The sequence below is a fragment of the Serratia sp. A07 genome (assembly GCF_058725505.1).
This window is the reverse complement of sequence record NZ_JBZXDO010000004.1, coordinates 226,201-283,871: the sequence shown is the minus strand read 5'-3', so window position 1 is coordinate 283,871 and position 57,671 is coordinate 226,201. Positions and strand designations below refer to the sequence as shown.

General features: G+C 60.4%; 49 protein-coding genes and 1 pseudogene (2 of these 50 only partly in view). 20 read left to right on the top strand and 30 right to left on the bottom strand.

From position 1 onward, the window contains the following. Positions 1 to 184: the start of a siroheme synthase CysG gene (gene cysG, locus AC4PR2_RS06700; protein WP_060440757.1), read on the bottom strand. Its footprint begins 1,247 nt before the window's first position; only the first 184 of its 1,431 coding nucleotides appear in the window; the start codon lies at positions 182 to 184; its stop codon lies off the left edge, out of view. A 261-nt stretch (positions 185 to 445) separates the two neighbouring features. Here cysG and AC4PR2_RS06695 point away from each other — a divergent pair, with 261 nt between their 5' ends. Beyond that, positions 446 to 1,516, top strand: coding sequence for an aminopeptidase (locus tag AC4PR2_RS06695; protein WP_060422571.1), 1,071 nt, complete (start codon positions 446 to 448; stop codon positions 1,514 to 1,516). A 55-nt stretch (positions 1,517 to 1,571) separates the two neighbouring features. Here AC4PR2_RS06695 and AC4PR2_RS06690 read toward each other — a convergent pair whose 3' ends face one another. The 3 genes from AC4PR2_RS06690 to cysJ form a co-directional block, all read right to left on the bottom strand. Further along, positions 1,572 to 2,306, bottom strand: coding sequence for a phosphoadenylyl-sulfate reductase (locus AC4PR2_RS06690; protein WP_159317653.1), 735 nt, complete (start codon positions 2,304 to 2,306; stop codon positions 1,572 to 1,574). 61 nt (positions 2,307 to 2,367) lie between these two features. Next, complete coding sequence (cysI, locus tag AC4PR2_RS06685; RefSeq protein WP_197802408.1) at positions 2,368 to 4,083, bottom strand: assimilatory sulfite reductase (NADPH) hemoprotein subunit; 1,716 nt, start codon at positions 4,081 to 4,083, stop codon at positions 2,368 to 2,370. Further along, a complete protein-coding gene (gene cysJ / locus AC4PR2_RS06680) occupies positions 4,083 to 5,885 on the bottom strand; it encodes an NADPH-dependent assimilatory sulfite reductase flavoprotein subunit (protein WP_197783728.1) in 1,803 nt (600 codons plus the stop codon). The genes cysI and cysJ overlap by 1 nt, the downstream gene beginning before the upstream one ends. Before the next feature lie 436 nt (positions 5,886 to 6,321). Here cysJ and queD point away from each other — a divergent pair, with 436 nt between their 5' ends. Next, entirely contained in the window at positions 6,322 to 6,681 is a 360-nt protein-coding gene (gene queD, locus AC4PR2_RS06675; protein ID WP_004932638.1) for a 6-carboxytetrahydropterin synthase QueD, read from the top strand. A 30-nt stretch (positions 6,682 to 6,711) separates the two neighbouring features. Here queD and queE read toward each other — a convergent pair whose 3' ends face one another. After that, positions 6,712 to 7,383: a 7-carboxy-7-deazaguanine synthase QueE gene (gene queE / locus AC4PR2_RS06670; RefSeq protein ID WP_047728915.1), complete on the bottom strand. Its 672-nt coding sequence runs from the start codon at positions 7,381 to 7,383 to the stop codon at positions 6,712 to 6,714. 327 nt (positions 7,384 to 7,710) lie between these two features. Between queE and AC4PR2_RS06665 the strand changes: the two genes are divergently transcribed. The 4 genes from AC4PR2_RS06665 (at position 7,711) to AC4PR2_RS06650 (ending at position 14,147) form a co-directional block, all read left to right on the top strand. Further along, positions 7,711 to 9,051, top strand: a complete 1,341-nt coding sequence (locus AC4PR2_RS06665; RefSeq protein ID WP_015376678.1) for an MFS transporter — start codon at positions 7,711 to 7,713, stop codon at positions 9,049 to 9,051. Positions 9,052 to 9,426: 375 nt separating this feature from the next. Then, positions 9,427 to 11,118, top strand: a complete 1,692-nt coding sequence (gene hutU, locus AC4PR2_RS06660) for a urocanate hydratase (RefSeq protein ID WP_041033306.1) — start codon at positions 9,427 to 9,429, stop codon at positions 11,116 to 11,118. Then, complete coding sequence (hutH, locus tag AC4PR2_RS06655; protein ID WP_019455102.1) at positions 11,115 to 12,650, top strand: histidine ammonia-lyase; 1,536 nt, start codon at positions 11,115 to 11,117, stop codon at positions 12,648 to 12,650. Before hutU ends, hutH begins: the two co-directional genes overlap by 4 nt. A 102-nt stretch (positions 12,651 to 12,752) precedes the next feature. Beyond that, positions 12,753 to 14,147, top strand: coding sequence for an amino acid permease (locus AC4PR2_RS06650; protein ID WP_060430874.1), 1,395 nt, complete (start codon positions 12,753 to 12,755; stop codon positions 14,145 to 14,147). A 69-nt stretch (positions 14,148 to 14,216) separates the two neighbouring features. On the opposite strand, the pseudogene AC4PR2_RS06645 reads toward AC4PR2_RS06650, so the two are convergent. From AC4PR2_RS06645 to rlmD, 7 genes and pseudogenes are all read right to left on the bottom strand, one after another. Further along, positions 14,217 to 14,889: pseudogene (locus AC4PR2_RS06645) on the bottom strand (NAD(P)/FAD-dependent oxidoreductase); the annotation flags it as partial. 289 nt (positions 14,890 to 15,178) lie between these two features. Continuing rightward, positions 15,179 to 16,159: an acyltransferase family protein gene (locus AC4PR2_RS06640; RefSeq protein WP_492174954.1), complete on the bottom strand. Its 981-nt coding sequence runs from the start codon at positions 16,157 to 16,159 to the stop codon at positions 15,179 to 15,181. A gap of 253 nt (positions 16,160 to 16,412) precedes the next feature. Further along, the gene (gene eno, locus AC4PR2_RS06635; protein ID WP_038873548.1) at positions 16,413 to 17,708 is read right to left on the bottom strand and encodes a phosphopyruvate hydratase; all 1,296 of its coding nucleotides are present in this window, start codon (positions 17,706 to 17,708) and stop codon (positions 16,413 to 16,415) included. A gap of 81 nt (positions 17,709 to 17,789) precedes the next feature. Next, positions 17,790 to 19,427, bottom strand: coding sequence for a glutamine hydrolyzing CTP synthase (gene pyrG / locus AC4PR2_RS06630; protein WP_033637139.1), 1,638 nt, complete (start codon positions 19,425 to 19,427; stop codon positions 17,790 to 17,792). A 348-nt stretch (positions 19,428 to 19,775) separates the two neighbouring features. Further along, the gene (mazG, locus tag AC4PR2_RS06625; RefSeq protein WP_197802402.1) at positions 19,776 to 20,570 is read right to left on the bottom strand and encodes a nucleoside triphosphate pyrophosphohydrolase; all 795 of its coding nucleotides are present in this window, start codon (positions 20,568 to 20,570) and stop codon (positions 19,776 to 19,778) included. Positions 20,571 to 20,672: 102 nt separating this feature from the next. After that, positions 20,673 to 22,904, bottom strand: a complete 2,232-nt coding sequence (relA, locus tag AC4PR2_RS06620) for a GTP diphosphokinase (protein ID WP_038873545.1) — start codon at positions 22,902 to 22,904, stop codon at positions 20,673 to 20,675. Between the two features lie 9 nt (positions 22,905 to 22,913). Beyond that, positions 22,914 to 24,263 (bottom strand): 23S rRNA (uracil(1939)-C(5))-methyltransferase RlmD, encoded by a 1,350-nt coding sequence (gene rlmD / locus AC4PR2_RS06615; RefSeq protein WP_141957995.1) that lies wholly within the window; start codon positions 24,261 to 24,263, stop codon positions 22,914 to 22,916. Positions 24,264 to 24,329: 66 nt separating this feature from the next. Here rlmD and barA point away from each other — a divergent pair, with 66 nt between their 5' ends. Then, the gene (barA, locus tag AC4PR2_RS06610; RefSeq protein WP_038873538.1) at positions 24,330 to 27,056 is read left to right on the top strand and encodes a two-component sensor histidine kinase BarA; all 2,727 of its coding nucleotides are present in this window, start codon (positions 24,330 to 24,332) and stop codon (positions 27,054 to 27,056) included. 65 nt (positions 27,057 to 27,121) lie between these two features. Here barA and degP read toward each other — a convergent pair whose 3' ends face one another. Both degP and dgt read right to left on the bottom strand, forming a co-directional pair. Beyond that, positions 27,122 to 28,561, bottom strand: coding sequence for a serine endoprotease DegP (gene degP / locus AC4PR2_RS06605; RefSeq protein ID WP_033637134.1), 1,440 nt, complete (start codon positions 28,559 to 28,561; stop codon positions 27,122 to 27,124). Between the two features lie 179 nt (positions 28,562 to 28,740). Next, positions 28,741 to 30,258 carry a dGTPase gene (gene dgt / locus AC4PR2_RS06600; protein WP_142109276.1) on the bottom strand — a complete coding sequence of 506 codons (1,518 nt, stop codon included), beginning with the start codon at positions 30,256 to 30,258 and terminating at the stop codon, positions 28,741 to 28,743. A 129-nt stretch (positions 30,259 to 30,387) separates the two neighbouring features. Between dgt and mtnN the strand changes: the two genes are divergently transcribed. From mtnN to AC4PR2_RS06580, 4 genes are all read left to right on the top strand, one after another. Further along, on the top strand, positions 30,388 to 31,089 hold the full coding sequence (gene mtnN / locus AC4PR2_RS06595) for a 5'-methylthioadenosine/S-adenosylhomocysteine nucleosidase (protein WP_049200308.1): 702 nt from the start codon (positions 30,388 to 30,390) through the stop codon (positions 31,087 to 31,089). A gap of 22 nt (positions 31,090 to 31,111) precedes the next feature. After that, positions 31,112 to 31,897 (top strand): vitamin B12 ABC transporter substrate-binding protein BtuF, encoded by a 786-nt coding sequence (gene btuF / locus AC4PR2_RS06590; RefSeq protein ID WP_064290783.1) that lies wholly within the window; start codon positions 31,112 to 31,114, stop codon positions 31,895 to 31,897. Beyond that, entirely contained in the window at positions 31,897 to 32,511 is a 615-nt protein-coding gene (locus AC4PR2_RS06585; RefSeq protein WP_038873529.1) for a TRIC cation channel family protein, read from the top strand. Before btuF ends, AC4PR2_RS06585 begins: the two co-directional genes overlap by 1 nt. A 215-nt stretch (positions 32,512 to 32,726) precedes the next feature. Next, the gene (locus AC4PR2_RS06580) at positions 32,727 to 32,960 is read left to right on the top strand and encodes a hypothetical protein (RefSeq protein WP_060422507.1); all 234 of its coding nucleotides are present in this window, start codon (positions 32,727 to 32,729) and stop codon (positions 32,958 to 32,960) included. Positions 32,961 to 33,016: 56 nt separating this feature from the next. On the opposite strand, the gene erpA is transcribed toward AC4PR2_RS06580, so the two are convergent. Continuing rightward, positions 33,017 to 33,361 (bottom strand): iron-sulfur cluster insertion protein ErpA, encoded by a 345-nt coding sequence (erpA, locus tag AC4PR2_RS06575; protein ID WP_004932708.1) that lies wholly within the window; start codon positions 33,359 to 33,361, stop codon positions 33,017 to 33,019. An 89-nt stretch (positions 33,362 to 33,450) separates the two neighbouring features. Beyond that, a complete protein-coding gene (gene clcA, locus AC4PR2_RS06570; RefSeq protein ID WP_049200304.1) occupies positions 33,451 to 34,890 on the bottom strand; it encodes a H(+)/Cl(-) exchange transporter ClcA in 1,440 nt (479 codons plus the stop codon). Positions 34,891 to 35,064: 174 nt separating this feature from the next. Between clcA and hemL the strand changes: the two genes are divergently transcribed. After that, positions 35,065 to 36,354, top strand: a complete 1,290-nt coding sequence (gene hemL, locus AC4PR2_RS06565) for a glutamate-1-semialdehyde 2,1-aminomutase (RefSeq protein WP_049272773.1) — start codon at positions 35,065 to 35,067, stop codon at positions 36,352 to 36,354. 60 nt (positions 36,355 to 36,414) lie between these two features. On the opposite strand, the gene ampE is transcribed toward hemL, so the two are convergent. After that, on the bottom strand, positions 36,415 to 37,269 hold the full coding sequence (ampE, locus tag AC4PR2_RS06560; RefSeq protein WP_033631795.1) for a beta-lactamase regulator AmpE: 855 nt from the start codon (positions 37,267 to 37,269) through the stop codon (positions 36,415 to 36,417). Continuing rightward, complete coding sequence (gene ampD, locus AC4PR2_RS06555) at positions 37,269 to 37,865, bottom strand: 1,6-anhydro-N-acetylmuramyl-L-alanine amidase AmpD (protein WP_084826845.1); 597 nt, start codon at positions 37,863 to 37,865, stop codon at positions 37,269 to 37,271. The genes ampE and ampD overlap by 1 nt, the downstream gene beginning before the upstream one ends. A gap of 84 nt (positions 37,866 to 37,949) precedes the next feature. On the opposite strand from ampD, the gene nadC reads away from it, so the two are divergent. The 4 genes from nadC (at position 37,950) to hofC (ending at position 42,112) form a co-directional block, all read left to right on the top strand. Next, positions 37,950 to 38,840, top strand: coding sequence for a carboxylating nicotinate-nucleotide diphosphorylase (gene nadC, locus AC4PR2_RS06550; RefSeq protein WP_197802393.1), 891 nt, complete (start codon positions 37,950 to 37,952; stop codon positions 38,838 to 38,840). 190 nt (positions 38,841 to 39,030) lie between these two features. Beyond that, positions 39,031 to 39,468: a prepilin peptidase-dependent pilin gene (ppdD, locus tag AC4PR2_RS06545; protein ID WP_084826847.1), complete on the top strand. Its 438-nt coding sequence runs from the start codon at positions 39,031 to 39,033 to the stop codon at positions 39,466 to 39,468. Between the two features lie 5 nt (positions 39,469 to 39,473). Continuing rightward, entirely contained in the window at positions 39,474 to 40,916 is a 1,443-nt protein-coding gene (gene gspE / locus AC4PR2_RS06540; RefSeq protein ID WP_337046784.1) for a type II secretion system protein GspE, read from the top strand. Continuing rightward, positions 40,913 to 42,112, top strand: a complete 1,200-nt coding sequence (gene hofC / locus AC4PR2_RS06535; protein ID WP_492174953.1) for a protein transport protein HofC — start codon at positions 40,913 to 40,915, stop codon at positions 42,110 to 42,112. The genes gspE and hofC overlap by 4 nt, the downstream gene beginning before the upstream one ends. A gap of 51 nt (positions 42,113 to 42,163) precedes the next feature. Here the strand turns inward: hofC and AC4PR2_RS06530 are convergent, their stop codons facing one another. Beyond that, positions 42,164 to 43,207 (bottom strand): GMP reductase, encoded by a 1,044-nt coding sequence (locus AC4PR2_RS06530; protein WP_015376656.1) that lies wholly within the window; start codon positions 43,205 to 43,207, stop codon positions 42,164 to 42,166. A 362-nt stretch (positions 43,208 to 43,569) separates the two neighbouring features. Here AC4PR2_RS06530 and coaE point away from each other — a divergent pair, with 362 nt between their 5' ends. Genes coaE through yacG form a run of 3 tightly spaced genes read left to right on the top strand, consistent with a single transcriptional unit; the run spans position 43,570 to position 45,185 of the window. Further along, positions 43,570 to 44,184 (top strand): dephospho-CoA kinase, encoded by a 615-nt coding sequence (gene coaE, locus AC4PR2_RS06525; protein ID WP_060440771.1) that lies wholly within the window; start codon positions 43,570 to 43,572, stop codon positions 44,182 to 44,184. A 5-nt stretch (positions 44,185 to 44,189) separates the two neighbouring features. Beyond that, entirely contained in the window at positions 44,190 to 44,942 is a 753-nt protein-coding gene (gene zapD / locus AC4PR2_RS06520; RefSeq protein WP_038873498.1) for a cell division protein ZapD, read from the top strand. A gap of 51 nt (positions 44,943 to 44,993) precedes the next feature. Next, a complete protein-coding gene (yacG, locus tag AC4PR2_RS06515; protein ID WP_004932737.1) occupies positions 44,994 to 45,185 on the top strand; it encodes a DNA gyrase inhibitor YacG in 192 nt (63 codons plus the stop codon). Positions 45,186 to 45,224: 39 nt separating this feature from the next. On the opposite strand, the gene mutT is transcribed toward yacG, so the two are convergent. From mutT to secM, 3 genes are all read right to left on the bottom strand, one after another. Next, the gene (gene mutT, locus AC4PR2_RS06510; protein ID WP_102985455.1) at positions 45,225 to 45,629 is read right to left on the bottom strand and encodes an 8-oxo-dGTP diphosphatase MutT; all 405 of its coding nucleotides are present in this window, start codon (positions 45,627 to 45,629) and stop codon (positions 45,225 to 45,227) included. A gap of 80 nt (positions 45,630 to 45,709) precedes the next feature. Next, positions 45,710 to 48,418, bottom strand: a complete 2,709-nt coding sequence (gene secA / locus AC4PR2_RS06505; protein ID WP_038873493.1) for a preprotein translocase subunit SecA — start codon at positions 48,416 to 48,418, stop codon at positions 45,710 to 45,712. Between the two features lie 82 nt (positions 48,419 to 48,500). After that, entirely contained in the window at positions 48,501 to 49,031 is a 531-nt protein-coding gene (gene secM, locus AC4PR2_RS06500; RefSeq protein WP_038873490.1) for a secA translation cis-regulator SecM, read from the bottom strand. A 26-nt stretch (positions 49,032 to 49,057) separates the two neighbouring features. Here secM and AC4PR2_RS06495 point away from each other — a divergent pair, with 26 nt between their 5' ends. Next, positions 49,058 to 49,573, top strand: coding sequence for a DUF721 domain-containing protein (locus tag AC4PR2_RS06495; RefSeq protein ID WP_033637110.1), 516 nt, complete (start codon positions 49,058 to 49,060; stop codon positions 49,571 to 49,573). Between the two features lie 104 nt (positions 49,574 to 49,677). On the opposite strand, the gene lpxC is transcribed toward AC4PR2_RS06495, so the two are convergent. From lpxC to ftsW, 8 genes are all read right to left on the bottom strand, one after another. After that, on the bottom strand, positions 49,678 to 50,595 hold the full coding sequence (gene lpxC, locus AC4PR2_RS06490) for a UDP-3-O-acyl-N-acetylglucosamine deacetylase (RefSeq protein ID WP_004932754.1): 918 nt from the start codon (positions 50,593 to 50,595) through the stop codon (positions 49,678 to 49,680). A gap of 103 nt (positions 50,596 to 50,698) precedes the next feature. Further along, positions 50,699 to 51,853, bottom strand: coding sequence for a cell division protein FtsZ (gene ftsZ, locus AC4PR2_RS06485; RefSeq protein WP_004932757.1), 1,155 nt, complete (start codon positions 51,851 to 51,853; stop codon positions 50,699 to 50,701). Between the two features lie 74 nt (positions 51,854 to 51,927). Next, positions 51,928 to 53,184 carry a cell division protein FtsA gene (gene ftsA / locus AC4PR2_RS06480; protein WP_004932758.1) on the bottom strand — a complete coding sequence of 419 codons (1,257 nt, stop codon included), beginning with the start codon at positions 53,182 to 53,184 and terminating at the stop codon, positions 51,928 to 51,930. After that, entirely contained in the window at positions 53,181 to 54,032 is an 852-nt protein-coding gene (gene ftsQ / locus AC4PR2_RS06475) for a cell division protein FtsQ (RefSeq protein WP_004932761.1), read from the bottom strand. The genes ftsA and ftsQ overlap by 4 nt, the downstream gene beginning before the upstream one ends. Position 54,033: 1 nt before the next feature. Then, complete coding sequence (locus AC4PR2_RS06470) at positions 54,034 to 54,954, bottom strand: D-alanine--D-alanine ligase (RefSeq protein ID WP_107226760.1); 921 nt, start codon at positions 54,952 to 54,954, stop codon at positions 54,034 to 54,036. After that, positions 54,947 to 56,422, bottom strand: a complete 1,476-nt coding sequence (gene murC, locus AC4PR2_RS06465; protein WP_025301571.1) for a UDP-N-acetylmuramate--L-alanine ligase — start codon at positions 56,420 to 56,422, stop codon at positions 54,947 to 54,949. Before murC ends, AC4PR2_RS06470 begins: the two co-directional genes overlap by 8 nt. An 84-nt stretch (positions 56,423 to 56,506) precedes the next feature. Continuing rightward, positions 56,507 to 57,571 carry an undecaprenyldiphospho-muramoylpentapeptide beta-N-acetylglucosaminyltransferase gene (gene murG / locus AC4PR2_RS06460; RefSeq protein WP_197802388.1) on the bottom strand — a complete coding sequence of 355 codons (1,065 nt, stop codon included), beginning with the start codon at positions 57,569 to 57,571 and terminating at the stop codon, positions 56,507 to 56,509. 3 nt (positions 57,572 to 57,574) lie between these two features. Beyond that, positions 57,575 to 57,671, bottom strand: the 3' end of a protein-coding gene (gene ftsW / locus AC4PR2_RS06455; protein ID WP_038873480.1) for a cell division protein FtsW. The gene runs 1,106 nt beyond the window's last position; the window shows 97 of its 1,203 coding nt (coding positions 1,107-1,203); the start codon falls outside the window, past its right edge; it ends in the stop codon at positions 57,575 to 57,577.

Here is a 57,671-nt window from a genome sequence, read left to right as displayed (position 1 = left end):
CCAGCCAGAGCAGTTGCCCTCGCTGACGTTGTTGTTCCAGTTCCGGTGAGAGCGACTGCGCAACTATCCGTATTTCAGCCCCGGCGCGCTGAAGCAGATCGACTTTGCGCGCAGCCACGTCACCGCCGCCAACGACCAGCACCGGACGTTGTTTCAGATCGGCGAATATTGGTAGATAGTCCACAACAGCCTTTTCATATAACAGAAAGATAGTGTGACTATACGGGCTGAGATTTAGCCTCTGAAATGACGAAAAGGAATGATTAGTTCCTTTATGGAATATAGGCCGCAACGCCAGAGGCAAACGGTGATAACTGCGGCGACGGTTTGCGCATTCACGCGAAAATTAAGAGACGGGGAAATCGTGTAATGCCGCCCGGCGTCTCATACTGGGTGCCGCAGAAAAATGATCGGCAGCGCCGATAGCAAAGAAGGATTTTTCGGTATGTTTTCCCGTTTTTACCTGAAGACCAGCCTGCTGGCCCTCGCACTCGGCGGCGTCTTCAGCGTTTGTGCCGCACAGCCCGCAAAAGACGCGCCAATGGGCCGTTTCGCCGCCGAACAGACCCGCCACATCGCCACTTACTTCCCCGGCCGCATGGCGGGCAGCCCGGCCGAATTGCTCACCGCCGACTACCTGAAGCAGCAGTTCGCCAAGATGGGTTACCAAAGCGACATTCGCAGCGTCAACACGCGCTACCTCTACACCAGCAAAGACGGCAAGAAGAACTGGAACAACGTCACCGCCAGCTCGGTGATTGCCGCCCGCAACGGCGACAGCCCGAAACAGATAGTGATCGTCGCCCACTTCGACACCTACACGCCGCAGAGCGACGAAGATCTGGATAACAACCTCGGCGGCCTGACGCTGCAGGGCGTCGACGACAACGCCTCCGGCATCGGCGTGATGCTGGAACTGGCGGAGCGCCTGAAAAGCATCCCCACCGCCTACGGCCTGCGCTTCGTCGCCACCAGCGCCGAAGAGCTCGGCTCGCTGGGCGCACAGAACTACCTGCAGCGCATGAGCGCGGAAGAGAAAAGCAACACCGTGCTGGTGATCAACCTCGACAGCCTGATCACTGGCGATCGTCTGTACTTCAACGCCGGGCGCAACACGCCGCCGCAGATGGCGAAACGCTCCCGCGATCGCGCGCTGGATATCGCCCATCGCTACGGCATCGCCGCCGCCAGCAATCCGGGCAGCGCACAGCATCCGAAGGGCACCGGCTGCTGCTCCGATCAAGAGGTATTCGACGCCGCAGGCATCCCGGTGCTGTCGGTGGAGGCCACCAACTGGTCGCTGGGCGACAAGGACGGCTACCAGCAGCGCGCCGTCAGCCCGCACTTCCCGCAGGGCATCACCTGGCACCGCCCGCAGTATGACAACCTGCAGTACCTGGATCGCTACCTGCCGGGGCGGATCGACAAACGCAGCCGCGACAGCGTGCAGATCCTGCTGCCGCTGATCAAAGAGCTGGCGCAGGCGCACCCGCCGAAAGCACAGAAGAAAAAGTAGCCCGCAAAAAAACAGGGCCCAGCATTGCTGAGCCCTGTCGTGTGATTCGCCTCGTTTAGCCTTCGTGCAGGCCGCACTCGCGCTTCAGCCCGAAGAAACGCGTCTCTTCCTCGCTCATGCCCGGCTCCCACTTCTGGGTGGTATGGGTATCGCCTACCGACAGGTAACCCTGCTCCCACAGCGGGTGATAGTTCAGCCCGTGCTCGGTCAGATACTGGTAAATCTTGCGGTTGTCCCAGTCGATGATCGGCAGGATCTTGAACACCCCGCGCTGCACCGCCAGCACCGGCAGATTGGCGCGGCTGCCGGACTGCTCGCGCCGCAGGCCGGCGAACCAGCTCTGTGCCCCCAGCGTCTCCAGCGCGCGGTTCATCGGCTCAACCTTGTTGATCTGGTTGTACTTTTCAATCCCTTCCACGCCCTGTTCCCACAGCTTGCCGTAGCGCGCCTCTTGCCAGGCGGGAGACTGTTCGGCGCGGAACACCTGCAGATTCAGCTTCAGCTGGTCGGTCAGTTGATCGATAAAGCGGTAGGTTTCCGGGAACAGGTAACCGGTGTCGGTCAGGATCACCGGGATATCCGGCCGGATGCGCGTCACCAGGTGCAGACACACCGCCGCCTGAATGCCGAAACTGGACGAGAGTACGAACTCGCCGGGCAGATGCTCCAGCGCCCATTCAACGCGCTGTTCGGCGCTGAGGGTCTCCAGTTGGCCGTTGACCACCGCCAATGCCAGCGCCTGCCCGGATTTGGGCAACGCATTCAGCGCCGCCAGATCGAATTCAGCCATGTTGTCTCTCCTGCTACTTGAAATTACCTGTGCGGCCCCTCTGCCCAGGGGCCGCCCGGCCTCACTCCCAGAAATCTCGCGCCGGATCCAGCACCGGTTTGACGATGCCCGCGCGAACGGTGAAGTCGCCGAAGCCTTCGCCGGCATTGCGCTCCTTCGCCCAGCGCCCCACCAACAAGTCGATCTCGCTCAGGATCTCGTCTTCGTTGATGTTCTCGCGGTACATGCGCGGAATGCGCGTGCCTTCGCGGTTGCCCCCCAAATGCAGGTTATAGCGGCCGACCGCCTTGCCCACCAGCCCCAGCTCCGCCAGCAGCGCGCGGCCGCAGCCGTTCGGGCAGCCGGTGATGCGCAGCACGATATGCTCGTCGCCCACCCCGTGCCGATGCATGATCCCTTCCACCTTCGTGACGAACTGCGGCAGGAAGCGCTCGGCCTCCGCCATCGCCAACGGGCAGGTCGGGAACGATACGCAGGCCATCGAGTTCTTGCGTTGCTCGCTGATCTCGTCGTCGATCAGGCCATGATCGCGCGCCAGGGCTTCGATCTTTGCCTTCTCGCTTTCCGGCACGCCGGCGATGATCACGTTTTGGTTCGCCGTCAGACGGAAGTCGCCTTTATGGATCTTGGCGATCTCCGCCATGCCGGTCTTCAGCGGGCGCCCCGGATAGTCCAGCAGGCGGCCGTTCTCGATAAACAGCGTCAGGTGCCACTGATCGTCGATGCCCTTCACCCAACCGATGCGATCGCCGCGGCCGGTGAATTCATACGGCCGGCTCGGCGCGAAGGTGATGCCGGCGCGTTTTTCCACTTCGGCGCGGAAAACGTCCACCCCGACGCGCTCCAGCGTGTATTTGGTTTTGGCGTTCTTGCGATCGGTGCGGTTGCCCCAGTCGCGCTGCGTGGTCACCACGGCCTCCGCGACCGCCAGCGTATGTTCGAGCGGAATGTAGCCGAACTCGCTGGCCTGGCGCGCGTAGGTTTTCTTGTTGCCGTGCTCGATGGACAACCCGCCGCCCACCAGCAGGTTGAAGCCTACCAGCTTGCCGTTTTCGGCGATCGCCACGAAGTTCATGTCGTTGGCGTGCAGATCGACGTCGTTCTGCGGCGGGATCACCACCGTGGTTTTGAACTTACGCGGCAGGTAGGTCGGCCCCAGAATCGGCTCTTCGTCGGTAGTGGCCACCTTCTCCTGATCCAGCCACACCTCGGCGTAGGCGCGGGTGCGCGGCAGCAGGTGTTCGGAGATCTTCTTCGCCCACTCGTAGGCTTCCTGATGCAGCTCGGACTCCACCGGGTTGGAGGTGCACAGCACGTTGCGGTTCACGTCGTTGGCGGTCGCCAGCGCGTCCAGCCCCAGGCGGTTCAGCAGCTGGTGCACCGGTTTGACGTTGCCTTTCAGAATGCCGTGAAACTGGAACGTCTGGCGGTTGGTGATGCGAATGCTGCCGTACAGCGTGCTCTCCTGCGCGAACTTGTCGATGCCCAGCCACTGCTGCGGGCTGATGATGCCGCCCGGCAGGCGGCAGCGCAGCATCATGGCGTGGCGCGGCTCCAGCTTCTGCTCGGCGCGTTCGGCGCGAATATCGCGGTCATCCTGCTGATACATGCCGTGAAAACGGATCAGCAGGAAGTTGTCGCCGTTGAAGCCGCCGGTCAGGCCGTCGTTCAAATCTTCGGCGATGGTGCCGCGCAGGAAGTGGCTCTCCTTCTTCATGCGCTCCGCATCGGCCAGTTTGCCTTCGACTACCAAAGGCCCGGGGTGTTTATCACTCATCAGTAAACATCTCGCTGATAACGGCGCTCAAGGCGCAGCTCACTTAAAAATTCATCCGCCTGCTCGGTATCCATGCCACCGTGCTCGGCCACCAGTTCCAGTAATGTGTTTTCCACGTCTTTCGCCATGCGATTGGCATCGCCGCAGACGTAAATGTGCGCGCCTTCCTGAATCCAGCGCCACACTTCCGCGCCCTGTTCGCGCAGTTTGTCTTGTACGTATATTTTATGTTGTTGGTCGCGGGACCAGGCCAGATCGATGCGGGTCAGCAGGCCGTCTTTCACATAGCGCTGCCATTCGACCTGATACAGGAAATCTTCGGTAAAGTGCGGGTTGCCGAAGAACAGCCAGTTCTTGCCGTCGGCGCCGTCGGCGTCGCGCTGCTGCATAAAGGCGCGGAACGGCGCGATGCCGGTGCCCGGGCCGATCATGATCACCGGCGCTTCCGGATTGGCCGGCAGGCGGAAGTTGTCGTTGTGTTCGATAAACACCCGCACGTCGCCGTCCTCCTCCAGGCGATCCGCCAAGAAGCCGGAGGCGCCGCCGCTGCGGGCGCGCCCGTCGATGTCGTAACGCACCACGCCTACGGTGATGTGCACTTCGCTTTCGTTCTCCGCCTGCGAAGAGGCGATGGAGTACAGGCGCGGCGTCAGCGGGCGCAGCAGACCGACCAGCTGTTCGGCGCTCAGGTCCGCCGGCGCCTGACGCACCATGTCAACGATCGGCGTGTTGTGCGCATAGTGCTGCAGCGCGGCTTTATCCGCCAACAGGCCGATCAGCGTTTCGTCGCGCGACAGCGCGGCGTATTTATCGACGATCGGCGTGGTGTTCTGCGTCAGTTCGAAATGGCTGCGCAGCGCCTGCGCCAGCGGCAGGGTTTGCCCTTCCACCTCGACCGGCTCGTCGCCTTTCAGCCACAACAGCTGCACCAGTTCGTCCACCAGCGCCGGATCGTTGTCGAACCATACGCCGAGCGCATCGCCCGGCTGATAGCGCAGGCCGGAGTCGCCCAGATCGATCTCGATATGGCGCACGTCTTTATCCGACGCGCGGCCGGTAATTTTCTGATTGACCGCCAGTTGGGCGGTGAGCGGCTGTTCCTTGCTGTACGGGCTGCTGTCGATCAGATCGACCGCGCCGCTGGCCAACACGCCCGGCGCGGCGCTTTCCGCCGGCGCGCGCGCCTTCAGCACCGATACCACCTGTTTGCGCCAGGCGGCGGCCAGTTCCTGGTACTCCACGTCGGCGTCCACGCGCTCCACCAGGCGCTCGGCGCCCAGCTCGGCCAGCTTGCCGTCGAAATCCTTACCAGACTGGCAGAAATTCTCATAAGAGGTGTCGCCCAGCCCGAACACCGCAAAAGCGGTATCATTCAGCTTCGGCGCCTTCTTCGAGAACAGGAATTTATGCAGCGCCACCGCTTCTTCCGCCGGTTCGCCCTCCCCCTGCGTCGAGGCGACGATCACCAGCAGGCGCTCTTGGGCTATCTGCTTGAACTTGTAGTCGCCGGCGCTGATCAGCGTGGCGCTCAGATTGGCGGCCAGCAGATCGTCGCGCAGCTGCTCCGCCAGGCGGCGCGCATTGCCGGTCTGCGAAGCGGAAATGATGGTGATGCCGGCGGCAGCCGCAGGGGCGACAGGCGCAATGGCCACGGCTCCGGGCTGTTGATTGACCATGCCCCAAAAATAGCCGGACAGCCACGCCAGCTGCGTCGGCGAATAGTCGCCGATCGTCGCCTGCAGGCGCGCCAGCTGTTCGGGCGTCAGCGGGAGCAAAGATGTTGGAGGAGCCTGAGTCGTCATTGCTGTACTTATTTCCTATACTTAGCGCCTTTCCTGCCAGGCGCGCGCCAGTGTCAGTCGCTGTCTCTTCGCTGCGTCGGGTGTGCGGAAAAGATCAGGAGAGTTTGTAAGGTTACCGAGCAGAATAGCAACGATTAAATAAGGGATAGCAATAAATCATAACCAAAATGACTAAGCTGTTTTTCTGGTAAGGGATAACGCTTAAACCGTTAAACAAAGTTTTTTATCCAGATGAAATTAAAGCGCTTTTTTTCATCGTTTTTTCACCGTTCAACATTTCGGCTCATTACCCCAGCCGATAGGTGCCGCAAACACCAAACAAAAACAGTGTTAACCGGGCGCGGTTATCGCGGCGCTAGACCATAACGGTATAAATGGCAAGCAGACGCGCTTTCCGGTACTATGCGGCGGTTTTTGAGTCAATGAGGCCGTAATAATGGCAACCACGCTGTTTAAAGATTTTCAGTTTGAAGCCGCACACCGTTTGCCGCACGTGCCGGAGGGCCATAAATGCGGCCGCCTGCATGGGCATTCATTTATGGTGCGTCTGGAAGTGACCGGTGAAGTGGACCCCCACACCGGTTGGGTGATGGATTTCGCCGAGCTCAAGGCTGTGTTTTCCCCGATCTGGGAGCGGTTGGATCACCATTACCTGAACGATATTCCAGGATTGGAAAATCCCACCAGCGAAGTGCTCGCCGCCTGGATTTGGCAGCAGCTCAAGCCCCAGTTGCCGGAACTGACTGCGGTGATGGTGAAAGAGACCTGTACTGCGGGATGCGTATATAAAGGTTAAAAGAAAGGGCGCCGCAAAGGCGCCCTGATTTTAGGCGATGTTCAGATACTTGTGGGTCTGCATCGACAACCGCCAGTTGCGCGCGATGCAGGTTTCGATGCACAGGCGGGTCGCCTCTTCTTTCTGGCTGATCGGCTGCAGCGCAATAATCCTTGCCTTGTCGTCCTGCAGCGTCGCCAGCAGCGCGTCCAATGCCTCGATGTCGCGCTCGCGCGCCACCGGATGCTTCACCTCGTCGGCGCGCCGCAGCGCCTGATCCAACACCTTCATGCCGCCGCGCATATTCACCTTCGGCGAAACCGTCACCCAGGTTTTGGCGGAACAGCGAATGTCGTGGGTGCCGCTGGTCTCAATCTGGCAGCCGTAGCCATGCTGTTCGAACAGCTCGGTCAGCGGCGTCAGATCGTAGATGCAGGGTTCGCCGCCGGTGATCACCACATGGCGCGCGGTGTAACCTTGTTGGCGCATCACCGCCAGCAGCTGCTCGGCGCCGGCATTGCCCCAGGCGTCGCTTTCCTCTGTTTTGACCAGGATCCGTTGCAGGTCGACTTCCCGATTGGCTTCCTTTTCCCAGGTATGTTTGGTATCGCACCAACTGCACCCTACCGGGCAGCCCTGCAGGCGGATAAAAATGGCCGGCACGCCGGTGAAAAAGCCTTCGCCCTGCAAGGTTTGGAACATCTCATTGATCGGGTACTGCATCGGTTTCTCAATCTGGAAAAGTAAAAAGCGATTATCGCAGATTCCGGCCCGCCGACCAAACGGCCAACATTGTATTAAATTTTATTCTCCGCGCCGCCGTCAGCATATCCCACCGCCAATGGCGCTCATTTAATTTGTGAGTCGTGCTTTGGCCTTTCATCCGCGGTGCAACCTGCTCCACAGAAAACAACACGAAGTTAACAAATAAGATAATTATATTTGACATAAAGCGCCGACGCGCAGATGTATATACAAGCAAACACAAGCCGAGCGCCAGTTTCGGCCACGTTCCATCCATCACGACTACATCTGCGTTTAGAGGGTGCCATGACTCATTCCACCAGCGAGTTGAACATTCAGCAGGCCATCGACGACAGCAAGTTTTCGCTGTTTCACTGGACCCTGATCATTCTCGGATTCCTGATCCTCGCCATCGACGGTTTTGATACCGCCGCCATGGGCTATATCGCCCCCTCGGTCGCCAAAGACTGGGGCATCGTCAAACAGGATCTGGGGCCGGTGCTGAGCGCCGCGCTGCTGGGACTGTCGCTCGGCGCGCTGATCGCCGGGCCAATCTCCGACCGCATCGGCCGCAAGCGCGTGCTGGTGTTTTCCTGCCTGTTCTTCGGCCTGTCGAGCCTGGCCACCGCCTACGCCGGCTCGCTCAATAGCCTGACGCTGTGGCGTTTCCTCACCGGCCTCGGGCTGGGAGCGGCGATGCCCAACGCCATCACGCTGATCTCCGAATACGCGCCGCAGCGCTGCCGTTCGCTGGCGATCAATACCATGTACTGCGGCTTTCCGCTGGGTGCGGCCGGCGGCGGTGCCATTTCATCGTGGCTGATCCCGAGCTACGGCTGGCACAGTGTGCTGTTGCTCGGCGCCATTGCGCCGCTGGCGTTGACGGTCTTGCTGATCCTGCTGCTGCCGGAATCGGTCAAATATATGGTCAACCGCGGGCAGGATGCGGCGAAGATCAAGCGCATCGCGCAACGCTTCGTCAGTCAGAGCCTTGATGGTGTAACGCGTTTTTACCTGTACGAAGAGAAGCTGACGCAGGCCAAGACCAGCGTCGGCCTGCTGTTCAGCCGCCCTTACCTGCTCGGCACGCTGATGCTGTGGGTGACCTACTTCATGGGGCTGGTGATCTACTACGTGTTGCTGAGCTGGATGCCAATCCTGATGCAGGGGCTGGGCTATCAGCTGGAACAGTCGGCGATGCTCACCTCGCTGTTCACCTTCGGCGGCACGCTCGGCATTTTGGTAGCCGGCTGGCTGATGGATCGCTGGAATGCGCACAAGGTGGTCTCGAGCGGCTTTGTCGTCACCGCCCTGCTGATCGTGGCGATGGCGACCGAAGACAAGCAGATCGTATTGCTGGGCGCCTTCATCTTCCTGATGGGCGTCACCATGAACGGTGCGCAGTCCGGGCTGCAAACGCTGGCGGCCACCTTCTACCCCACCCACAGCCGCGCCACCGGCATCGCCTGGATGCAGGGCATCGGCCGCTTCGGCGGCGTCGCCGGCACCATGATGGGCGCCCAACTGCTGGCGATGCAGTGGGAAGTGCAGAGCATCCTGATGTTCCTGTGCGTTCCGGCGCTGATCGCCGCCATCGCCACGGTGTGCAAGATGAGCCGCAAGCCGATGCTGCAACCGGCCGCCTGAGCCTGGCAAGCCCGCCCACGGCGGGCTTTCTTCCCGCGGTGATAGGGCTTGTTTATCCTCCGCCGCCAACTGTAATCAGTCTGTAAAAATATTGTGACTAGCCGCCCAAAAATGAGTCATTTTTAATTCATTTTTGCCGAACAGCTCACTTTTCTCCGGCTTTTCGCACATGAAGCCGGCGATGAAAAATCGCATATCAACCTGATATAAAAAGAAAATAACTTTTTCTTATGCCACTTTTCAGCGGCAACTGGTCAGTGTTGCATATGCTTGTACATACAAGTATATGTTAATAAGCCCTACGCATTGTTATGCCGTGGTACTCATCCCCACCGCGGCATGGAATCTGCACCGATACTGTTTGAGGAAACTGCTGTGACTACAAATAACAAAGTTCGCAATGTCGATGTACGCGCGCCACGCGGCACACAATTAAACGCAAAAAGCTGGCTGACCGAAGCGCCGTTACGCATGCTGATGAACAACCTCGATCCTGAAGTTGCGGAGAACCCACACGAGCTGGTGGTGTACGGCGGCATCGGCCGCGCCGCACGCGACTGGGATTGCTACGACAAGATCGTCGAAACCCTGAAAACGCTGGAAGAAGACGAAACCCTGCTGGTGCAGTCCGGCAAGCCGGTCGGCGTCTTCAAAACCCACAGCAACGCCCCGCGCGTGCTGATCGCCAACTCCAACCTGGTGCCGCACTGGGCGACCTGGGAACACTTCAACGAACTGGACGCCAAAGGCCTGGCCATGTACGGCCAGATGACCGCCGGCAGCTGGATCTACATCGGCAGCCAGGGCATCGTTCAGGGCACCTATGAGACCTTCGTCGAAGCGGGCCGCCAGCATTACGACGGCAGCCTGCAGGGCCGCTGGGTACTGACCGCCGGCCTGGGCGGCATGGGCGGCGCGCAGCCGCTGGCCGCGACGCTGGCGGGCGCCTGCTCGCTGAACATCGAATGTCAGCAGAGCCGCATCGATTTCCGCCTGAAAACCCGCTACGTCGATGAGCAGGCCAACGATCTGGACGACGCGCTGGCCCGCATCAAAAAATACACCTCAGAAGGCAAAGCCATCTCCATCGCCCTGTGCGGCAACGCGGCGGAAATTCTGCCTGAGCTGGTTCGCCGCGGCGTGCGCCCGGACATGGTCACCGATCAGACCAGCGCCCACGATCCGCTGAACGGCTACCTGCCGAAGGGCTGGAGCTGGGAAGAGTATCGCCAGCGCGCCCAGACCGAGCCGGCCAAAGTGGTCGCCGCCGCCAAGCAGTCGATGGCCGATCACGTCAAAGCCATGCTGGCCTTCCAGCAGATGGGCGTGCCGACCTTCGACTACGGCAACAACATTCGCCAGATGGCGAAAGAAACCGGCGTCGACAACGCCTTCGACTTCCCGGGCTTCGTGCCGGCCTACATCCGTCCGCTGTTCTGCCGCGGTATCGGGCCGTTCCGCTGGGCGGCGCTGTCCGGCGATCCGCAGGACATCTACAAAACCGACGCCATGGTGAAAGAGCTGATCCCGGATGACGAACACCTGCACCGCTGGCTGGACATGGCGCGCGAGCGCATCAGCTTCCAGGGCCTGCCGGCGCGCATCTGCTGGGTTGGCCTTGGCCAGCGCGCCAAGCTGGGCCTGGCGTTCAACGAGATGGTGCGCCGCGGCGAACTGTCCGCCCCGATCGTCATCGGCCGCGACCACCTGGATTCCGGCTCCGTATCCAGCCCGAACCGTGAAACCGAAGCGATGAAAGACGGTTCCGATGCGGTTTCCGACTGGCCGTTGCTGAACGCCCTGCTGAACACCGCCAGCGGCGCCACCTGGGTTTCCCTGCACCACGGCGGCGGCGTCGGCATGGGCTTCTCCCAACACTCCGGCATGGTGATCGTCTGCGACGGCACCGACGAGGCCGCTGAGCGCATCGCCCGCGTCCTGCACAATGACCCGGCTACCGGGGTCATGCGTCACGCCGACGCCGGTTACGATATCGCTATCGACTGCGCCCGTGAGCAAGGCCTGAACCTGCCGATGGTTGCCGCGACCCAAGGAGAAAAAGCATGAAAGCGCTGACTATTCGCCCAGGCAAACTGACGCTGGCCCAGCTACGCGACGTCTATCAACACCCGGTGACGCTGACGCTGGACGACAACGCCTACGCGCCAATCCAGCAGAGCGTGGCCTGCGTGGAACGCATCGTTGAAGAAAACCGCACCACTTACGGCATCAACACCGGATTTGGCCTGCTGGCTTCGACGCGCATCGCCCGCGACGATCTGGAAAACCTGCAGCGTTCGATCGTGCTGTCACACGCCGCCGGCGTGGGCGAGCCGACCGACGACAACCTGGTGCGCCTGATCATGGTGCTGAAGATCAACAGCCTGTCGCGCGGCTTCTCCGGCATTCGTCTGGAAGTCATTCAGGCGCTGATCGCGCTGGTCAACGCCGAAGTTTATCCGCATATTCCGCTGAAAGGCTCCGTCGGCGCCTCCGGCGACCTGGCGCCGCTGGCGCACATGAGCCTGGTGCTGCTGGGCGAAGGCCAAGCGCGCCATCAGGGCCAATGGCTGCCGGCGACCGAAGCGCTGGCCAAAGCCGGCCTGAAACCGCTGACGCTGGCGGCGAAAGAGGGCCTGGCGCTGCTGAACGGCACCCAGGTCTCCGCCGCCTTCGCGCTGCGCGGCCTGTTCGATGCCGAAGATCTGTTCGCCGCCGCGACCGTGGCGGGCAGCCTGACGGTGGAAGCGGCGCTGGGCTCCCGCAGCCCGTTCGATGCGCGTATCCACGAGGTGCGCGGCCAGCGCGGCCAGATCGACGCCGCCCTCGCCTATCGCCACCTGCTCGGCGCGCGCAGCGAAGTCTCCGACTCGCACCGCAACTGTGAAAAAGTGCAGGATCCTTACTCCCTGCGCTGCCAGCCACAGGTAATGGGCGCCTGCCTGACGCAGATCCGCCAGGCCGCCGAGGTGCTGGAAATTGAAGCCAACGCCGTCTCCGATAACCCGCTGGTGTTCGCCGAACAGGGCGACGTGCTGTCCGGCGGCAACTTCCACGCCGAACCGGTAGCGATGGCCGCCGATAACCTGGCGCTGGCGTTTGCCGAAATCGGTTCGCTGTCCGAGCGCCGCATCTCGCTGATGATGGACAAGCACATGTCGCAGCTGCCACCGTTCCTGGTGGAGAACGGCGGCGTGAACTCCGGCTTCATGATCGCCCAGGTGACCGCTGCGGCGCTGGCCAGCGAAAACAAAGCGCTGGCGCACCCGTCGAGCGTCGACAGCATTCCGACCTCCGCCAACCAGGAAGACCACGTTTCCATGGCGCCGGCCGCCGGTCGCCGCCTGTGGAGCATGGCGGACAACGTGCGCGGCATTCTGGCGGTCGAATGGCTGGCCGCCTGCCAGGGCCTGGATTTCCGCAACGGCCTGAAGACCTCGGAAGGTCTGGAGCAGGCGCGCCGTCTGCTGCGCGAGCATGTCAGTTTCTACGACAAGGATCGTTTCTTCGCCCCCGACATTGAAGCCGCCAGCCAACTCTTGGCGGCCGGTCACCTGACATCGCTGCTGCCTGCGGCGCTGCTGCCTAGCCAGGCATAATCATCACACACTGAATCACGCAGTTTGTTCTGCCCCGCCGGGTGCGTTCCACCCGGCGCGGGCAGCGCGTGCCTGTTCGGCAAACACTTAACGGGAAGCAACATGCGTAACGAAACGACACAACTCAGACGCGGACTAAACGCGCGGCACATCCGTTTCATGGCTCTCGGCTCGGCGATCGGCACCGGCCTGTTCTACGGCTCCGCCGGCGCCATCCAGCTGGCCGGCCCGGCCGTGCTGCTGGCCTACCTGGTGGGCGGCGCGGCGGTGTTCATGGTGATGCGCGCGCTGGGTGAAATGGCGGTGCACCAGCCGGTTTCCGGCTCGTTCGGCCACTACGCCAGCCACTATCTCGGCCCGCTGGCCGGGTTCCTCACCGGTTGGACCTACACCTTCGAAATGGTGATCGTCGCCCTGGCGGACGTCACCGCCTTCGGCATTTATATGGGGCTGTGGTTCCCGGAGGTCGCCCAGTGGGTCTGGGTGCTCAGCATCATTCTGTTTATCGGCGCGCTCAACCTGTGCAGCGTCAAGGTATTCGGCGAGCTGGAATTCTGGCTGTCGCTGGTCAAGGTCGCCGCCATCGTGGCGATGATCGTCGGCGGCGCGGCGGTGATGCTGTTCGGCTTCGGCCAAACCCAGCACGCCACCGGTATCAGTAACCTGTGGCAGCACGGCGGCTTTATGCCTAACGGCATCGGCGGCGTGGTCGCGTCATTGGCGGTGGTGATGTTCGCCTTCGGCGGCATCGAGATCATCGGCATTACCGCCAGCGAGGCGAAAGACCCCGCCAAAGTGCTGCCGAAAGCGATCAACGCCGTGCCGGTGCGCATCCTGCTGTTCTACGTGCTGACGCTGACGGTGCTGATGGCGATCTATCCGTGGAACAGCATCGGCCAGAACGGCAGCCCGTTCGTGGAGATCTTCAGCAACCTCGGCATCAGCTCCGCCGCCAACGTACTGAACGTGGTGGTGATCACCGCCGCCATCTCGGCCATTAACAGCGACATCTTCGGCGCCGGCCGCATGATGTACGGCATGGCGCAGGACGGCCAGGCGCCGCGCAGCTTCACCAAACTGACCGCCAGCGGCGTGCCGTGGATGACGGTGCTGGTGATGTCGATCGCTCTGCTGCTGGCGGTGGTGCTCAACTACCTGATCCCGCAGAAGGTCTTCATGATCATCGCCTCGATCGCCACCTTCGCCACCGTCTGGGTGTGGCTGATGATCCTGCTGTCGCAGATCGTCATGCGCCGCACGCTGTCGCCGGAGGAAACCCGTCAGCTGAGCTTCCCGGTGCCGTGGTGGCCGGTGGCGCCGGCATTGGCGACCGCCTTTATGGCATTTGTCATCGGCCTGCTCGGCTACTTCGAAGAGAGCCGCATCGCGCTGTACGTCGGGCTGGTGTGGATCGCTTTACTCACCGTGGCTTACTGGCTGTGGGTGCGCAAGAAAGGCGGCGGCTCGCCGGTGAGCGCGGCAACGCAGCAGATGTAACGCTCACTTCTAATAAAACCCGCTGCGGCGGGTTTTTTATTGCGCCAACGCCCGCCCTATATCCCCCTGCAGATCCACGGTGTCGCCGATCGCATATATACCCTGCTGGCCGTAAACCTGCAGTGTTTGGCGATCGGCCGGTAGTCACCCCTCGCCGTTTTGAATATCGCCCAGATCGGTGTTGCGCACCGCGCTGCCGCAGGTAATCGTCCAGTATCAATGTGGTTTCAATCGGCGCGATGCCGCACTGGTGGGGTGCATTAGGCGTTTCAGGGAAGGAAACGGTGATAAAGATGCGTCCTTTTTCTATGGTCGCCAGTTTATGCGCCAACCGCCTGGCGGCCTGATACTGATAGAACTGATCGCTCGCCAGCACCGACCCTTCGATGCGTTTCGGCCAGTGCACGTAGTCTGTGGCAAACACCAGGAAATCATTAGAATAATGCTTGCCGCTTTGTGTCATTATATATTACCACTTTAAATTGAAAGACTCCGACTTATCAATAATAAACGGTATTTCAGGCCGCAAAACACTCCGCCGTGAGCACGTGAGCTCCTGCTTGAAAAAGCTAGTGAACGCCACATACATAAAAGTCGGTTTGTAATAATGCAGTGGTGAATACGATACCATTAATGACTTAACTTTATTGTTAATAATTTCTTGGTGCAACTTTGCGACCAATACATTGGCCAGTATAATACCACCAGTTCCGTCGCCGGTAATGACGACTAGCTGTCGCATTACCCCCACCTAGCAGGAAGCGGGAAACTTCAAAGCACCACTATAATTAAATGGCTCAGCGTAACGTCTGGTAACAACACTATTAACAGTCTGCAAACCAAAACAAATCAGCAAAATAGATATAAAAAAATAATTTTCATTATAAAAGAGTTTAATTCACAGACATAAAAGGAAAGAACACAACCGCTGATAAGTATCCCCTCGTGACTGCCTGATTCAAGTGGAACAAAAATGTCCTAAAAAAGAAACCCACCACTTAAGTTACAAGGTGGGTTATCCAGTTATACACTTAACCTACCGAGGGAGCGGCATGTTTAATGGCGGTTAATTTACGCGTAATTATCCTCTCGACAAACTCGTAGAACAGCACTGAGAAAAACACACTCGCAACCAACGTGCTGACGTTAAACAAGATAGGGTCGTTCATAAACTCGGTATGCTTATAGAGTATTCCTGCGGCGGCAATAATAAAAAGATGAGCCAAATAAATAGAGTAAGACGCATCCCCCAAATAAGAGAGCGGCCTAACCATACTTTCATTACTTTTTAATTTATCTTCAAGCATAACGAAGACATTGAACAATACGGTAGAATACAAACCATAAGTGAGGACACCATCATGAGTGCCATAAAAATAACCGACCAACGCGGCAATCGATGACAAGACAACCAGCGTTAACGATTTTCCTTTCGTGTAGAAAAGGAATGATAGTACCCCGAGCAAAAACTCTCCCATGTAATGGGTGAAGAAAAATCCAATATAGTAATTTTCATAAGAAAATTTAGAACAAGCCCAAACAACCCCAAGTAATACTGAAACAGTCACATATCTATTTGGCGTCAAAAGAGATAGCGAAAAAATGATATAGAAAATGAACTCATATCGCAATGTCCAAGCCACTTCGAGCAGCATTGATTTTCCTTCAACAGGAAACAACAGATATGAGTTTATGACACCGGGAGGAGCCATAGTGCTATTTACAGATGATGGGCTTATAATAAAAACGGCAAGTGCTACTGAAGTTAGAACCCAGTATATTGGGATAATCCGAACAAACCTTTTTTTCATAAAGGAAATAAAATTAACTGATTTCCCATGAGTGATATAGGCCATAATGAAACCGGAAATAATGAAGAACAAGTCTACGCCATATTTTCCAACTTCAAAATAATTCCCATTTGTTATAGCGAGAAAGTCAGACTTTCTGCCAACATGGTACAGCACCACTGCCAACGCGGCTATCGCTCGCAAAAGTTGAATTGAAACCACCTATACTCCAGTCTGTACGAAGACAGTAACATAAAATATGGCCCCGACTCTATACCAGCAGTATTGTAAAAGAAAGTTCAAGTTGAACCAGTACAGGGGGAATTTCCATTTTTCAGATAAGCTCTAATCCGTTTGCAACGAATAGATACGTCTAATGCATGTTTTTTGATTGTCAATGTCAAACTTCCGGCATCGTAAACCATAAAAAAACCCGCCGCAGCGGGTTTTTATTTAACAACCGAATCGGTCGAACTTACTGGCCTTTAACTTCTTTCAGGCCGTTGAACGGCGCACGGTCACCCAGCGCTTCTTCGATACGGATCAGTTGGTTGTATTTGGCAACGCGGTCAGAACGGCTCATAGAACCGGTTTTGATCTGGCCAGCCGCAGTCCCTACCGCCAGGTCAGCGATGGTCGCGTCTTCGGTTTCACCGGAACGGTGTGAGATCACCGCGGTGTAGCCAGCGTCTTTCGCCATCTTGATAGCAGCCAGGGTTTCGGTCAGAGAACCGATCTGGTTGAATTTGATCAGGATGGAGTTAGCGATGCCTTTCTCGATGCCTTCTTTCAGGATCTTGGTGTTGGTCACGAACAGATCGTCGCCCACCAGCTGGATTTTGTCGCCCAGAACTTTGGTCTGGTAAGCGAAGCCCGCCCAGTCGGATTCATCCAGGCCGTCTTCGATAGACACGATTGGGTACTGTTTGGTCAGATCTTCCAGGAAGTGAGTGAACTCTTCGGAAGTGAAGGCTTTATTGCCTTCGCCGGCCAGCACGTATTTACCGTCTTTGTAGAATTCGGAAGCCGCACAGTCCATCGCCAGGGTCACGTCTTTGCCCAGCTCGTAGCCCGCCGCTTTTACCGCTTCAGCGATAACCGCCAGCGCTTCGGCGTTGGAACCCAGGTTTGGTGCATAGCCACCTTCGTCGCCCACGGCGGTGTTCATGCCTTTGGCTTTCAGAACTTTCGCCAGGTGGTGGAACACTTCAGAACCGATGCGCACCGCTTCTTTCAGGGTTTTCGCGCCAACCGGCTGAATCATGAATTCCTGAATGTCGACGTTGTTGTCAGCGTGCTCGCCGCCGTTGATGATGTTCATCATCGGCAGTGGCATGGAGAATTTGCCTGGGGTGCCGTTCAGTTCAGCGATGTGCTCGTACAGCGGCATGCCTTTAGAGGCTGCGGCCGCTTTCGCTGCTGCCAGGGAAACCGCCAGAATGGCGTTGGCGCCGAAGTTGGATTTGTTCTCGGTGCCGTCCAGATCGATCATGATCTTGTCGATGTTCGCCTGGTCTTTGGCATCTTTACCCAGTACTGCCTGAGCAATCGGACCGTTTACTGCAGCAACGGCTTTCAGTACGCCTTTACCCAGGAAACGAGACTTGTCACCGTCACGCAGTTCCAGCGCTTCGCGGGAACCGGTAGAAGCACCTGACGGCGCAGCAGCCAGGCCTACGAAACCGCCTTCCAGATGAACTTCGGCTTCAACAGTCGGGTTACCGCGGGAGTCGATGATTTCACGACCGATGACTTTAACGATTTTGGACATTAGGTTTTCCTCAGTACAAGTTAAACTAAAACTCCAGACAAACAGCGCGCGGTTCTCACCGCGCGCCGCCTACCAAATATTTTATTTCACCTGGCGCTTCTGATGCTCGCCTGCGGCTTTCACGAAGCCGGCGAACAGCGGATGCCCATCACGCGGCGTAGACGTAAATTCCGGGTGGAACTGACAGGCTACAAACCACGGGTGATTCGGCAGTTCAATGATCTCAACCAGCTTGTTGTCGGCGGAACGACCGGCGACACGCAGCCCTGCGGCTTCGATCTGCTTCAACAGCATGTTGTTAACTTCGTAACGGTGACGGTGACGCTCGACAATGGTCGGTTCGCCGTACAGCTGACGCACCAGGCTGTTGTCGATCAGGTTGCACTGTTGGCCACCTACGCGCATCGTGCCGCCCAAATCGCTTTCTTCGCTGCGCACTTCGACGTTGCCGTCTTCGTCGCGCCATTCGGTGATCAACGCCACCACCGGGTACTTACAGTCTGGCATAAACTCGGTGGAGTTGGCGTTTTCCATGCCCGCCACGTTGCGAGCAAACTCCATCAACGCCACCTGCATGCCCAGGCAAATGCCCAGATAAGGAATGTTGTTCTCGCGCGCATAGCGTGCGGTCATCACTTTGCCTTCCACGCCGCGGTAGCCGAAGCCGCCCGGGATCAGGATCGCGTCCAGCCCTTTCAGCACTTCCACGCCGCGGGTTTCCACGTCCTGCGAATCGATCAGCTTGATGTTTACGGTCAGACGGTTTTTCAGCCCGCCGTGCTTCAGCGCTTCGATCACCGACTTATAGGCGTCCGGCAGCTCAACGTATTTGCCGACCATACCGATGGTCACTTCGCCGCCCGGATTGGCTTCTTCGTAGATCACCTGTTCCCATTCGGCCAGGTTGGCTTCCGGTGCGTTCAAGCTGAATCGTTTACAAATATAATCGTCCAGCCCCTGAGATTTCAATAGGCCTGGGATTTTATAAATAGAATCAACGTCTTTCAGAGAGATAACCGCTTTTTCCGGCACGTTGCAGAAAAGCGCGATTTTAGCGCGTTCGTTAGCAGGAACCGCGCGATCGGAACGGCAAATCAGCACATCCGGCTGAATACCGATGGAAAGCAGCTCTTTTACGGAATGCTGGGTCGGCTTGGTTTTCACTTCACCAGCTGCCGCCATGTACGGCACCAGCGTCAGGTGCATGTACAGAGTGTGCTCGCGGCCCACTTCCACCGCCATCTGACGGATGGCTTCGAGGAACGGCAGCGATTCGATATCGCCGACGGTGCCGCCGATTTCCACCAGCACCACATCGTGGCCTTCGCCACCTTCGATGATGCGCTCTTTGATCGCGTTGGTGATGTGCGGAATGACCTGCACGGTCGCACCCAAATAGTCGCCGCGGCGTTCTTTACGCAGCACGTCGGAGTAGATGCGGCCGGTGGTGAAGTTGTTGCGACGCGACATTTTGGTGCGGATGAAGCGCTCGTAGTGACCCAAATCCAGATCGGTTTCTGCGCCGTCTTCGGTGACGAAAACTTCCCCATGCTGAATCGGGCTCATGGTGCCCGGATCCACGTTGATGTACGGGTCCAGTTTCATGATGGTAACGTTGAGGCCACGGGCTTCAAGAATAGCCGCCAGAGAGGCTGCGGCAATGCCTTTACCCAGAGAGGATACGACCCCGCCGGTCACAAAAATATAATTAGTTGTCATGCTGAACCTGAGAGTTTAGGTTTAAAGACGATGGAAGAACCAGGACGGGAAAGTAGTATACCCGAACCTCTCCTGACCTACAAACGATCGTTTTGCTGTCCATCATCTCGGCCGCCCTCCCGTGTTCATCAGGGTTTACTCCGCCGGCGCCGCCTAAACCCTCCAGGTAAAACAAAGAGTTAGCAGAGAAAATTTCTTTTTACCGCCCCTCAGGAGCGATAAAACGCCTTAGATTTCAGTTTGTTGCCCTTTTGCTGCCGCCGGCAGCCATACGCCTCTAACCTGACCGAAAGCTTAACCGTTTCAGCTCAAGCGAACCTTGTCGGCGATCAACATTGTCGCGGCGATTCAACTTTCCTGACGTTTCACCTGCTGCCAGGCCTCCTCCATCTGCTCCAGCGTAGCGTCTTCAAGCCGCAGCCCGCTTTGCTGGACAATCTCTTCCACCTGGCGGAAGCGGCGCTCGAACTTGCGGTTCGCCGCCTGCAGCGCGTTCTCCGCCTTGTGGCCTAAATGGCGCGACAGGTTCACCGTGGCGAACAGCAGATCGCCGATCTCCTCTTCCAGCTTGCTCTCGTCGACCACCGCCTGGCGGGCTTCGTGCATCACTTCGTCGATCTCTTCGTACACTTTGTCCAGCACCGGGCCCAGGGTATTCCAGTCGAAGCCGACCGAGGCGCAGCGTTTCTGGATCTTGTGCGCTTTCATCAACGCCGGCAGCGCCTGCGGAATATCGTCCAGCACCGAGTGCAGCGCTTTTTCGGCGCGCTCACCGGCCTTCAGCTGCTCCCAGCGCGCCGCCACGGCTTCGCTGTCTCCGCCCTCGGCGTCGCCGAAGATGTGCGGGTGACGGCGCTCCAGCTTGTCGCTGATGGCGGTACACACCTCATCGAAATCGAATAGCCCCTGCTCCTGCCCCATTTGCGCGTAGAACACCACCTGAAACAGCAAATCGCCCAGCTCGTCGCGCAGATCGGCGTAGTCCTGCCGCTCGATGGCGTCCAGCACTTCGTAAGTCTCTTCCAACGTATAAGGCGCAATGGTGGCGAAGGTTTGCTTGCGGTCCCACGAGCAACCGATCTGCGGGTCGCGCAGCGTTTTCATGATGTTCAGCAGACGCTGCAGCGAAGTGGATTGGGTCATAAAAAATCTCTGAGAAAGCATGGGGGCGCAGGGGAGCGCCCGCCGAATTCATGGATTTCGGGCCGCATCCGCTATCGATACAGCCCGAAAGGCAATGTGGGCTTAGTTGCCGTGCAGACGCTTGGCGTCTATCACGTCCGGCAGCTGGTTCAGCTTCGCCAGCACCCGGCTCAGCACCTGCTGGTTGTAGATTTCGATATCCATGTCGATGGTGGCCAACTGCTTCTTGGTGTCGCTGCGGCTGGCGACGCCCAGTACGTTGACCTTTTCGTTGGCCAGAATGGTGGTAATGTCGCGCAGCAGCCCGCTGCGATCGTTGGCCATCACGCGCACCACCAGCGAATAACCGCTGGAGTAGCTTTCACCCCATACCGCGTCGACGATGCGCTCCGGCGCGTGCGATTGCAGATCGACCAGCTGATCGCAGTCCGCACGGTGGATCGAAATACCGCGCCCCTGGGTGATAAAGCCGACGATGTCGTCGCCCGGGATCGGCTGGCAGCAGCGGGCGATATGGTGCATCAGGTTGCCCACGCCCTCCACCACCACCCGGCCGTTGTCCTTGTTGCGGGCCGGCGGCGGCGCTTTCTGCTGCACCAGCTGGCGCAGCGCCTCGCGATCCTGCTCTTCGGCGCTCGGCTTGTTGAACTTGCCCTGCAGGTAATTCACCATCTGGTTCAGGCGAATGTCCCCACCGCCGATCGCCGCCAACACCTCGTCCAGCGAGTTCATGTTGTAGCGCGGGATCAACAGCTTCTCGGCCTCTTTCAGGCTGATGCCGAGATGCTCCAGTTCGTTGTCCAGCATCTGACGACCGGCGAGAATATTTTTGTCGCGATCCTGCTTGCGGAACCAGTTATGGATCTTCGAGCGCCCGCGGCTGGTGGTGACATAGCCCAGGTTCGGGTTCAGCCAGTCGCGGCTCGGGTTCGGCTGCTTCTGGGTGATGATCTCAATCTGATCGCCCATCTTCAGCTGATAGGTAAACGGCACGATGCGGCCGCCGATCTTGGCGCCGATACAGCGGTGACCGACGTCGCTGTGAATGTGGTAAGCGAAATCGAGCGGCGTGGAGCCGGCCGGCAGATCCACCACGTCGCCTTTCGGCGTAAACACATAGACCCGATCGTCGAACACCTGGCTGCGCACTTCGTCGAGCATCTCGCCGGAGTCCGCCATCTCTTCCTGCCAGGCAATGAGCTTGCGCAGCCAGGCGATGCGTTCTTCGTAGCCGGAGCGCACGGTCACGCCCGCGCCCTCTTTGTACTTCCAGTGTGCGGCCACGCCCAGCTCGGCGTCTTCATGCATTTGCCGGGTGCGGATCTGAATCTCGACGGTTTTGCCGCGCGGCCCCAGCACCACGGTGTGGATCGACTGGTAGCCGTTGGGTTTCGGGTTGGCGACATAGTCGTCGAACTCGTCCGGCAGATGACGGAAATGGGTATGCACGATGCCCAACGCCGCATAGCAATCCTGCAGGCGCTCCGCCACGATGCGCACCGCGCGCACGTCGAACAGTTCGTCGAACGCCAGGTGCTTTTTCTGCATCTTGCGCCAGATGCTGTAGATGTGTTTCGGCCGGCCGTAGATCTCCACCCGAATACCTTCGCTGGCCATCTCGGTGCGCAGCCCGGCGACGAAATCGTCGATGAACTGTTCGCGATCGATGCGGCGCTCATGCAACAGCTTGGCGATGCGCTTGTATTCTTCCGGATGCAGGTAGCGGAAGCAGAAATCCTCCAGCTCCCACTTCAGCTGGCCGATGCCGAGCCGGTTGGCCAGCGGGGCGTAGATGTTGGAACATTCCTTCGCCGCCAGCACGCGTTCGTCTTCCGGCGCGTCTTTCACCTCGCGCAGATGGGCGATGCGCTCCGCCAGCTTGATGACCACGCAGCGGAAATCCTCCACCATCGCCAACAGCATGCGGCGCACGTTGTCGACCTGTTCGGAGGCCATCGAATCGTTTTGGGTGGCTTTCAGTTGGCGAATGGCGTCCATGTCGCGCACGCCGTGCACCAGCGCGACGATGCCCTTGCCGAACGCTTCGGTCAGGGTCTCTTCCTGCACGATGCCGGCGTCCACCAGCGGGAACAGCAGCGCGGCGCGCATGCTGTCGTTGTCCATGCTCAGCGTCGAGAGGATTTCCACCATCTCCAGACCGCGCCACAGCAGCAGCGAGGCGTCGGGATGGTTCTGGGTCTGCTGCTCACAATAACGCCAGGTTGCGGCCAATCGCTCACATGACTGCGGGTTAGGTAGCCCCAAGCCGGCGATCCACTCATCGAGAGCGAATTCACCCGCCGTATTCAGATGTGCACTTCTTACCGCAACCATAACTTCTCCCTACTTTGCAGCGACCTCTGGCGCGCGCTCGTTGATAAACAGCGCCATTGATTCAAGATGCCCCGTGTGCGGAAACATATCCAACATCCGCACGCGCGCAAGACGATAACCGGCGCTCAACAGCACTTTGCTGTCGCGAGCCAGCGTGGTGGGGTTACAGGAAACATACACCACCCGCGCCGGCGCCAGTTTTACAATGTGTGACATCACCCCGGCCGCACCGGCACGGGCGGGATCCAGCATCACCTTATCAAACCCTTGTGCTGCCCAAGGTTGCCGCGCAACGTCGTCCTCCAGATTCTCGTGGAAGAACGATGCATTATTCAGCTTATTCTTATGTGCATTATATTGCCCATTCGCTACCAGCGTGGCAACACCTTCGATGCCCACCACCGCAGCGGCCCGGCGCGCCAACGGCAGGGTGAAGTTACCCATGCCGCAGAACAGGTCCAGCACCCGATCATTGGGTTGAATATCGAGCCATTCAAGGGCCTGCGCCACCATTTGTTGGTTTACAGCGTCATTGACCTGAATAAAGTCGCGCGGGCTGAAGTCTAAGCGTAGCCCGTCAACCTGATAATACGGCGTGTCACCGCACAGTTTCTCCACGCGATCGCTGTCCGGCGCCAGATAAACGGCGACGTTTTCCCGCTCGCCAAACGCCAACAGCGCCTGCCGATCCGCCTCTTTCAGCGCGTCGAGATGGCGCAGCACCAGCAGCGGGCCGTTGTCCGCCAGCACCAGCTCCACATGCCCCAGCCGCCGTACCGCCTGCAGCCCGCTCAGGCAGGCGCGCACCGGCGCCAGCAGCTGTTCCAGCTCCGGTCGCAGCACCGGACAGTGCTCCACCGCCACCAGCTCACTCGAGGCCGCCTGTCGAAAGCCCATCATCAGGCGCTGCAACTTCGGCTGCCATGCCAGGCTCAGGCGAGCGCGGCGGCGATAGCCGTATTCCGGGCCGGCGATCACCGGTTCCTGCTGCGGGGTCACCCCGGTTTCGCGGGCGATCATGCGCACCAGCGCCGCCGCCTTGCTCTGCTGCTGCAGCGCTTCATCCGCATGCTGCTGCTGGCAGCCGCCGCAGACGCCGAAATGCGGGCAGCGCGGCGTCACCCGCTGCGGGCTACGGCTCAGCAAGCGTTTGAGCTTGCCTTTGGCGAACTGGCGCTTGTCTTCGGTCAGCTGGATTTCCGCCTGCTCGCCAGGCAATACGCCCGGCACGAACACCGCTTTGCCGTCGTGGCGCGCCACGCCCTGGCCGAAAGGATCGAGATCGCTCACCGTCACGGTGAAGATTTGTGAGCTCTGCCGGGTCGTCACGCGGCGTTTGGGAGAGTAGAATTGCGCCATATTTGTCGATTGTGTGCTGGTTCATTAAGCTAGTGTCAGCTGTCAATTCTCCCACATTGGAATCCCATGACCAAATACAGCCTGCGTGCGCGCATGATGATCCTGATTCTGGCCCCGACCTTGCTGATTGGTTTGCTGCTCAGCACCTTCTTCGTGGTGCACCGCTATAACGAGCTGCAGGAGCAATTGGTCGACGCCGGCGCCAGCATCATCGAGCCGCTGGCGGTGGCCAGCGAGTACGGCATGACGTTCCGCAGCCGCGAATCGGTCAGGCAGTTGGTCAGCCTGTTGCACCGCCGCCATTCGGACATCGTGCGTTCGATCACCGTGTTCGATGCGCAGAACAATTTGTTCGTCACCTCCAATTATCATCACAACTTCGCTCAGCTACAGCTGCCGAAAGGCGTGCCGTTGCCCACCGAGCTGATGCTCACCCGACGCGGCGATTCGCTGATCCTGCGCACGCCGATCCTGTCGGAAAGCCAGTATCCGGATGAAACCGCCGACGGCGGCAGCCACCCCGACAACAACCTGGGTTATGTGGCGATCGAGCTGGATCTGCAGTCAGTGCGGCTGCAGCAATATAAAGAGGTCTTCGTCTCCACCCTGCTGCTGTTGCTGTGCATGTGCATCGCCATCCTGTTCGCTTACCGGCTGATGCGCGACGTGACCGGCCCGATCCGCAACATGGTGAACACCGTCGACCGCATCCGCCGCGGCCAGCTCGACAGCCGCGTGGAGGGCTACATGCTCGGCGAGCTGCACATGCTGAAGAATGGCATCAACTCGATGGCGATGTCGCTCACCGCCTATCACGAAGAGATGCAGCAGAACATCGATCAGGCCACCTCCGACCTGCGTGAAACCCTGGAGCAGATGGAGATCCAGAACGTCGAGCTGGATCTGGCGAAAAAACGCGCGCAGGAGGCGGCGCGCATCAAGTCCGAATTCCTGGCCAACATGTCGCACGAGCTGCGTACACCGCTCAACGGCGTGATCGGCTTCACCCGCCAGATGCTGAAAACCGATCTGAGCGCGACCCAGACCGATTATTTGCAGACCATCGAACGCTCGGCCAACAACCTGCTGACCATCATCAACGACGTGCTGGACTTCTCCAAGCTGGAAGCCGGCAAGCTGGTGCTGGAGCATATTCCTTTCGCCCTGCGTGAAACGCTGGACGAAGTGGTGGTGTTGCTGGCGCCCAGCGCCCACGACAAGGGGCTGGAGCTGACGCTGGATGTGCACAACGACGTGCCGGAGCAGGTGATCGGCGACTCGCTGCGCCTGCAGCAAATCATCACCAACCTGCTGGGCAACGCCATCAAGTTCACCGAAACCGGCAATATCGACATTCGCGTCGAGCTGCGCAAACAGCTGGATCGCCGGGTGGAAGTGGAAGTGCAGATCCACGACACCGGCATCGGCATCTCCGAACGCCAGCAGTCGCAGCTGTTCCAGGCGTTCCGTCAGGCGGACGCCAGCATCTCCCGCCGCCACGGCGGTACCGGGCTGGGGCTGGTGATCACGCAAAAACTGGTGAAAGAAATGGGGGGCGATATCTGCTTCCACAGCCAGTTGAACCGCGGCTCGACCTTCTGGTTCCACATCACGCTGGATCTGAACGAGGGCATGCTGTCGCTGGCGCCGAGCCTGCCGGACCTAAGCGGCAAAACGCTCGCCTATATCGAGTCCAACCCGACGGCGGCGCAGGCGACGCTCAACATGCTCAGCATCACGCAGCTGGTGATCACCCACTCGCCGACGCTGGGCCAGTTGCCGCCAGGCCACTATGACTTCCTGCTGGCCGGCGTACCCATCCCGTTCCGCGACAACATGGCGCAGCACGAGGACAAATTGCTGGCCTCGCTGAAGCTGGCCGATCGGGTGATTCTGGCGCTACCGTGCCAGGCGCAGATCGACGCCGAGCTGCTTAAACAACAAGGCGCGCTCGGCTGTCTGATCAAGCCGATCACCAGCACCCGACTGTTCCCGCTGCTCCGGATGGAAGCGCCGGCACGCCTCACCGCGCAGCCTGAGCGTAAACGCCTGCCGCTGACGGTGATGGCGGTTGACGACAACCCGGCCAACCTGAAGCTGATCGGCACGCTGCTGGGGGAACAGGTAGAAAAAACCCTGCTGTGCGAGAGCGGTGAGGAAGCGCTGGCGCTAGCGCGCGACAACGTGCTGGATTTGATCCTGATGGACATTCAGATGCCGAAGATGGACGGCATTCACGCCAGCGAACTGATCCGCCAGCTGCCGCATCACAACTCCACGCCGATCGTCGCCGTTACCGCCCATGCCGCCAGCGGCGAGCGCGAGCACCTGCTGCAGGCCGGGATGGACGACTATCTGGCCAAACCGATCGACGAGAAAATGCTGACCCGCGTGCTGTCGCGCTACCACAGCGGCGACGTGGAAAACGCCATCGCCGACGACGCACCGCTGTCGCTCGACTGGCCGCTGGCGCTGCGTCAGGCGGCCAACAAACCGGACCTGGCGCGCGATCTGCTGCAAATGCTGCTCGATTTCCTGCCGCAGGTGCGCGAACGGGTACAGGCGCTGCTCGACGGCCAGCATGACGACGAGATCCTCGATCTGGTCCATAAGCTGCACGGCAGCTGCAGCTACAGCGGCGTGCCGCGCCTCAAGCAGCTGTGTTTCTACCTCGAGCGGCAGCTGCGTCAGGGCATCACCAACGACGAACTGGAGCCGGAGTGGCTGGAGCTGTTGGATGAGATTGAACTGGTGATCCACGCGGCGCGCGCGCATCTGGCGCAACCCGCCTGAATCCTCAGGCCATAACGCAAAAAGGCACGCCGCAGCGTGCCTTTGTTTTTAACGCCTGACGCCTATCACTGCGCCAGCAGGTACAGCTGGCTCTCGCCGCGTTGAATATTCAACGCCAGTACCGACGGCTTGCTGTCGAGGATTTTACGCAGCTCACCCAGGTTTTGGATCGGCTGCTGGTTCACGCCCAGGATCACGTCGCCCTTTTTCAGGCCGATGCGCGCCGCGGCGCTGCCGGCTTTCACGCTGTCAACCTTGACGCCCTTCACGTTGCCGACCTGGGTGTTGCTCAGCTCGGCGCCTTCAATGCCGGTGTAGATATTGCCCGAGGCCACCTGGGTCTGCGCGCTTTGCTCCAGCGTGACGTCAATCGTCACCGGCTTGCCGTCGCGAATAATGCCCAGCGACATCTTGCTGCCGACCGGCAGCGTGCCGATCTCCGCCCGGAACGAGGCAAAGCTGGAGATGGCCTTGCCGTTCATGGTGACGATCACGTCGCCGGCCTTGATGCCCGCCTTCGCCGCGGAAGACTTCGGCATCACCTGGCTGACGAAGGCCCCGCGCTGCGCGTCGACCTTCATCGCCTTGGCCAGCTCAGAGTTCAGCTCGGTACCCATGATGCCCAGCTCGCCGCGTTTCACCTGGCCATATTCGACCATTTGCGCCGTCAGGTTTTTCACCATGTTGCTCGGAATGGCGAAGCCGATACCGATGTTACCGCCGTCCGGCGCCAGGATCGCGGTGTTGATGCCGATCAGCTCGCCGTTGAGATTAACCAGCGCCCCCCCGGAGTTACCGCGGTTGATCGCCGCATCGGTCTGGATAAAGTTTTCGTAGTTTTCGATGTTCAGGCCGCTGCGCCCCAGGGCGGATACGATGCCCGAGGTGGCGGTTTCACCCAGCCCGTACGGGTTGCCGATCGCCACGGTGTAATCGCCGACGCGCAGCTGATCGGAATCCGCCATCTTGATCGCCGTCAGGTTCTTGAAGTCTTTCAGCTGGATCAGCGCAATATCGGAACGCGGATCCTTGCCGATCACCTTGGCGTCGAAACGGCGGCCGTCGCTCAGTTGCACCTGGATCTTGTTGGCGTTGTCCACCACGTGGTTATTGGTCACCACGTAGCCCTTGGCGGCATCGATGACCACCCCGGCGCCCAGCGCCTGGAATTTCTGCTGCGTGCCCTGCGGCTGGCCATCCGGCCCAGGCTGTTCGCCGCCCTGACACATCGGCGAGCCCTGGAACGGCGAGCCGTCCTGGCAGAACGGCGAATCTTCGCCGAAGAACTGTTGGAACTGCTGCGGCATGCGCGGCGTATTGACCGTGGTGCTGCCCTCAACGTTAATGCTCACCACGGAAGGCATTACCTTTTCCAGCATCGGCGCCAGGCTCGGCAGCTGTTGGGTGCTGGAAGAGGCGGTTTCAGCGGCGCTGGCCGTGACCGGGCCCATCGCCATACCGATACTGAATGCCAGTGCGCTCAGAACTAATGCAGTTTTTTTCATCTGTGTGTCTCTTATAAAGTCGTTCAAAAAGAATGGCTGTCTTGCGTGCTTATTCAGAGTTAATTAATAGCCCGAAGTTCCGGCACAGATGATTGGCAATAGTAAACAAATATTGTCCGTCTTTACAAAACTCGAGACAGCCAACCGATTGGAATTGCTAAAATTATTCTTCAGCGTAATTATTCCGCCGCCATCAATCGACGATATTCGTCATAGGCGTAAAGGTCGGTCATTCCGCTGATATAGTCCTGCAATAAACGCGCGCGGAAATAATATTCCCGAATGGCTTGCTGCTCCGGCGATAAATGCTGCAGCCCCTCTACCGCCTCCGCATACGCCAGCCGATGCTTGGTGGACAGCTTGTGGAACAGGCGCGTTTCGATCGGGTAAGCGCGATGGCTGTCCTCGCGCACCAGTTGGCTGAAATCCGCCAGCGACATCGCCAACAGCGGGCTGTAAATGTCCAGCAGGCCGCTGATCACCCGGTAGCCTTGCAGCTCGAGTTGCTCGACCTCCGGGTGGTTGAACACGTGCTTGAACGCCACATTTTTAAATATTTTCAGCAGCCGGTACGCCGGGCTGGAGTCCTCCAGCAGCGCCTGATTGAAACTGCCCTGATAGACCGCGTCCAGATTGTCGATAAAGCGCTGCGCCGCGTGCGGCACCAGCCGCGCCACGGTAAACACCCGCAGATACATGAAGAACTGATCTTCCGCGCTGCGCCGCGCGCCGCCGCGATCGATCTTGCGAAACGCGCTGGCGACGGTCTTGTCGAACAGATCGCCCGGCACCACCTCGCCCCACTCCTGAACCAGGTGCTGATACAGCTGCTCGACGGTGAAAATGCTCTTCTCCACCGCGTCTTCCAGATCGGCCACGCAGTACGAGATATCGTCGGCGGCCTCCATGATATAGGTCAGCGGGAAACGATCGAACTCGCCCATGTGCAGCTCGCGCCGCAGCCGATCGACGAAGGCCTCTTCCGCCAGATAGTAGCCGGGCTTTTTCATCAGGTAACTGTGGCTGGCGGGGATGTCGCTCGCCCAGTAGGCCGGGCGGGTGTATTTCAAAATGCAGCCGACCTGCGCGTAGGTCAGGTTGAGCTTGAGCAGGCTGTACACCATGCGGATCGCTTGGGCATTGCCCTCGAAGTGGCTGAGATCCTGACGGATCCGGCTGCGCAGCCGGTTCAGATCGCTCTCCCCCTCATGCAGGCGCAGCGTCGCCACCTGGCAGCGATCGTGGCTGCCCGGCTCGCTGCCGCAGCTGGCGGGATCGAGCCGTTGGGCAAACCAGTCGTTGATCGCCGACTCGCCGAAGTGACCGAACGGCGGATTGCCGATGTCGTGCATCAGGCAGGCCATTTCCACGATGCTTTCAAACGGATCGAGCAGCCGGGTCAGGCCGAGCTCATCAATTCTCCCCGCCTGTTTGAAGCGGTTGAGGATCTCTTTGGCGATGTGGCGCCCAACCTGCTGCACCTCCATCGAGTGCGTCAGGCGGCTGCGCACCGCCGCGTTGCGCTCCAGCGGAAACACCTGGGTTTTTTGCTGCAGACGGCGAATGGCGGCCGAGTTGACGATGCGCCCGCGATCGCTCTCGAACTGCCGCACGATGTCGTACTCTTCCTCGGCCTCGATCGGTTTGCTGAAAGGCCGTTGGAAGCTGATTTTTTGCTTGAAGTCGATCCCGGACATCTGTTTCTCCGCCGTTGCGCCCTGCCCCCGTGATAACAATTCCCGGCAGCGGATGCAACGCATTATCTCTCATACACAGCCATGATAGACTATGCCGCAATTCTCACGGCCAATCAGCGAGTGTTATTTATGAAAGTAGGCATCATCGGCGCAATGGAGCAGGAAGTCACCCTGCTGCGCGATCAAATCGAAAACCGTCAAACCATCCAGCGTGCGGGCTGCGAAATCTACACCGGCCAGATCGGCGGCGTTGACGTGGCTCTGCTGAAATCCGGCATCGGTAAAGTCTCGGCGGCCATGGGCACCACCCTGCTGCTGGAACACTGCAGCCCGGATCTGGTGATCAACACCGGTTCCGCCGGCGGCCTGGCCAGCACCCTGCGCGTGGGCGATATCGTGGTGTCGGAAGAAGTACGCTACCACGACGCCGACGTCACCGCCTTCGGCTACGAGCCGGGCCAGATGGCCGGCTGCCCGGCGGCGTTCGTCGCCGACGACGCGCTGATCGCGCTGGCGGAAAGCTGCATCAAACAGCTGGATCTGCACGCGGTGCGCGGCCTGATCTGCAGCGGTGACGCCTTCATCAACGGCGCCGAGCCGCTGGCGCGCATTCGCGCCACCTTCCCGCGCGTCGCCGCCGTGGAAATGGAAGCCGCAGCGATCGCCCACGTCTGCCATCTGTTCGGCACGCCGTTCGTGGTGGTGCGCGCCATTTCCGACGTCGCCGACAGCGAATCGCACATGAGCTTTGACGAGTTCCTGGTGGTAGCGGCCAAGCAGTCTACGCTGATGGTCAACGCCATGCTGCAAACCCTGGCCAAGCGCGGTTGATGTGAGGCTGCGCTTCACCTCGATGCTCTGTCTGTTGGCGCTCTGGCTGGCCATGCCGGCCGGCGCCGCTCAGCGGGTGATCAGCCTGGCGCCCAACGCGACCGAACTCGCCTATGCCGCCGGCATGGGCGATGTGCTGGTGGCGGCGAGCGCCTATTCCGATTATCCGCCGCAGGCCGCCAAGCTGGAGCAGGTAGCCTCCTGGCAGGGCATCAATCTGGAGCGGGTGCTGGCGCTCAAGCCAGACCTGATCCTCGCCTGGCGCGGCGGCAATCCGCAGCGCGTGCTGGATCAGCTCGCCGCGTTCGGCATCCCGATTTTCTATGCGGACGCCGACACCCTCGAAGGGATCGCCGGTTTGCTGGACCAGCTGGCGCAATACAGCCCGCACCCGGAGCAGGCGCATCAGGCGGCGGAGGGCCTTCGCCGCCAGTTCGCCGCTCTCAAACAACAGTATGCCGCTAACCCATCGCGGCGCGTGCTGCTGCAGTTCGGCACCCAGCCACTGTTCACCAGCGCCGGCGCCACATTGCAAAGCCAGGTGCTGGCGCTGTGCGGCGGGCAGAACGTCTTCGCCGACAGCCGCACCCCTTGGCCGCAGATCAGCCGCGAGCAGGTGTTGGCGCGCCAGCCGCAGGCCATCGTCATCACCGGGGGCGCGAAAGAAGCCGCCAGTGTGAAAGCCTTCTGGGCCCCGCAGCTGCAGGTGCCGGTGATCGCGCTGAACGAAGACTGGTTCAACCGCGGCGGGCCGCGCATTGCGTTGGCGGCGCAGCAGCTGTGCCGCCAGCTGGCGGAGATCCGCTGATGCTGGTGTTCTGGTTGGATATTCTCGGCACCGCGGTGTTCGCCGTCTCCGGCGTGCTGTTGGCCGGCAAGCTGCGCATGGATCCGTTCGGCGTGCTGGTCTTGGGTGTGGTCACCGCGGTCGGCGGCGGCACCATCCGCGACATGGCGCTGGCCAACGGCCCGGTGTTCTGGGTCAAGGATCCCACCGATTTGGTGGTGGCGATGATCACCTGCGTCTTGACGCTGCTGCTGGTGCGCCAGCCGCGCCGGCTGCCGAAGTGGGTGCTGCCGGTGCTGGACGCCGTCGGGCTGGCGGTGTTCGTCGGCATCGGCGTCAACAAGGCCTTCGCGGCCGGCACCGGCCCGCTGGTGGCAATCTGCATGGGGGTGATCACCGGCGTCGGCGGCGGCATTATCCGCGACGTGCTGGCGCGCGAGATCCCGATGATCCTGCGCACCGAAATTTACGCCACCGCCTGCATCATCGGCGGCATCGTGCACGCCACGGCGTTTTACACCTTCCACATGCCGCTGCAACAGGCCATGATGCTGGGCATGATCATCACCCTGGCCATTCGCCTCGCAGCCATCCGCTGGCACCTCAAACTGCCCGCCTTTATTCTCGAACGCTGAGCCGTCGCCCTGCGGGGCGACGCTTTGCAACGCCGCACCTGGTGATTTATTAGACTATTAACGGGGTTAATGGTATTATTTTCGACCAAAAAATAGCGTAGTGACGATGTAAAATTCTGTTATCCGCAGGTTAATCCCTTCCCCGCGCTGTTAAAACTTTTTAACTTTTTGCCGATAAGTCATCACAAGATGGCTTACGGATGACTATTCCCGCAATGATGAAAAAAATTCTGCTTGCCTGCTGTGGCACCCTGCTGAGTGGCGCCGCGTATGCCGATGCCGTCAGCGGCCAGATCGGCGTTACCCTGACCATTGAACCGCAATGCGCCGTGCGCCTCGAGGCCGCCGCCCCACAGGCCGAATGTAGCCACGCGACGGCGCAGCCGAACATCATCCACAGCCCACCGGCACAGGAGAACGGTGCGGAAGTGATCCTCGTGGAATGGTAGGCATAAAAAAACCCGCCGGCCGTAAGGCGAGCGGGTTGATGTTCTGACAGGCAAACTCAGATGCTGAACGACGAACCGCAACCGCAGGTGGTTTTGGCATTCGGGTTGGTCACCACGAAGCGCGACCCTTCCAGCCCTTCGGTGTAGTCCACCGAACCGCCAACCAGATACTGCAGGCTCATCGGATCGACCACCAGCGCCACGCCCTGCTTCTCGATGGTCATGTCGCCATCGTTGACCTTGTCGTCAAAAGTGAAGCCGTACTGGAATCCGCTGCAGCCGCCGCCGGTAATGTAAACCCGCAACTTCAGGTTCGGGTTTTCTTCGTCAGCAATCAGGAACTTAACCTTGTTTGCTGCTGCCTCGGTAAATTGCAGGGGCAGTGCCGTTTGATCACTCATACTCTTTACTCCCAACATTGTTCAGCATCAGATCGCTACTATGGCTGCCTGATTAATATTAACGATTATCCGATACCTGAGTGTTGCGTTCAAGTATTCACCGCATTTGTTGTATTTTCCTTACCTGTTTTCTCCGCCGCTTCCCGTGCCAGCTGCGCCTCCTGCCTTTGCAGCGTGCGAGCCAGGATCGACGAATACAGCGGCTTGCCACCGAGCAGCTGCGCCACTACCGTGGCGCCGAGGCAGGTGATAATCATCGGTAAAATGAGTTGGTAGTTGTCGGTCATTTCCAGCACCAGCACGATGCCGGTCAACGGAGCGCGCACCGTAGCGGCGAACAGCGCCCCCATGCCGGCGATGGCGAAGGTGCCCGCCTCGATGCCGTACTGCGGGAACAGATGCGCCCCCGCCAGCCCAAAGGCGGTGCCGAACAGCGTGCCCAACGCCAGCATCGGCGCAAAGATGCCGCCCGGCGCGCCGGAGCCGAAGCACAGCAGCGTAGTGAAGATGCGGGTGATAAAGATAAACATCAACATGCCGACGCTGTAATTGCCCGCCGCGGCGATCGGGATCAACCCAAAGCCGCCGCCCGCCGCCTCCGGCTGGATCAGCCCCAGAATGCCGCACACGCCGCCGAGCAGCCCGCCCATCAGCAAGATATTCCGCATTCTGCCGCCGTGCAGGCGCGCAAACATGTCTTGAGTGCGGAAAATCAGCGCGTTGAACCCCACGCCCACCGCACCGAATATCGCCCCCAGCACCAAATAGAGCCACAGGGTATTGATGGGCGCCGAAGAAAGTTTGTCGACCGCGATCACCGAACCCTGGCCGTTAAACAGCTGGAATACCACGCTCGACATGATCACGCCGATAAACACCGCTTTAATCGAGATCAGGTTGTAGCGGAACTGCGGCCGCATCTCTTCGATGATGAACAAGATGCCGGCTAGCGGCGCGTTGAACGCGGCGGATAACCCGGCGGCGGCCCCGGTCGCCAGCAGCGTATGACGCGCCTCGGCGCCGCGAATGCGCAGCACGTCCAATACCATGCGCCCGACGTTGCCGCCCATTTGCACCGTGGGGCCTTCGCGCCCCAGCACCATGCCCGCCCCCAGCGTGCCCATGCCGCCGATGAATTTCACCGGGATCACGCGCCACCAGCGCACCGGCCGCAGCTCCTCCAGCGCACCTTCGATCTCCGGAATGCCCGAGCCGCCCGCCTCAGGCGCAAAGCGCCGCACCAGGTAATAGCCCAGCGCCGCCAGCGCGGCGGACAGGATAAACGCCAGCGGCCACACCAGGATCCAGGAGTCGGCGACCTGCGCCAGCGAAGCCAGCCGCTGCTGCTGCACCCACTCCACCGCCTTATCGAAGGCCACGCCGAGCAAACCGGCCAGCGTCCCCACCAGCGCGGCCATTACCAGGATCGCCACCGGGGTCTTATCGCGGCGAATAAACTGACGCACCGCATCGCTGCGGCTAAGACGCGGGCTCAACGTCCCGACTGGCTGTGATTGTGATTCCGTCATCGCGAGTAATTCGTCAGGTAATTTGTAATACAAATAGGCAAGGCGGTTATTCTACCCCAACCCGGTGGCGGGCGCTGCCGTTAATGGTATCTGACTGTGATCGTTTCATAACGCGGCGCTCTCCTCTAGAATAGCGCGGTCAAATCATTCAAAAGAGAATCCAGGAGCCGATTTATGAGCCTACACAGCAAGTCCGAAAGTCTGTACGCCCAGGCGCAACAGTTGATCCCCGGTGGGGTGAACTCTCCGGTGCGTGCATTCACCGGCGTAGGCGGTGTGCCGCTGTTTATCGAGCGGGCTGACGGGGCTTACCTGTTCGATGCCGACGGCAAGGCCTATATCGACTATGTCGGTTCCTGGGGGCCGATGGTGCTGGGGCACAACCACCCGGCGATCCGCGACGCGGTGATCGAAGCGGCGCAGCGCGGCCTGAGCTTCGGCGCGCCGACCGAGATGGAAGTCAAAATGGCGCAGCTGGTCACCGAACTGGTGCCTACCATGGATATGGTGCGTATGGTGAACTCGGGCACCGAAGCCACCATGAGCGCCATCCGCCTGGCGCGCGGCTACACCAACCGCGACAAAATCATCAAGTTCGAAGGCTGCTACCACGGCCACGCCGACTGCCTGCTGGTGAAAGCCGGTTCCGGTGCGCTGACCCTCGGCCAGCCGAACTCACCGGGCGTGCCGGCCGACTTCGCCAAGCACACCCTGACCTGCACCTATAACGACCTGGATTCGGTGCGGGCCGCCTTCGAGCAGTACCCGTCCGAGATCGCCTGTATCATCGTCGAGCCGGTTGCCGGCAACATGAACTGCGTGCCGCCGCTGCCGGAATTCCTGCCGGGCCTGCGCGCCCTGTGCGACAAGTACGGCGCACTCTTGATCATCGATGAAGTGATGACCGGTTTCCGCGTGGCGCTGGCCGGCGCACAGTCCTATTACGGCGTTGAGCCGGATCTGACCTGCCTCGGCAAAATCATCGGCGGCGGCATGCCGGTGGGCGCCTTCGGCGGCCGCCGCGACGTGATGGACGCGCTGGCGCCGACCGGCCCGGTCTACCAGGCGGGCACCCTGTCCGGCAACCCAATCGCCATGGCGGCGGGCTATGCCTGCCTGACCGAAGTATCACAGGTAGGCGTGCACCAGACGCTGACCGAACTGACCGAAATGCTGGCCGCAGGCCTGCTGCATGCGGCGCAGGAAGAGAATATCCCGCTGGTGGTCAACAACGTCGGCGGCATGTTCGGCCTGTTCTTCACCGACGCGCCGACAGTGACCTGCTATCAGGACGTGATGCAGTGCGACGTGGAACGCTTCAAGCGCTTCTTCCACCTGATGCTGGAGGAAGGGGTGTATCTGGCGCCGTCCGCCTTCGAAGCGGGCTTCATGTCCGTGGCGCACAGCAAGGAAGATATTCAGCGCACCATCGACGCCGCGCGTCGCTGCTTCGCCAAGCTGTAATCCCGGCCGAATGGCCAAAAAAACGGGCGCCTCGGCGCCCGTTTTGTTTTTCGCAGCCGCTTAAAGCAGCGTGCCGTAAATGGTCAACAGCGCCACCACCACCACGATGATCATCGTCACCTTGCGAGCCAGCGTCACCGCCGCCCGCGGCGTTTGCACCGGGTCCATATGCGGATCGCGCGCCAGCGAGAACTGCGCCAGCCGCGTCAACACCTGATACGACGACGAATGCCGATCCCCCAGCGAGGCGAACCAGGCCGGCAGCGCACGCTCGCCGTGGCCGAACAGCGCGTAGGCCACCCCGGCCAAACGCACCGGGATCCAGTCCAACCAGTTCAGCAGATGATCGATACCCGACTGCGAACGCTCCAGCGGCGTATTGTGACGCGCCAGCCAGGTTTGATAGGCGCGCAGGAAGGCATACCCCGCCAACGCGATCGGCCCGTAAGGTCCAAAGACCACGAACCAGAACAGCGGCGCCAGGTAATAGCGGAAATTGATCCACAGCAGCGCGTTTTGCAGCTCGCGCAGGCGCAGCTCTTCGCTGCAGTCCACCGGCAAACCGTGGATCAACGCCAGCTCTTCCGCCATCTGATCGCTGGCGTGGGTATCGCCCTGCCGCGCCGCTTTGAGGTAGGCGCGGTAGTGTTTGCGCTTGATGCCGGCGCCGACGCACAGCAGATCGATGACAATCCACAGCAGCAGCGTCACCACGCCGAAGAACAACCCGTGAGACAGCCACAGAACGCCCCAGACGATCACCATCCAGGCGGCGGTCATCGCCAGCGTCTGCGCCAGCGAAACCCGATGCAGCCGCTGAAACACCACTTCGAGACGGTGGTCCAGCTGCCAATGTTCTCCCAGCTTAAACAGGCGCTCCCAGGCCAAAACCAGCAACAGCGTAAACAGCGTCATTAGCGATTCCTCTCCCTTTTTCTTGTCTCAAGCATAGCGTCGGCGGGCGCATCGCGTTGTTCCAGAGATGCCAGATAGCGATCCCAATCGAACGCCGGCCCGGGATCGGTCTTGCGGCCGGGGGCGATATCGCAATGCCCAGCGATATTGGCCACCAGCGGCGGATAATGTTCGGCCAGCAGCGCGGTGACCGCCTGCAGCGTGCGGTATTGCGCCTCGGTGTAAGGCAACAGATCGGTGCCTTCCAGCTCGATGCCGATGGAGAAATCGTTGCACCGATCGCGCCCCTGATACAGGGAAACGCCCGCGTGCCAGGCGCGTTGGTCGAAGGGCACATACTGCACGATCTCCCCGTCGCGGCGGATCAGACAGTGCGCCGACACCCGCAGCTGATGGATCTCGGCGAAATAGGGGTGCTGCGCGGGATCGAGCGTACCGGTAAACAACTGGTCGATATAGGGGCCGCCGAACTCGCCGGGCGGCAGGCTGATGTTGTGGATGACCAGCAGCGAGGGGGGCTCGTCATCCGGGCGCCGATCGCAGTGCGGCGAGAGCACTCGCGTCACCCCGACAATCCAGCCATTTTCCAACTGCATCAGACACCTCTCTGCGGTGGTACTTATTCCTGCAACAGAGTAGCATGTTCCCCTACGATCTAACCGTCCATTTCGGAGTTTTCCATGCCGACACGCCGCTACAGTGCCGACCGTCGCCGCACCGAGCTTCTTGAACGAATTGAAAGTGATATTCCCTATGCCGTCGCCCAGGCGCTGCGCGAAGACCTGGGGGGTGAAGTCGACGCCGGGCGCGATATTACCGCGCAATTGTTACCGGCGGACAAGCAGGCCGAAGCCACCGTCATCACCCGCGAAGCCGGCGTATTCTGTGGCCGCCGCTGGCTGAATGAGGTCTTTATTCAATTGGGCAACCAGGTGCAGGTGGAGTGGCTGGTGGCGGACGGCGACCGTCTGACGCCGAACCAACCGCTTTGCCGGCTGCGCGGCCCCGCGCGGGTGATGCTGACCGGCGAGCGCACCGCGCTGAACTTCGTGCAGACGCTCTCCGGCGTGGCGACCGAAGTCAGCCGCTACGTGGCCCTGCTGGAAGGCACCCGGACTCGCCTGCTCGATACCCGCAAGACCCTGCCCGGCCTGCGCACCGCGCTGAAATACGCCGTACTGTGCGGGGGCGGCAGCAACCATCGGCTGGGGCTGTCCGACGCCTTCCTGATCAAGGAAAACCACATCATCGCCTCCGGCTCTATCAAGAACGCGGTGGAAAAAGCCTTCTGGCTGCACGCCGACGTGCCGGTGGAAGTGGAAGTCGAATCGCTCGATGAGCTGCAGCAGGCGCTGGATGCCGGTGCCGATATCATCATGCTGGACAACTTCAGCGTCGAGATGATGCGTCAGGCGGTCGCTCAAACCCAGGGCCGCACCCAGCTGGAGGTGTCCGGCAACGTCACCAGCGAGACGCTGCGCACCTTTGCCGAGACCGGCGTGGATTACATTTCGGTCGGTGCGCTGACCAAGCACATCACTGCACTCGATCTGTCGATGCGCTTCAAATGATCCCCCTCGCCCCCGGCCGCTGTCGGGGGCGTTACCGTAAAATTGCGAACCTCCTCTCACCGTTTTTTTCACCGCTGCAAACGACATCATTACTGATGGAAGCGCGCCGTGAAACGCGCAAAAGCCCCTCGCCGAGCCCCCGAGCAAGCCGCTACCGTTGTCTTCCACACCCCAATGGAGAAAACAACGCATGGAAACGCAACGCGGCTTTACCCTGATAGAACTGATGGTGGTGATCGCCATCATCGCCATCCTCAGCGCCATCGGCATCCCTGCCTACCAGCGCTACATCCAGAAAGCGGCAATGACCGACATGCTGCAAACCATGGCGCCGTATAAACTGGCGGTCGAGCTGTGCGTGCTGGACGAAGGCGCCCCCACCGGCTGTGAGGCCGGCAGCAAAGGCATTCCCACCAGCGGCACGTCGCGTTACGTCAGCGGGGTGAAAGTCGCCAAAGGCGTGATCACGCTGACCGGCACCCAAACGCTGCAGGGGCTGGCGGTGGCATTAACCCCCAAAGCGAACGCCGATGGGCTGACCCGCTGGAGCCGGCTGTGCAGCAGCGAAAACGCAACGCTGGTTGAGGTGTGCCAGGAAGTCTTCCGCTTCGACAACGCGGCGGAGTAACGGCGATGAACGCGCAAATCAGCGAAGAGGTTCACGCCCTGTGCCGGCGCTATCAGGCGTTGGCGCTGAACGAAGACCCGACCACTCTCACGATCGCGCTCAACGAAGAAGCGCCGCAGGGGCTGCTGGCGGCGCTGCGTTTCGCCACCGGCAAGCGCATCCATCTGGAACACTGGCCGGCGGCCAGGCTGGAGCAGGCGCTGAACCAACGCCACGAATCGCTGCCGGCGCCGCTGGCAGCCGAAGAAGACACCGCCGACATCGCCTACCCCGACGACGGCGATGCGCCGGTGGTGCAGTTCATCAACCAGACGCTGCGTCTGGCCATCCAGCGCCGCGCCTCGGATATCCACTTCGAGCCCTTTCGGCAGCATTTTCGCATTCGCCTGCGCATCGACGGCGTGCTGCAAACCCTCGCCTCACCGCCGCCGCAGCTGACCGCGCGCCTCATCGCCCGGCTGAAGATCCTCGGTCAGTTGGATATCGCCGAGCGCCGTCAGCCTCAGGACGGGCAACTCAGCCTGACGCTGGACAGCGCGCGCTATGCCATGCGTATCGCCACCCTGCCGACGCTGCACGGCGAAAAGGTGGTGCTGCGCGTTCAGCAAGGTGAGCAGCAGGAGCTGCCGCTGGATCAACTGGGCATGGGCCGGGCGGATCTGGCGCGCTACGCGACGGCGCTGGCCTGCCCGCAAGGTTTGATCCTGGTGACCGGACCAACCGGCAGCGGCAAGACGGTCACGCTGTACAGCGGTCTGCGCCAGTTGAACGATGCGCAAAGCAACCTGTGCAGCGTCGAGGATCCGATCGAGATACCGCTGTTCGGCGTCAATCAAACCCAGATCAACGCCAAAACCGAGCTGAGTTTCGCCCGGGTGCTGCGCGCCCTGCTGCGCCAGGATCCGGATGTCATCATGATCGGCGAGATCCGCGATGCGGAAACCGCCGAGATCGCAGTCAAGGCCGCGCAAACCGGCCACCTGGTGCTGTCGACGCTGCATACCAACTCCACCGGCGAAACCCTGACGCGGCTAATGCACATGGGTATCCCCGGCTACCTGCTCGCCGGCTGCCTGAAGCTGGTCATCGCACAGCGGCTGGTGCGCAGGCTGTGTCGCCACTGCCGCTACCCGCACAGCCAGCCGACGCATTTTCCTGCCTCGGTCTGGCCGGAGCCGCTGACCGCCTGGCGCGCCGACGGCTGCGAGCATTGCTTCGGCGGCTACTATGGGCGCATCGGCGTGTATGAGCTGTTGGCCATTACGCCGGAAATACAGGCGGCGTTGCTGGCGAACGCCGCGCCCAGCCTGCTGGCGGATGTCGCCCGCGAGCAGGGGCAGCTTTCGTTGCTGCAGGCCGGGCTGGCGCTGGCCAGCGAAGGCACGACCTCGCTGGAAGAACTGTACCGCGTGATCGACGTCGTCCAGCTCGGCGTAACCGCGCCATGAAAGCGCGCCGGCTGTTCCTTTGGCAGGCTTTCGACGCCCAGGGCGCCTTGCGCCGCGGCGAACTGATGAGCGATGAAAAACGGCAGGTGAGCCGGTTGCTGATCGAACAAGGCCTGCAGCCTTGGCGGATTGGGCACGGCAAACGCATCACGCCCGGCCAGTGGCGCGGAGAACCCTTAATCCACTTCACCCGCCAACTCGCCACCCTGTTGCAGGCCGGGTTGCCGCTGGTCAATACGTTGCAGCTGCTGGCGGCAGAGCACCCTTCGGCAGCCTGGCGTTGCCTGTTGCGCCAGTTGGCAGAACAGGTGCGCGAAGGGCAGCCGCTCTCCGAAACCCTTGCCGCGCAGCCAGGCGTTTTTCCACTTATCTATCGCCAACTGATCGCCATCGGCGAACTGACCGGCAACCTCGATCGCTGCTGCCTGCAGCTGGCACAACAACAGGAAGCCCAGCTGATGCTGCGCCGCAAAGTGACCAAAGCGCTGCGGTATCCCCTCTTCATCTGTGCGGTGGCGCTGCTGGTCAGCGTGCTGATGCTGGTGATGGTGCTGCCGGAATTCGCCAAGGTTTATCAGTCATTCGATGCGCCGCTGCCCTGGTTTACCCAAGGGTTATTGGGGGTGTCCGCGCTGCTGATCGCCGTTGGCCCCTATTTGGCGCTGCTGCTCGGCGCATTGCTGCTCGGCTATTGCCGCTGGCTGCATCCACGCCCGCCATGGCGCCGACGTGAACAGGCCGCCTTGCTGCGCCTGCCGCTGATCGCCCGGCTGGTGAGCGGCGGCGCGCTGAGCCAAACCTTTCGTATTCTGACCATGACCCAACGCGCGGGGCTGACGCTGGTGGAAGGGTTGAACGCGGCGGCACTGGCGGCGGATCATCTGCTGTACCGACAGGCGCTGGAGCAGGTGCAGCGGCAGATCGCCGAAGGCGAGGCGTTTCATCATGCCCTGGGCCTGCAACCGCTGTTTCCGCCGCTGTGCCGGCAGCTGGTGCGGGTGGGCGAAGAATCCGGTTCGCTGGACGCCTTGCTGGATAAATTGACGCAGTGGTACGAACGGCAGACGCACGAGCTGGCCGATACGCTGGCGCAAACGCTGGAGCCGCTGCTGATGCTGGTGGTGGGCGGGATTGTCGGTGCTTTGGTGATCGCCATGTACCTGCCTATTTTTCAACTGGGCAGCGTGCTGGGATAAAGAGAAGATAGCGGGCGCCGCTGTGCGCTGCGCCCGAATGCAAGGTGCGGCTTATTTGCTGCCGAAGACGCGGTTTTCCTGCTCCGCCACGCGGATAAAGGTGGTGCGCTTGGTCAACTCTTTCAGGCGCTCGGCACCGACGTAGGTGCAGGCGGAGCGCAGGCCGCCGAGGATATCGCGCACGGTAAATTCCACCTCGCCACGCAGCGGCAGCTTGACGGTTTTGCCTTCGGCCGCGCGATACTCCGCCACGCCGCCGACGTGGCGCTTCATCGCCGACTCGGAGCTCATGCCGTAGAACAGCATGAACTTCTCGCCGTTCTCTTCCACCACGGTACCTTCGCACTCGTCGTGGCCGGCCAGCATGCCACCCAGCATCACGAAGTCAGCACCGCCGCCGAAGGCTTTGGCAACGTCGCCCGGCACCGAGCAGCCGCCGTCGCTGACGATTTGGCCGCCCAGCCCGTGGGCCGCATCGGCGCATTCGATCACCGCCGACAGCTGCGGGTAGCCCACGCCGGTCTTCACGCGGGTGGTACAGACTGAACCCGGGCCGATGCCGACCTTAACGATGTCGGCGCCGGAGAGGATAAGCTCCTCCACCATCTCGCCGGTCACTACGTTGCCGGCGCAGATCACGTGATTCGGGCAGGCTTCGCGCGCTTTCTGCAGGAAGGCGACGAAATGTTCAGAGTAGCCGTTGGCCACGTCGATGCAGATGAATTTGAGCGCCGGAGACAAGGCCAGGATCTGCTGCATTTTGGCGAAGTCGGCTTCGGAGGTGCCGGTGGACACCATGACGTGGCGCAGCACCGATTCCGGCATGCGCTGCACGAAGTCAGCCCATTGCTCGACGCTGTAATGTTTGTGTACGGCGGTGAGAACGTCGAAAGAAGCCAGGGCCTCGGCCATGCGGAAGGTGCCCACCGTGTCCATGTTGGCGGCGATAATCGGCACGCCGGACCAGCTGCAACCTGAATGCTTGAAGGTAAACTGACGTTCCAGTTCAACCTCGGAGCGGCTTTTCAGCGTGGAGCGCTTAGGGCGGATCAACACGTCTTTAAAGCCCAACTTCAAATCTTCTTCAATACGCATGACTTATGATTTCCTGGTTAATGGCGACGGATCGCAAGGAGGATATTCGAACCTCTGCCCGACGGCTTTCCAGTGGCGCAAAAAGACGGCGGCGAGATTAATGCCAGTTCCAGTGACGTTATAATACGCGCTAATAATCGCCGAACAAGACTGCGAATTCGCCTTTATTTACGCTACAATCCGACAAATTTACCTGCATAACCGCAGTGTGATTGCCCGCTCATTTTTGCCGTGCCGCTGCGCTTTTTCTCGCCGTCCGATCGGTGCCGACGCGCAAGCGCCGCCTGCCGACTTGCACTTCTGCGCGATCGCTTTATGATTCGACTATTATTTTTTTATGAACATCGGATGCACCTAACACCATGGCCTACATTGTTGCGTTGACCGGGGGCATAGGCAGCGGCAAGACGACCGTCGCGAACGCCTTTGCGCGCCACGGCGCAACCCTCGTCGATGCCGACGTGATCGCCCGTCAGGTCGTCGAGCCGGGTACCCCTGCTTTGGCCGCGATCGCCGAGCGATTTGGTAATGAAATGTTGCTGCCGGACGGCGCATTGAACCGCGCTACGCTGCGTCAGCGCATCTTTAGCCATCCCGATGACAAAACCTGGCTGAACCAGCTGCTGCATCCGCTGATACACCGTGAAACCCAGCGTCAACTGGCGCAGGCCACCAGCCCGTACGCGCTGTGGGTGGTGCCGCTGCTGGTGGAAAACGGTCTGCAGGATCGCGCCGATCGGGTGCTGGTGATCGACGTCGACGCCGAAACCCAGCTGGCTCGCACCATCGCGCGCGACGGCGTCAGCCGTGAGCAAGCGCAGAGCATTCTCGCCGCCCAGGCCACGCGCCGGCAGCGCCTCGCCGTGGCGGATGACATTATTGACAACAGCGGCGCCGCTCAGGGGATAGAGCCACAGGTCGCCGCACTGCATCGTCGCTACCTTGAACTGGCGGCAACAGCGCCCCAACAGGATTAAACTGCATGAGTGATGTTTCCCCAACCGTTCTCTTTGAACACCCGCTGAACGAAAAAATGCGTACCTGGCTACGCATCGAATTTCTGCTGCAACAGCTGCACGGCCAACGCGCCCTGAGTGAAACCGCCATCGCCCTCACCTTCTTTCGCACCGTCTCCGACTTGCTGGACGTGCTGGAGCGCGGCGAAGTACGCACCGAACTGCTCAAAGAGCTGGAGCGCCAGCAGCAGAAACTGTTGGCCTGGGCCGATGTGCCGGGCGTGGATATGGCGCTGATCGACCAGCTGCGCGGCCAGTTGAAGTCGCGCTCATCGGCGCTGATGGCGGCGCCGCGCCTCGGCCAGGCTCTGCGCGAAGACCGGCTGATCGGTCTGGTGCGCCAGCGGCTGAACATTCCCGGCGGCTGCTGCAGCTTCGATCTGCCGACCCTGCACATGTGGATGCACGCGCCGCAGCAGGATCGCGATGCCGACGTCGCCACCTGGCTGCAGTCGCTGGATCCGCTGAACCAGGCGTTGATCATGGTGCTGGATCTGATCCGCCAATCCGGGCCGTTCCGCAATCAAATCAGCCTGAACGGCTTTTTCCAGGACAACGCCGAAGGAGCGGATCTGCTGCGCCTGCGCCTCCATCTGGCGCCGCAGCTTTATCCGCAGATTTCCGGCCACAAGACCCGCTATGCCATTCGTTTCCTGCCGCTGGATAGCGAAAATGGCGTGGTGCCTGAACGCCTGACGTTCGAACTGGCCTGTTGTTGAACTTGTGCAAGAAAGCCTTCGCAGCACAGACAGAAGGCGTAAGGAACCGTTATGACGACCGTAGTAAAATGCCCAACCTGTGGCACCGGCGTGGTTTGGGGTGAAGTTAGCCCGTTCCGGCCGTTTTGCAGCAAGCGCTGCCAGCTGATCGATCTCGGCGAGTGGGCCGATGAAGAGAAGCGTATTCCGAGCAACAGCGATCTGTCGGAAAGCGAAGACTGGAGTGAAATGGACGATCGTTGATCGTCCGCAATTGGCCTGGCGCCCGCCAGGCCAACCTTGTTATTGCGCGGCGTTCGCCTGCGCCACCAGCAGCTGAATAATGCCGGCGTTGGCTTCCGGGAACTCGTCTTCACGCAGCTCCGCCTGTTTAACCCAGCGCATCGGTTGCCCCTCACGGCCGAACGGCTCGCCCGCCCAGGCTTCCACCAGATAAAAATTCAGCGTCACGATGCGATCGCTGAAGCGGTGTTCCACCACCTCCAACAGTTCGGCACGTTCGGCTTCGATACCGGTCTCTTCCCGCAGCTCGCGACTTAGCGCCTGTTCCGGCGTTTCACCCTGTTCGATCTTGCCGCCGGGGAACTCCCAGAATCCGGCCATGTGCGCGTCGGCAGCGCGGCGGGTAATAAAGATCTCCCGTTGCGCATTACGGATGATGCCCACGGCGATATTCAGATGTTTCATCTCACCCTCCTGATGGGTGTCAAAAAACAGGGGCTCAGCAAGCTGAACCCCTGGGTATTATCGGTTAACCGCAGCCGGCATTACTGCAGGCGGCCGTGGCACTGCTTGTATTTCTTGCCGGAGCCGCATGGGCACGGATCGTTGCGGCCCACTTTACGCTCGGCGGTCGCCGGCGCGTTCGGATCTTCGGTCACCAGCGCGTTCTCGTCGTGGTGGCTCAGCTGTTGGTGCTGCGCCAGGCGCTCGGCCTCTTCACGGCGCTGCTGTTCCAGCGCTTCTACCTCTTCCGGCATCCGCACCTGAACCTTGCTCAGCACGCTGATCACTTCATATTTCAGCGATTCCAGCATAGTGGCGAACATGTTGAAGGATTCACGCTTGTACTCCTGCTTAGGATCCTTCTGCGCATAGCCGCGCAGGTGAATACCCTGACGCAGGTAGTCCATCGCCGCCAGATGCTCTTTCCACAGGGAATCCAGCGTCTGCAGCATCACGCCCTTCTCGAAGTTGCGCATCATTTCGCTGCCGACCACTTCTTCCTTACGCTGGTACTGCTCTTTGGCGTTCTCCAGAATGCGTTCGCGCAGCGTCTCTTCGTGCAGCTCCGGCTCTTTGTCCAGCCATTGTGCGATCGGCATCTCCAGATCGAAGTCGTTCTTCAGGCGCTCTTCCAACCCCTGAATGTCCCACTCTTCTTCCAGCGACTGCGGCGTGATGTAGTTGTCGATGGTGCTCTTGAACACGTCCTCGCGGATGCTGGCGATGGTTTCGCTCACGTCGGACACGTCCAGCAATTCGTTACGCTGGCTGTAGATGGCGCGGCGCTGATCGTTAGCGACGTCGTCGTATTCCAGCAGCTGCTTACGGATGTCGAAGTTGCGGCTCTCTACCTTGCGCTGGGCGTTGGCGATCGCCTTGGTCACCCACGGGTGCTCAATCGCTTCGCCTTCTTTCATACCCAGTTTGCGCATCATGCCGGACACGCGATCCGACGCGAAGATACGCATCAGGGCATCTTCCATCGACAGGTAGAAGCGGGATGAACCGGCATCGCCCTGACGACCGGAACGGCCGCGCAGCTGGTTATCGATACGGCGCGATTCATGGCGCTCGGTGCCGATGATATGCAGGCCGCCCGCCGCCAGCACTGCGTCATGGCGCACTTTCCAGGCCGCTTTGATGGCTTCGATCTGCTCTTCGGTCGGCTCTTCCAACAGCGCCACTTCGGCCTGCCAGCTGCCGCCCAGCACGATATCGGTACCACGGCCCGCCATGTTGGTGGCGATGGTTACCGCACCGCTCTGGCCGGCCTGGGCGACGATGTCCGCTTCCATGGCGTGGAATTTGGCGTTCAGCACCTTGTGCTCGATGCCCGCTTTGGTCAGCTCATGGGAAACCACTTCGGATTTCTCGATTGAGATGGTACCCACCAGCACCGGCTGGCCTTTGGCGGTACGCTCGCGGATGTCTTCGATAATGGCGCCGATCTTCTCTTTCTCGGTCATGTACACCAGATCCGGCATGTCCTTACGGATCATCGGACGGTTGGTTGGCACCACGATGGTGTCCAGCTTGTAGATCGAGCTGAATTCGAAGGCTTCGGTATCGGCGGTACCGGTCATCCCGGCCAGCTTCTCGTACAGACGGAAGTAGTTCTGGAAGGTGATCGAAGCCAGCGTCTGGTTCTCGTTCTGGATCTCCACGCCTTCTTTGGCTTCCACCGCCTGGTGCAGGCCGTCGGACCAACGGCGGCCCTGCATGGTACGGCCTGTGTGTTCGTCGACGATGATCACTTCGCCGTCTTTCACGATGTAGTCAACGTCGCGGGTGAACAGCACGTGGGCGCGCAGCGCGGCGGTAACGTGGTGCATCAGCATGATGTTGGTCGGCGAGTACAGCGATTCGCCCTCATCCATGATGCCGGCTTCCACCAGCATCTCTTCGATCAGGATCAGGCCGCGTTCGGTCAGGTGGACCTGACGCGCCTTCTCATCCACCGAGAAGTGCCCTTCACCCTTGAAGGTGTCGGAGTCTTCTTTCTCCTGGCGGATCAGTTTAGGGATCAGCTTGTTGACCTTGATGTACATCTCGGAGCTGTCTTCGGCCGGGCCGGAGATGATCAGCGGCGTACGTGCTTCATCGATCAGGATGGAGTCCACCTCATCCACCAGCGCATAGTGCAGTTTGCGCTGCACGCGCTCTTCCGGGCTGAACGCCATGTTGTCGCGCAGGTAGTCGAAACCGTATTCGTTATTGGTGCCGTAGGTGATGTCGGCGGCGTAAGCTTCACGCTTGGCCGGCGCCGGCATGCCCGGCAGGTTGATGCCGATGCTCAGGCCGAGGAACTCGAACAGCGGACGGTTGTTTTCGGCGTCACGCTGCGCCAGATAGTCGTTGACGGTCACGACGTGCACGCCGCGGCCGCTCAGAGCGTTCAGGTAGGCCGGCAGCGTCGCGGTCAGGGTTTTACCTTCACCGGTACGCATCTCGGCGATGCAGCGGTCGTTCAGCACCATGCCGCCCAGCAGCTGCACGTCGAAGTGACGCATGCCGAACACGCGCTTACTCGCCTCACGCACTACGGCGAAGGCTTCCGGGATCAGGCTTTCCAACGACTCACCTTTCTCCAGGCGCGCACGGAACTCGTTGGTTTTCGCTTTCAGTTCGTCATCGGACAGTTTTTCCATGTCCGGTTCCATGCGGTTGATCTGCTCAACCACTTTGCGCATGCGGCGCAGGGTACGATCGTTACGGCTGCCAAAAACTTTGGTTAATAATTTCACTAACATGATGTTTGATATCTCTGTCATGACGGCCGAATACGGCAGTCAACTTGCTATTATTTATGGTTTTTATGCCCTGAGGGCGGAGTCAGACGAGCGCGGCAGGCCCGGCGCGGATGCCCTGTACCTGCGCCACCCACAGGCCGGTCTGGTGCCGTGCCAGCGTTGGCAGCACCTCAAGGTGGGTATGGCGAATGATGGTCGGCGGCTTCGGCTCGTGCGTCAGCAGCGCGTTGAGGGTAGAAAGCAGCGCCAGTTGCGCTACCTGCAAAGGCGGTTCGGCTTCGGCTTCGCTCTCCTGCACCCGCGCATAAACCGCCTGCGGCGCCAGCGCGAAAGAGAGGTGACGAATGACGGTGCGCAGCGCATGTTGCTGCCAGTAATCTACGCTGAAGGTAGGGCGACGGTGCGCGTCCTGCAGCAGGGCCAGGCTGTTGAAGGTGCCGTTGGCCGAATTTTGCCGGTTAAGGCTGGACGACGTATTCGGCAGTGCGGCCTGATCGGGGGCGCCGGGCAAATTGGAAGACGCGCCAAGCGTGGCCGCAACCATCCCTAACAGGAGATGGGGCCAGAAATAACGTCTGCCAAATTGTCGCCAACGATTTAGAATACCGATCACGAGTTTATAATCCGCCGGAGCCCATTATGCGCGATAGCCGTCCACAATTATTAGATGTCCTGTTCGACGACGCGTCTGCCGGCAGCAAAGGGCCGCTGCATAACGTCCAGCAACGCGCGGTGGCGCTGCTCAAGCTTAACCGTGCAGTGAAGGGCCTGTTGCCTGCTCCCCTGCATCCCTGGTGCCGCGTCGCGAATTTCCGACAGGGTATTTTAGTGCTCGAAACGGCAAATGCCAGTTGGATGATGCGCTTGCGCTACGAACAACCCGCTTTGCTGTCTGCACTACGAGCGCAAATTCTACCATCATTGTCGTCGATCGACATCAGGATTAATCCGGCCTTGATGGCGAAAGGCAGCCACCAGGTGCAAAACGCAGAGAAAGCGCCGGAAAAACCCGTGCCGATGCGGCATTTGAGTCTGGAAAGTGCGGAAGAACTGAGAGGATTGGCGAGCCGTAGCCCGGAGAAACTGCGCAAGATATTGGAACGGCTGGCTGCATTGGCCGGAGAGGGTACCAACACAACCAGTCGTGATAAGTAATCAGCGACACAGCTGCAAAACATCAGACGGCATCACGAGCCTGAATTCTCAGGCTCTCAGAGGATGCGCCTGCCGTTATTCGCAGCAGGCGAGGAATTCAGACCTTACGCCAATACGGTGGACGGTGCCTTGAATGCCAGCGGCATTTCGGCTTCGTCCTGGAAGGTCACGTATTCCCACGCTTCCTGCTTGGCCAGCACGGCCTGCAGCAGTTTGTTGTTCAGCGCGTGGCCAGACTTGAACGCGGTGAACGCGCCAATGATGTTGTGGCCACACATGAACAGGTCGCCGATGGCGTCCAGCATTTTGTGACGTACGAATTCGTCTTCGAAACGCAGACCGTCTTCGTTCAGCACGCGGTAGTCATCTACCACGATAGCGCAATCGAAGCTGCCGCCCAGGGCCAGGCCGCGGGACTGCAGGTATTCGATGTCGCGCATAAACCCGAAGGTGCGCGCGCGGCTGATTTGACGCACGAACGACTCAGCCGAGAAATCAAGACGATAGCGCTGAGAGCTGGCGTCGATAGCCGGGTGGTTGAAGTCGATGGTGAAGTCCAGGCGGAACCCGTTATGCGGGGACAGCTCGGCCCATTTGTCGCCATCTTCAACACGCACGGTCTCTTTCAGACGCAGGAATTTCTTCGCCGAGTTCAGTTCTTCGATGCCGGCATCCAGCAGCAAGAACACGAACGGACTGGCGCTGCCGTCCATGATTGGGATTTCAGCGGCGTCGACTTCGATAACGATGTTGTCGATGCCCAACCCAGCCAGCGCGGCGTTGAGGTGCTCAACGGTCGAAATACGCACGTCATGCTCATTCACCAGGCAAGTACAGAGCATGGTATCACGCACGGATTTTGCATCAGCCGGAAAATCAACCGGTGGATTCAAGTCAGTGCGACGATAGATGACCCCGGTATTAGCCGGCGCTGGGCGCATTGTCAGCGTGACTTTCTTGCCGGTATGCAAACCGACGCCAGTCGCCTGAACAATACGTTTTAATGTCCTTTGTTTGATCATCGTTTTATCTCGCAATGTTATCCATCCTACCAGCCAAGCATACAGCATGGCCGGCGGGACAGTTTAGCACAAAGAGCGGAGATTCCAAATTCTCAGGATATTCTTAGTCTGCCTGTTTACGCAGGAAGGCTGGAATATCAAGATAGTCGGGCTCTTTATTCGGCTGCGCAGCTTGGTCGTTGACCACCTTGGCGGCAGGTTTCACTTCCTGCGGCAGAGGCGACATGCCGTGCTGCTGATAACGGTGATCCATCACCGGCTGGCTGGCCTGCTTATTGGTCACCAGGGTGATTTCAGGACGTTTGTCCATACCGATACCGGTTGCAACCACGGTTACGCGCAGTTCGTCGTTCATTTCCGGATCCAGCGAGGTACCGATAACCACGGTAGCGTTGTCGGACGCGAACGCACGGATGGTGTTACCCACGGTTTCGAACTCATCCAGACGCAGGTCGAAGCCGGCGGTGATGTTGACCAGCACGCCGCGCGCGCCGGACAGGTCGATGTCTTCCAGCAGTGGGCTGGAGATCGCCATTTCGGCCGCTTCTTCGGCACGGTCTTCACCGCAAGCCACGCCGGAACCCATCATCGCGTAGCCCATTTCGGACATCACGGTGCGCACGTCGGCGAAGTCGACGTTCATCAAGCCCGGACGGGTGATCAGCTCGGCGATACCCTGCACCGCGCCTTTCAGCACGTCGTTGGCCGCGCCGAATGCGTCCAGCAGAGAGATGCCGCGACCCAGAACTTTCAGCAATTTATCGTTCGGGATGGTGATCAGCGAGTCCACGTGTTTGGACAGCTCAGCGATACCCTGCTCCGCGAATGCCATGCGCTTCTTGCCTTCGAAGTTGAAAGGCTTGGTCACCACGGCCACGGTCAGAATACCCAAATCTTTAGCCACTTCAGCCACCACTGGCGCCGCACCGGTACCGGTACCACCGCCCATGCCGGCCGCGATGAAGACCATGTCTGCGCCGTCCAGCGCTGCGCGCAGGGCTTCGCGGTCTTCTTCCGCTGAATTGCGACCCACTTCCGGGTTCGCGCCCGCACCCAGACCTTTGGTAATACCGCTACCGATCTGAATGGTTTGGCCAACCGCCGTTTTGCGGAGCGCCTGGGCGTCCGTGTTCACAGCGAAGAATTCAACACCTTCGATGCGCTCGCGCACCATGTGTTCAACGGCATTGCCACCGCCGCCGCCGACGCCGATGACTTTAATCACCGCGTCATTGGTTAGTTCCATTGGTTCAAACATAGTTTCTCTCCGTTTTGTGCCTGTCGCTGCGAGATCATAAAAAGATTACTCAGCATGATCTCTTTGTTGAAACATTAAAACTCTTTTCTCAGCCAGCTATTGATGCGTTTAAACCAATTGCCCACCGAGGCGCGTTTTTCTACTTCCGTCTCACCGCTCAGGTGAGACTCTTTTCCATAGTGCAGCAGACCTACCGCTGTCGAGTAGTAAGGCTCCTGCGCATAATCCGTCAGACCCGTGATGTTCAAGGGTTGGCCGATGCGTACCTGGGTGTGGAACACCCGTTGCGCACAGGCTGCCAGGCCATCAATCTGGGCGGCGCCACCGGTCAGCACGATACCGGCTGCCAGATGATGCTTCACCCCTTGCTGACGCAGTTGCTCCTGCAATTGCAAAATTTCATCGTTAACCAGATTCAACAGTTCGGTGTAGCGTGGCTCAATGACTTCAGCCAGCGTCTGTCTTTGCAGACTGCGCGGAGGACGTCCCCCGACGCTAGGTACCTCTACATTCTCATCCTTGCTAACAATCGACCCAAGCGCACAGCCGTGTCGAACTTTAATCGCTTCCGCGTCGGTCGGCGGCGTGCCGAAGGCGTAGGCGATATCGCTGGTGACCACGTTCCCGGCATAAGGGATCACTTTGGTGTGGCGCAGCGCACCGCCGGTGTACACCGCCATATCCATGGTGCCGCCGCCGATATCCACCACGCAAACGCCGAGTTCGCGTTCATCTTCAGTCAGCACCGCGTAGCTCGCGGCCAGACCGGCGAAAATAAGTTGGTCAACTTTCAGGCCGCAACGTTCCACGGCCTTGACGATGTTCTTCGCCATATCGTTATGGCAGGTAATCAGATGCACCTTGGCCTGCATACGCACGCCGGACAGCCCAACCGGGTTTTTGATGCCTTCCTGATAATCGATGGCGTATTCCTGAGGAATCACGTGCAGAATGCGGTGTTCGTCGCGCACGCGCACCGATTTGGCGGTGTGCACCACGTTCTCCACGTCGTCCTGCGTCACTTCCTCTTCCGAGATCGGCACCATGCCGATTTCGTTCTGGCAGCTGATGTGTTTGCCCGACAGCGCCAGATACACCGAGGAGATCTGGCAGTCCGCCATCAGCTCGGCCTGATCGATGGCGCGCTGTACGCACTTCACCACCGACTCCAGGTCGTTTACGCCACCCTTATCCATGCCGCGAGACGGGCAGCTGCCCACCCCGATAATGTTGACCATGCCATCGGGCAGAACTTCCCCTACCAACGCGGAGACTTTTGCAGTACCGATCTCCAGTCCAACTACCAGTTTTCTGTCCGTCGACTTGATCATTGTTGTTTTGCCTGTGCCTGATTCTGTTGCTGATTACTGTTTTGCTGACCGCCAAGCGCCTGCGGATCGACCAACACCGGAGCCCACCCTACCGAAGCGCCGGACTCGTAGCGCAGATCGACATAGCTGACACGCTTGCTCTCCGCCTGGCCCTGCTGCTGCAATACCGGGTAAAGCTCGATAAACCGCTGCAAACGCCCGTTGCGGTCATCGCGCCCCAGCTCAAGCCGGACATCGTTGTCCAGCGCCAGCTGCCAGGAATGGCGCGCGGTCATCGCCGCCATTTTCAGCGTATATTTGCTGGCCGCCAACGTGGCGCTCATCGCCCGATAGCCTTCCAGCACATCCTGCTCGCTCCCTTCCGGCCCGTAGAGCAGCGGCAACTTCTGTTTGCCCGCCCGCTCCGCCGGCACGCTGAACGCTTTGCCTTCGGCGTCCACCATGTGCAAATCGTTCCAGCGCGCCACCGGGACGTACTCCACCAGATGGATCTTCAGCTCATCCGGCCATTGTTTGCGCACGCTGGCCTGCTTGATCCACGGCAGACGTTCGATCTGCTGCTGGATGACGTCCACATCCTGCGTCATAAAGGTGCCGGGCGCGCCCAGCGCCAGGATCGCCTGACGAATATCATCGTTGGTGGTGTAGTGGCGTTCGCCGGTCACCACCAGCCTTGAGAGCGGCAGGCGACTGGCGTCTTTCATCCAGCCAAGCACCGCCCAACCGCTCCACACGACCGTTCCCAACACCATCAGCAGGAAAATCATTCCCGCCAACTGGGTTCCATTGCTGCGGCGCGGGCCGTTATCCACCTCGCGATCGCGCGCATTCAGGGCAGCTTGCGACATATCAGTCGGCCAACTCCAAAATTCTCGCCACCAACTGCGAGAAGCTTAATCCAAACTGGCGCGCCGCCATCGGCACCAGGCTATGACTGGTCATGCCCGGAGAGGTGTTCACCTCAAGCAGATAGAAGCTGCCATCGCTGTCTTGCATCACGTCGACGCGGCCCCAGCCGCTGCAGTCCAGGCCGCGATAGGCGCGCAGCGCCAACGCCGCCATCTCGGCTTCCTGCTCGGCGCTCAAACCGCTCGGGCAGAAGTACTGCGTGTCGTCCGAAATGTACTTGGCCTGGTAGTCGTAAAACACGCCGGCCGGCTGGATGCGGATCGACGGCAGAACCTGGTCGCCCAGCATCGCCACGGTATATTCCGGGCCGCTCAGCCACTTCTCCACCAATACGTCGTCATCATGGCGGAAGGCCTCTTCCAACGCGGCTTCCAACGCGGCGCTTTCGGTGACCTTGCTCATGCCGACGCTGGAACCTTCACGGCTCGGCTTGACGATCAGCGGCAGGCCGAGCTCCGCCACGCGCGCCAGCAGCGCCGCTTTTTCGCCGCTGAGGTACAGCTGGCGATTCAGCGCCACGTAAGGCGCCACCGGCAAACCCATCGACTGCCACACCATTTTGGTGCGCCATTTGTCCATGGTCAGCGCCGAGGCCATCACACCGCTGCCGGTATAAGGCAGTTCGAGGAACTCCAGCAGCCCCTGCAGGGTGCCGTCCTCGCCGCCGCGGCCATGCAGCGCGATAAACACTTTGGTGAACCCCTGCTCTTTCAGCTGGGTCACCGGGAAATCGCGGGTATCGACGCCGTGCGCATCGATACCGGCTTCGCGCAACCCGGCCAGCACCGCGGCACCGGATTGCAGGGAGACTTCACGTTCAGCGGAGGTGCCGCCCAGCAGAACTGCAACTTTATCAGCCATGGTGCTCCTCCTCTTTCTTCGGCGGCTGCAGCTTCAGCTCGGCCAGTTTACGGGCGATTTTGCCCACGTTGCCGGCGCCTTGCACCAGCACCAGGTCTTCATCCTGCAGCAGCTGCGCCAGGGTTTCCGGCACGGTATCGGCATCGGAAACCAGGATCGGATCCAGCTTGCCGCGGCTGCGGATGGTGCGGCACAGCGAACGGCTGTCCGCGCCCGGGATCGGCGCTTCGCCGGCGGCGTACACGTCGAGCATCAGCAGCACATCCACCTGCGACAGCACGTTGGCGAAATCGTCGTACAGATCGCGGGTGCGCGTATAACGGTGCGGCTGGAAGATCATCACCAAACGCTTGTCTGGCCAGCCGGCGCGCGCCGCTTTCAGCGTGGCGTCCACCTCGGTCGGATGGTGGCCGTAGTCGTCCACCAGCATCGCGCTGCCCGCTTTGCCGTTGACCGGCTCCAGCGGGAACTCGCCGAGGAAATCGAAGCGACGCCCGGTGCCCTGGAAGCCCGCCAGCGCGCGCAGGATATCTTCGTCGTCGATGCCTTCTTCGGTTGCCACCGCCACCGCCGCCGCCGCGTTCAACGCATTGTGGCGGCCCGGCGCGTTCAGCGTCACCGTCAGCAACGGTTTGTCCTGACGGCTCAGGGTAAAGTGCCCCTGCGGCCCAATCTGCCGGTAGTCTTCGATGCGCACATCGGCATCTTCACTGAAGCCATAGGTGGTGATGTGGCGACCCACGCGCGGCAACAGCTCGCGCACGACCGGATCGTCGATGCACATCACCGCACGGCCGTAGAACGGCAGGTTGTGCAAGAAATTGATAAACGTCTGCTTCAGGTTCTCGAAGTCGCCCTGGTAAGTGTCCATATGGTCGGCTTCGATGTTGGTGACCACGGCCACCATCGGCTGCAGATGCAGGAACGACGCATCGCTCTCATCCGCTTCCGCGATCAGATAACGGCTGGACCCCAGTCGCGCGTGGGTGCCCGCCGCCTTCACCAGCCCGCCGTTGACGAAGGTCGGGTCCAGGCGGGCTTCGGCGTAAATGCTCGAAACCATCGCCGTGGTGGTGGTTTTGCCGTGCGTGCCGGCGATAGCGATGCCGTGGCGAAAACGCATCAGCTCCGCCAGCATTTCTGCGCGGCGGATCACCGGGATGCGCGCTTCACGGGCGGCGACGATCTCCGGGTTGTCGGCGGAGATGGCGGTAGACACCACCACTACGCTCGCATCCAGCACGTTTTCCGGACGGTGATTGAAATAAATCGTCGCCCCGAGCGCGCTCAACTGTTGGGTGACCGGATTCGGCGCCAGGTCGGAGCCGCTGATCTGATACCCTTCGTTTGCCAACACTTCGGCGATACCACCCATGCCGGCGCCACCGATGCCGACAAAGTGAATGTGCCGGACGCGACGCATCTCGGGCACGATAGTACGTAGTTTCGCCAGTTGTTGTGTATTCATCACTCTCTCTAATCCGGATCCGGTACCCCGGCCCTACATCACATTGCTTTTATTCAGGTTCGGCGCACCGAACCCCTGCACTCGTTACTTGGCGAGCCGCACCAGCTCCGCCGCCACGCGCTCGGTGGCGTCCGGAATGGCGACCGCGCGCGCTTTCTCGGCCATGGCCAGCAGCGTCTTGCGATCCCAGCTCGCCAGCAGTTCAGCCACCACATCGGCGTTGAACTGCGGCTGTTCGATAATCTTCGCCGCGCCGGCTTCTTCCAGCGGACGCGCGTTCCAGTACTGCTGACGGTCCTTGTGCATGAATGGCACGAAGATCGCCGGCAGCCCCGCCGCCGCGATTTCGCTGACGGTCAACGCGCCGGAGCGGCAGACCACCACGTCGGCCCAGGCGTAGGCGGCGGCCATGTCGTCGATGAACTCGGTCACCTTGTGCTGCGTCTGCCCTACCCTTTCGTAGTCGCGCAGCACCGTTTCCAGCGCGCCCTTGCCAACCTGATGACAGAGCGTAATTCTATCGCCCAAACGCGCCGCGACTTCAGGAACTGTCTGATTCAGCACGCGCGCGCCCTGACTTCCGCCAATCACCAGCACGCGGATCGGGCCTTCGCGCCCCTGCAACCGCTCCGCCGGCAACGGCAGCGCCAACACGTCGGTGCGCACCGGGTTGCCTACCACCTCGGCGTTCGGGAACGCGCCGGGGAAGGCCTGCATCACTTTGGCGGCGATGCGCGCCAGCCAGCGGTTGGTCAAGCCGGCGATGCCGTTCTGCTCGTGCAGCACCACCGGGATGCCGCACTGCCAGGCTGCCAGGCCGCCGGGGCCGGAAACGTAACCGCCCATCCCCAGCACCACGTCCGGCTGATAGCTGCGCATAATGGCTTTCGCCTGACGCACCGCCTGCCAGATCCGCAGCGGCGCAGTCAGCTGGGCCTTCAGGCCTTTGCCGCGCAGGCCGGAGATGCGGATAAAATCAATCTCGATCCCGTGCTTCGGCACCAGATCGGCTTCCATTCGGTCTGCGGTTCCGAGCCAGCGCACCTGCCAGCCCTGCGCCATCAGATGATGCGCGACCGCCAGCCCCGGGAACACGTGCCCGCCGGTACCGCCTGCCATCACCATTAAACGCTTAGGTTTCCCGCTCATCCCTTACCTCTTCACAAACGCCTGAGCCTTGGTCAGGCGCGTTTCATAATCAATTCGCAGCAACAGCACGATGGCCGTCGACATAATCAGCAAGCTCGAA

Excerpts from the sequence above, each read along its gene's own strand:
- AC4PR2_RS06580 (WP_060422507.1), top strand. The coding sequence starts at position 32,727 with ATGATGAAAAAAATTCTGCTTGCCTGCTGTGGCACCCTGCTGAGTGGC.
- eno (WP_038873548.1), bottom strand. The coding sequence starts at position 17,708 with ATGTCCAAAATCGTTAAAGTCATCGGTCGTGAAATCATCGACTCCCGC.
- yacG (WP_004932737.1), top strand. The coding sequence starts at position 44,994 with ATGACGACCGTAGTAAAATGCCCAACCTGTGGCACCGGCGTGGTTTGG.
- AC4PR2_RS06690 (WP_159317653.1), bottom strand. The coding sequence starts at position 2,306 with ATGGCTGAATTCGATCTGGCGGCGCTGAATGCGTTGCCCAAATCCGGG.
- gspE (WP_337046784.1), top strand. The coding sequence starts at position 39,474 with ATGAACGCGCAAATCAGCGAAGAGGTTCACGCCCTGTGCCGGCGCTAT.
- AC4PR2_RS06585 (WP_038873529.1), top strand. The coding sequence starts at position 31,897 with ATGCTGGTGTTCTGGTTGGATATTCTCGGCACCGCGGTGTTCGCCGTC.
- secA (WP_038873493.1), bottom strand. The coding sequence starts at position 48,418 with ATGTTAGTGAAATTATTAACCAAAGTTTTTGGCAGCCGTAACGATCGT.
- hofC (WP_492174953.1), top strand. The coding sequence starts at position 40,913 with ATGAAAGCGCGCCGGCTGTTCCTTTGGCAGGCTTTCGACGCCCAGGGC.
- queE (WP_047728915.1), bottom strand. The coding sequence starts at position 7,383 with ATGCAGTACCCGATCAATGAGATGTTCCAAACCTTGCAGGGCGAAGGC.
- AC4PR2_RS06530 (WP_015376656.1), bottom strand. The coding sequence starts at position 43,207 with ATGCGTATTGAAGAAGATTTGAAGTTGGGCTTTAAAGACGTGTTGATC.
- rlmD (WP_141957995.1), bottom strand. The coding sequence starts at position 24,263 with ATGGCGCAATTCTACTCTCCCAAACGCCGCGTGACGACCCGGCAGAGC.
- cysJ (WP_197783728.1), bottom strand. The coding sequence starts at position 5,885 with ATGACGACTCAGGCTCCTCCAACATCTTTGCTCCCGCTGACGCCCGAA.
- hemL (WP_049272773.1), top strand. The coding sequence starts at position 35,065 with ATGAGCCTACACAGCAAGTCCGAAAGTCTGTACGCCCAGGCGCAACAG.
- coaE (WP_060440771.1), top strand. The coding sequence starts at position 43,570 with ATGGCCTACATTGTTGCGTTGACCGGGGGCATAGGCAGCGGCAAGACG.
- mazG (WP_197802402.1), bottom strand. The coding sequence starts at position 20,570 with ATGACCCAATCCACTTCGCTGCAGCGTCTGCTGAACATCATGAAAACG.
- cysI (WP_197802408.1), bottom strand. The coding sequence starts at position 4,083 with ATGAGTGATAAACACCCCGGGCCTTTGGTAGTCGAAGGCAAACTGGCC.
- relA (WP_038873545.1), bottom strand. The coding sequence starts at position 22,904 with ATGGTTGCGGTAAGAAGTGCACATCTGAATACGGCGGGTGAATTCGCT.
- pyrG (WP_033637139.1), bottom strand. The coding sequence starts at position 19,427 with ATGACAACTAATTATATTTTTGTGACCGGCGGGGTCGTATCCTCTCTG.
- AC4PR2_RS06650 (WP_060430874.1), top strand. The coding sequence starts at position 12,753 with ATGCGTAACGAAACGACACAACTCAGACGCGGACTAAACGCGCGGCAC.
- ppdD (WP_084826847.1), top strand. The coding sequence starts at position 39,031 with ATGGAAACGCAACGCGGCTTTACCCTGATAGAACTGATGGTGGTGATC.
- mutT (WP_102985455.1), bottom strand. The coding sequence starts at position 45,629 with ATGAAACATCTGAATATCGCCGTGGGCATCATCCGTAATGCGCAACGG.
- ampE (WP_033631795.1), bottom strand. The coding sequence starts at position 37,269 with ATGACGCTGTTTACGCTGTTGCTGGTTTTGGCCTGGGAGCGCCTGTTT.
- dgt (WP_142109276.1), bottom strand. The coding sequence starts at position 30,258 with ATGTCCGGGATCGACTTCAAGCAAAAAATCAGCTTCCAACGGCCTTTC.
- barA (WP_038873538.1), top strand. The coding sequence starts at position 24,330 with ATGACCAAATACAGCCTGCGTGCGCGCATGATGATCCTGATTCTGGCC.
- degP (WP_033637134.1), bottom strand. The coding sequence starts at position 28,561 with ATGAAAAAAACTGCATTAGTTCTGAGCGCACTGGCATTCAGTATCGGT.
- mtnN (WP_049200308.1), top strand. The coding sequence starts at position 30,388 with ATGAAAGTAGGCATCATCGGCGCAATGGAGCAGGAAGTCACCCTGCTG.
- hutH (WP_019455102.1), top strand. The coding sequence starts at position 11,115 with ATGAAAGCGCTGACTATTCGCCCAGGCAAACTGACGCTGGCCCAGCTA.
- murG (WP_197802388.1), bottom strand. The coding sequence starts at position 57,571 with ATGAGCGGGAAACCTAAGCGTTTAATGGTGATGGCAGGCGGTACCGGC.
- AC4PR2_RS06470 (WP_107226760.1), bottom strand. The coding sequence starts at position 54,954 with ATGGCTGATAAAGTTGCAGTTCTGCTGGGCGGCACCTCCGCTGAACGT.
- murC (WP_025301571.1), bottom strand. The coding sequence starts at position 56,422 with ATGAATACACAACAACTGGCGAAACTACGTACTATCGTGCCCGAGATG.
- lpxC (WP_004932754.1), bottom strand. The coding sequence starts at position 50,595 with ATGATCAAACAAAGGACATTAAAACGTATTGTTCAGGCGACTGGCGTC.
- AC4PR2_RS06695 (WP_060422571.1), top strand. The coding sequence starts at position 446 with ATGTTTTCCCGTTTTTACCTGAAGACCAGCCTGCTGGCCCTCGCACTC.
- erpA (WP_004932708.1), bottom strand. The coding sequence starts at position 33,361 with ATGAGTGATCAAACGGCACTGCCCCTGCAATTTACCGAGGCAGCAGCA.
- zapD (WP_038873498.1), top strand. The coding sequence starts at position 44,190 with ATGAGTGATGTTTCCCCAACCGTTCTCTTTGAACACCCGCTGAACGAA.
- btuF (WP_064290783.1), top strand. The coding sequence starts at position 31,112 with ATGCTCTGTCTGTTGGCGCTCTGGCTGGCCATGCCGGCCGGCGCCGCT.
- ampD (WP_084826845.1), bottom strand. The coding sequence starts at position 37,865 with ATGCAGTTGGAAAATGGCTGGATTGTCGGGGTGACGCGAGTGCTCTCG.
- ftsA (WP_004932758.1), bottom strand. The coding sequence starts at position 53,184 with ATGATCAAGTCGACGGACAGAAAACTGGTAGTTGGACTGGAGATCGGT.
- clcA (WP_049200304.1), bottom strand. The coding sequence starts at position 34,890 with ATGACGGAATCACAATCACAGCCAGTCGGGACGTTGAGCCCGCGTCTT.
- nadC (WP_197802393.1), top strand. The coding sequence starts at position 37,950 with ATGCCGACACGCCGCTACAGTGCCGACCGTCGCCGCACCGAGCTTCTT.
- AC4PR2_RS06495 (WP_033637110.1), top strand. The coding sequence starts at position 49,058 with ATGCGCGATAGCCGTCCACAATTATTAGATGTCCTGTTCGACGACGCG.
- ftsQ (WP_004932761.1), bottom strand. The coding sequence starts at position 54,032 with ATGTCGCAAGCTGCCCTGAATGCGCGCGATCGCGAGGTGGATAACGGC.
- queD (WP_004932638.1), top strand. The coding sequence starts at position 6,322 with ATGGCAACCACGCTGTTTAAAGATTTTCAGTTTGAAGCCGCACACCGT.
- ftsZ (WP_004932757.1), bottom strand. The coding sequence starts at position 51,853 with ATGTTTGAACCAATGGAACTAACCAATGACGCGGTGATTAAAGTCATC.
- AC4PR2_RS06665 (WP_015376678.1), top strand. The coding sequence starts at position 7,711 with ATGACTCATTCCACCAGCGAGTTGAACATTCAGCAGGCCATCGACGAC.